This is a genomic window from Chlamydiota bacterium, assembly GCA_012729785.1.
GTDB lineage: Bacteria > Auribacterota > Tritonobacteria > UBA1439 > UBA1439 > UBA1439.
Genome location: JAAYCL010000013.1, coordinates 1 through 46,395 on the forward strand (window position 1 = coordinate 1; position 46,395 = coordinate 46,395).

34 protein-coding genes, 1 tRNA gene and 2 riboswitches are annotated in these 46,395 nt (G+C 66.2%); of the genes, 23 read left to right on the top strand and 12 right to left on the bottom strand.

Annotated features, from left to right (window positions below; translation table 11 throughout):
• Nucleotides 1-342: 342 nt before the first annotated feature.
• The 5 genes from GXY35_02505 to GXY35_02525 form a co-directional block, all read right to left on the bottom strand.
• A complete protein-coding gene (locus GXY35_02505) occupies nt 343-1,689 on the bottom strand; it encodes a hypothetical protein (protein ID NLW93463.1) in 1,347 nt (448 codons plus the stop codon).
• 209 nt (nt 1,690-1,898) lie between these two features.
• Nucleotides 1,899-2,993, bottom strand: coding sequence for a hypothetical protein (locus GXY35_02510; GenBank protein ID NLW93464.1), 1,095 nt, complete (start codon nt 2,991-2,993; stop codon nt 1,899-1,901).
• A gap of 206 nt (nt 2,994-3,199) precedes the next feature.
• A riboswitch (cobalamin riboswitch) is annotated at nt 3,200-3,363 on the bottom strand.
• A 103-nt stretch (nt 3,364-3,466) separates the two neighbouring features.
• Entirely contained in the window at nt 3,467-4,537 is a 1,071-nt protein-coding gene (locus tag GXY35_02515; protein NLW93465.1) for a hypothetical protein, read from the bottom strand.
• A 330-nt stretch (nt 4,538-4,867) separates the two neighbouring features.
• Nucleotides 4,868-5,044, bottom strand: a riboswitch (cobalamin riboswitch).
• Between the two features lie 448 nt (nt 5,045-5,492).
• The gene (locus GXY35_02520; GenBank protein NLW93466.1) at nt 5,493-5,720 is read right to left on the bottom strand and encodes an addiction module toxin, HicA family; all 228 of its coding nucleotides are present in this window, start codon (nt 5,718-5,720) and stop codon (nt 5,493-5,495) included.
• The gene (locus GXY35_02525) at nt 5,713-5,922 is read right to left on the bottom strand and encodes a type II toxin-antitoxin system HicB family antitoxin (protein NLW93467.1); all 210 of its coding nucleotides are present in this window, start codon (nt 5,920-5,922) and stop codon (nt 5,713-5,715) included. The genes GXY35_02520 and GXY35_02525 overlap by 8 nt, the downstream gene beginning before the upstream one ends.
• Before the next feature lie 379 nt (nt 5,923-6,301).
• Between GXY35_02525 and GXY35_02530 the strand changes: the two genes are divergently transcribed.
• Nucleotides 6,302-6,607 carry a hypothetical protein gene (locus GXY35_02530; protein ID NLW93468.1) on the top strand — a complete coding sequence of 102 codons (306 nt, stop codon included), beginning with the start codon at nt 6,302-6,304 and terminating at the stop codon, nt 6,605-6,607.
• On the top strand, nt 6,600-7,286 hold the full coding sequence (locus GXY35_02535) for a hypothetical protein (protein NLW93469.1): 687 nt from the start codon (nt 6,600-6,602) through the stop codon (nt 7,284-7,286). The genes GXY35_02530 and GXY35_02535 overlap by 8 nt, the downstream gene beginning before the upstream one ends.
• Nucleotides 7,287-7,547: 261 nt before the next feature.
• Here GXY35_02535 and GXY35_02540 read toward each other — a convergent pair whose 3' ends face one another.
• The 5 genes from GXY35_02540 to GXY35_02560 form a co-directional block, all read right to left on the bottom strand.
• Complete coding sequence (locus tag GXY35_02540) at nt 7,548-8,510, bottom strand: inorganic phosphate transporter (protein ID NLW93470.1); 963 nt, start codon at nt 8,508-8,510, stop codon at nt 7,548-7,550.
• A 20-nt stretch (nt 8,511-8,530) separates the two neighbouring features.
• Complete coding sequence (locus GXY35_02545; GenBank protein ID NLW93471.1) at nt 8,531-9,076, bottom strand: hypothetical protein; 546 nt, start codon at nt 9,074-9,076, stop codon at nt 8,531-8,533.
• Between the two features lie 237 nt (nt 9,077-9,313).
• The gene (locus tag GXY35_02550; protein NLW93472.1) at nt 9,314-10,672 is read right to left on the bottom strand and encodes a sigma-54-dependent Fis family transcriptional regulator; all 1,359 of its coding nucleotides are present in this window, start codon (nt 10,670-10,672) and stop codon (nt 9,314-9,316) included.
• Nucleotides 10,669-12,432, bottom strand: coding sequence for a HAMP domain-containing protein (locus tag GXY35_02555; protein ID NLW93473.1), 1,764 nt, complete (start codon nt 12,430-12,432; stop codon nt 10,669-10,671). Before GXY35_02555 ends, GXY35_02550 begins: the two co-directional genes overlap by 4 nt.
• Before the next feature lie 236 nt (nt 12,433-12,668).
• Nucleotides 12,669-12,745: transfer RNA gene (locus GXY35_02560), tRNA-Asp, on the bottom strand.
• Nucleotides 12,746-13,183: 438 nt separating this feature from the next.
• Here GXY35_02560 and GXY35_02565 point away from each other — a divergent pair.
• From GXY35_02565 to GXY35_02645, 17 genes are all read left to right on the top strand, one after another.
• A complete protein-coding gene (locus GXY35_02565; protein NLW93474.1) occupies nt 13,184-16,201 on the top strand; it encodes a PAS domain S-box protein in 3,018 nt (1,005 codons plus the stop codon).
• Between the two features lie 277 nt (nt 16,202-16,478).
• Nucleotides 16,479-18,032 (top strand): transcription termination factor NusA, encoded by a 1,554-nt coding sequence (gene nusA, locus GXY35_02570; GenBank protein NLW93475.1) that lies wholly within the window; start codon nt 16,479-16,481, stop codon nt 18,030-18,032.
• Nucleotides 18,033-18,072: 40 nt separating this feature from the next.
• Nucleotides 18,073-20,286, top strand: coding sequence for a translation initiation factor IF-2 (gene infB / locus GXY35_02575; GenBank protein ID NLW93476.1), 2,214 nt, complete (start codon nt 18,073-18,075; stop codon nt 20,284-20,286).
• Nucleotides 20,287-20,404: 118 nt separating this feature from the next.
• Nucleotides 20,405-20,686, top strand: coding sequence for a DUF503 domain-containing protein (locus tag GXY35_02580; protein ID NLW93477.1), 282 nt, complete (start codon nt 20,405-20,407; stop codon nt 20,684-20,686).
• A gap of 65 nt (nt 20,687-20,751) precedes the next feature.
• A complete protein-coding gene (rbfA, locus tag GXY35_02585; GenBank protein ID NLW93478.1) occupies nt 20,752-21,096 on the top strand; it encodes a 30S ribosome-binding factor RbfA in 345 nt (114 codons plus the stop codon).
• Nucleotides 21,086-22,123, top strand: a complete 1,038-nt coding sequence (locus GXY35_02590; protein ID NLW93479.1) for a bifunctional oligoribonuclease/PAP phosphatase NrnA — start codon at nt 21,086-21,088, stop codon at nt 22,121-22,123. The genes rbfA and GXY35_02590 overlap by 11 nt, the downstream gene beginning before the upstream one ends.
• Nucleotides 22,092-22,766 carry a tRNA pseudouridine(55) synthase TruB gene (gene truB, locus GXY35_02595; GenBank protein ID NLW93480.1) on the top strand — a complete coding sequence of 225 codons (675 nt, stop codon included), beginning with the start codon at nt 22,092-22,094 and terminating at the stop codon, nt 22,764-22,766. The genes GXY35_02590 and truB overlap by 32 nt, the downstream gene beginning before the upstream one ends.
• Entirely contained in the window at nt 22,763-23,791 is a 1,029-nt protein-coding gene (gene ribF, locus GXY35_02600; protein ID NLW93481.1) for a riboflavin biosynthesis protein RibF, read from the top strand. Before truB ends, ribF begins: the two co-directional genes overlap by 4 nt.
• Nucleotides 23,792-23,853: 62 nt before the next feature.
• Nucleotides 23,854-24,123, top strand: coding sequence for a 30S ribosomal protein S15 (gene rpsO / locus GXY35_02605; GenBank protein ID NLW93482.1), 270 nt, complete (start codon nt 23,854-23,856; stop codon nt 24,121-24,123).
• A gap of 131 nt (nt 24,124-24,254) precedes the next feature.
• Nucleotides 24,255-26,396, top strand: coding sequence for a polyribonucleotide nucleotidyltransferase (locus GXY35_02610; protein NLW93483.1), 2,142 nt, complete (start codon nt 24,255-24,257; stop codon nt 26,394-26,396).
• 91 nt (nt 26,397-26,487) lie between these two features.
• Nucleotides 26,488-28,701, top strand: coding sequence for a DNA translocase FtsK (locus tag GXY35_02615; GenBank protein ID NLW93484.1), 2,214 nt, complete (start codon nt 26,488-26,490; stop codon nt 28,699-28,701).
• Nucleotides 28,702-28,798: 97 nt separating this feature from the next.
• Nucleotides 28,799-29,590, top strand: coding sequence for a helix-turn-helix domain-containing protein (locus tag GXY35_02620; GenBank protein ID NLW93485.1), 792 nt, complete (start codon nt 28,799-28,801; stop codon nt 29,588-29,590).
• Nucleotides 29,591-29,695: 105 nt separating this feature from the next.
• The gene (gene rimO / locus GXY35_02625; GenBank protein NLW93486.1) at nt 29,696-31,039 is read left to right on the top strand and encodes a 30S ribosomal protein S12 methylthiotransferase RimO; all 1,344 of its coding nucleotides are present in this window, start codon (nt 29,696-29,698) and stop codon (nt 31,037-31,039) included.
• A gap of 114 nt (nt 31,040-31,153) precedes the next feature.
• Complete coding sequence (gene pgsA, locus GXY35_02630) at nt 31,154-31,756, top strand: CDP-diacylglycerol--glycerol-3-phosphate 3-phosphatidyltransferase (GenBank protein NLW93487.1); 603 nt, start codon at nt 31,154-31,156, stop codon at nt 31,754-31,756.
• A 1-nt stretch (nt 31,757) separates the two neighbouring features.
• Nucleotides 31,758-32,216, top strand: coding sequence for a phosphatidylglycerophosphatase A (locus GXY35_02635; GenBank protein NLW93488.1), 459 nt, complete (start codon nt 31,758-31,760; stop codon nt 32,214-32,216).
• Nucleotides 32,213-34,726, top strand: a complete 2,514-nt coding sequence (gene bamD / locus GXY35_02640; GenBank protein NLW93489.1) for an outer membrane protein assembly factor BamD — start codon at nt 32,213-32,215, stop codon at nt 34,724-34,726. The genes GXY35_02635 and bamD overlap by 4 nt, the downstream gene beginning before the upstream one ends.
• Nucleotides 34,727-34,815: 89 nt before the next feature.
• Nucleotides 34,816-35,319: an LptE family protein gene (locus tag GXY35_02645; protein ID NLW93490.1), complete on the top strand. Its 504-nt coding sequence runs from the start codon at nt 34,816-34,818 to the stop codon at nt 35,317-35,319.
• A 114-nt stretch (nt 35,320-35,433) separates the two neighbouring features.
• Here the strand turns inward: GXY35_02645 and GXY35_02650 are convergent, their stop codons facing one another.
• Nucleotides 35,434-35,688, bottom strand: a complete 255-nt coding sequence (locus GXY35_02650) for a 30S ribosomal protein S20 (GenBank protein ID NLW93491.1) — start codon at nt 35,686-35,688, stop codon at nt 35,434-35,436.
• A 228-nt stretch (nt 35,689-35,916) separates the two neighbouring features.
• On the opposite strand from GXY35_02650, the gene murJ reads away from it, so the two are divergent.
• On the top strand, nt 35,917-37,491 hold the full coding sequence (gene murJ, locus GXY35_02655; protein ID NLW93492.1) for a murein biosynthesis integral membrane protein MurJ: 1,575 nt from the start codon (nt 35,917-35,919) through the stop codon (nt 37,489-37,491).
• A gap of 423 nt (nt 37,492-37,914) precedes the next feature.
• Here the strand turns inward: murJ and GXY35_02660 are convergent, their stop codons facing one another.
• On the bottom strand, nt 37,915-38,961 hold the full coding sequence (locus GXY35_02660) for a radical SAM protein (GenBank protein ID NLW93493.1): 1,047 nt from the start codon (nt 38,959-38,961) through the stop codon (nt 37,915-37,917).
• A gap of 826 nt (nt 38,962-39,787) precedes the next feature.
• Between GXY35_02660 and cas12b the strand changes: the two genes are divergently transcribed.
• From cas12b to cas2, 3 genes are read left to right on the top strand one after another with little or no spacing between them, the layout of a single operon-like run.
• The gene (gene cas12b, locus GXY35_02665) at nt 39,788-44,065 is read left to right on the top strand and encodes a type V CRISPR-associated protein Cas12b (protein NLW93494.1); all 4,278 of its coding nucleotides are present in this window, start codon (nt 39,788-39,790) and stop codon (nt 44,063-44,065) included.
• 22 nt (nt 44,066-44,087) lie between these two features.
• A complete protein-coding gene (cas1, locus tag GXY35_02670) occupies nt 44,088-45,788 on the top strand; it encodes a CRISPR-associated endonuclease Cas1 (GenBank protein ID NLW93495.1) in 1,701 nt (566 codons plus the stop codon).
• Between the two features lie 2 nt (nt 45,789-45,790).
• Entirely contained in the window at nt 45,791-46,081 is a 291-nt protein-coding gene (gene cas2, locus GXY35_02675; GenBank protein ID NLW93496.1) for a CRISPR-associated endonuclease Cas2, read from the top strand.
• Nucleotides 46,082-46,395 lie beyond the last annotated feature (314 nt).

Genomic DNA, 46,395 nt, shown 5'->3' on the forward strand with positions numbered 1-46,395 from the left:
AGAAATAAAATGAAGCAAGCCTTTGCAACAGCCATGAAGCTGGAATATATGTTTTGGGACGGGATCTACAATGAACAGCGGTGGATCAATTGAACCACTACTAGTGTGGTGATATCTCAGGACGTGGGCAATCAGTGACGAATTGGGGATATCCTTCAAAACGGTGAGGGATGGTCATAGGCGAATATGCTTCCTGCCAGCCATTGGGCAAGTACCATAGGCCAGGGGTCCAACATTCATCGAACAATGACAGCGCCGCTGGGATAAGGCGAGGGGCCAGCTGTGCTTATAGCTAGCCCCTCTCGATATAGCTACACTTCTTGCAGCTACGTAAGATGGCCTCTACTCGATGCTAAAGGTCGCCGAGTTGATAGCCAAGGCATTCTCTACGAGGGCCTTGTCGCCGGCGCGGAGCACCGCCGCGTAGATGGTCCATTCTCCGACTGGCGTTCCCGCAGGGATCGTGAACGTTGTTACTATTCCCTGGTATGGTTGCGGGAGAGGCGGATTGTTTTTGACGTACGGCTTGATTCCCTCTGGCAAGGATGCCCCCTGGCAGGAATAGGTGATTCCTCCTGGGCCTACAAAAACCACGTACCCATCAAAGCGAATCGGAATATCCCGCCCGATAGAAACCTCCGCGGAGAGGGTGTCACCCGTGGTATACGTCATCCTGTTCAGTGCAACACCAAGCTCCGGCGCAAGGGGCGTTATCCGATACAGGTTCGAGGGCGTCGGCCCACCGAAGACATCCATATAACCGGCGCAGAGCGCTGCGTCGGTCAATATGCCAGCGTTAAAAGGCTGCTCCCTATCGCGGAAGGCCAACACGGTAAATCCTCCGCCCATCCCTGCGCCAAGTGATGCAAAGTCGGAGCGGGGCGAAATCGCATAGATCTTCCCGTTGTTGGCATCCGATACATAAACTGCGCCTGATGTATGCCAGGCGACATCATACCCGCCGTTAAGTCCGGAGGCTATCGTCTGAGCGTCTCCCATCCCAAGCACCGGTCCCCCGCTGAGAGCATTTTCGAGCTTGGCGGCCGCGAAACTCAATAGCGTAAAATCACCCGGTTGGACGGGAAAGTGGGCGCTATTCTTCACATAATATACATTCCCGCTGTCATCCGCGTCGATCGGCCCTGAATAGGTGTGATCAATCGAGGCAACCTCCTTGATCGCGCTGCTGTTCAGGTCTAGATGGAGTATTTTATTCGTCGTGCCATAGGCCGGGTTCGCGCTGAGGTAGCAGTTTCGATCGTTGATGAAAGCCAGATCGAACGCCCCGTCAAAACTCCCGGATGATGGAACAACCTCTGTGACATCGTAATCCGCCAGGTCGATCGAATAAATCTGATAGGTGATGCTGTCGACAAACAAGGCGGAGGTCCCGTCGGGGTTTACCTTGACGAAGGAACCGAAGGTCGCCTTTCCGAAGTCATACACTTTGGTGACAGCGGCCGGGATCCCGTCGCCGTTTCCGTCGATGATCCCGATGTAACTGTTCTCCGCCATATTCTGATCGGCATACATCCCTATGATGTCGCCGTTCGGCAGCCAGTCGAAACCGCCGCCGAAATCCTGATTGAGCGGTATCGACTGGAACCCGTCAGGAACGTCGATCCCGGCCTGCGCAATCCCGACGCTGCACATGATCGCCAAGATCGTGACACCCATCAGATACCTCATTGTTCCCTCCTTTTCATACCCAACTGCCGCGATTGATCCGTTGCCCGGCATCTAGATAGATTCAGGGCGGTCTATTCCGCTTTTCCGGCAGCCCATCCCGCAGGATAAGGGATACCATGGCCGGTTCCCCTTCTTTGGAGAAACAGCCTTCCATGGGAATCCAGCACGCAGATCCAGGTTCGGCGGCGCTGAAAATGCGGGACACCATCCTAGAGCCATCCCCACGCGCCGTTCGTGCCGTACGGATTCTCGTCCGCGCTGATCCATCCGTCCGGCGTCGTCGCCCCCGAGGGCTTGAAGTCGATGTACAGGATCGTAGACGTCAACTGGTAGAAGGCGCTCACCGAGGACCAGTCGCTGTACACCACGCACAGCTTTGCAGCCGTTTGCGCGCACGGGCCAAACGAAGAATCACGGCGGTAGAGGTCCATCCCGGTGTAGCTGTCGTAGGAGCCGCCGCCGCGCTCGCAAAACGTGCTCACCGTGCCGTCCGACTCAATCTTGTAGATCTTCCCGTTGTTTGAGTCGGACACGAAGCAATATCCGGACGAATGCCAGGCGACTTTATAGCCTCCGTCGAGCAGCGCGATCTGCTGCGCGTCGTTTTCGCCCAGCGCGGTCTCCGTTTGCAGCGCCTGCGCCAGCGCCGCCGCAGAGTACTTCAGCAGCGCGAAGCTGTTCGGCGGGGGCGGGTATGCGCCGGTCCCCCTGACGTAATAGAGATTCCCGCTGTCATCGACGTCGATGGGGCCGGACGGCGTGTCCGGTATCTCGACCACCACCGTCCTGATCCCGGTATCCAGGTCCCAGTGATAAATCCTGTTGGGGCCGGACTCCCATGTCTGGGGGTTGTATTCGGGGTTCGCGCTGAGATAGCAGTAGTGGTCGTCGATGAAGGAGAGGTCGTTGTTGTACGCAACGGTCGCGATCTGCACCACGCTGTGGCCGGAAAGATCGATGTGGCGGATGACGCCGTTACTGCTCTCGCCGAAGATGGCAAACCCGCCCGAAGGACTCACCCGGACGAATGAGCCGTAGACCCCCGACCCGAGCGCGTAGAGCTGCTGCGGGGCCGAGGGCACGCCGTCACCGTTCGCATCGACCTCGACGAGGTAGCCTGTCGTGGGATACCCAAGATCCTGGTAGATGCCGAGGATATCACCCCCCGGTAGGTAGTCGATCCCGCCGCCGCAATTCGCGTTGATCGACTCCACCGTGTATCCCATCGGGACTTGGATTTGCGCCGGACTTTCCGCGACGGTCAACGCTGTCAACAACAGAAACAACATCCGTGCCTTGTGCATCACTGCCTCCTTTCACGTTGATACGCTTGCGTCCTGTCTCGTGTATACGAAAGCTGCCCCCCCCGCAACTCATGAAAGGAACGACGGTTTTCACGACGCTCATGAGGCATGCCGGATTCGTGAAAAAAAAGACCAGCTCTTCCGGTGGGGGATGGCTGGTCTTCCGACATTCAAGGACCTCTCCTACCCCGAAGAAGCACCCCATGAGGTATCCTGGCTTGCGGTTCGCACACATCATTCCCGGGCCTTCCCAGCGCAGCAACCGAGGATCCTCGATTTGAATCCTCGATCCATTGCACCAGTGACCTGGGAGCGTGTCCATCGCCGCTCACAGTTGCGGGGGCAGCAGCGGAATTTCACCGCTTTCCCTCAATTGAAACGCGCATTTTTCAAAGAACGTCACTTCCGCAGACCGGTGTTACACACAGAAATCGATGCGGCGCATGCCCCACAACCTCGAAGCGCCCGCGCCGCTACTCCTTGATGGTAAACCTGGCGCTCACGTCCAGGAAGGCGCTCCCCCGGCCCGTGATCGGGCCACACAGGTCGAAAAACGCGGCGACGATCTCATACTCCCCGCGCGGGGCGCCCGCGGGGATGGCAACCGAGACGAGCCTGTAGTTGAACGGGGCCGCGAGCCCAGGCATGAACGTCACGAACGGCTCTACGGGGCCGAGCGTCACCGCGTCGATCATCGAGCCGTCCGGCAAGATGAACACCGAATATACGGAGAACGGCAGGCGGATCGTCTCGTACAGGGCGAAGTCCGCCGTCATCGTCCGCCCCGGAGCGAATAAGGGCGCATTGAGTCTGATCTCTGCTTGGACATCGGGTGTGGGGGTGGGGGTGGGCGTCACAGTCGGTTCGGGGGTGGGAGTCCCTCCGAAGGCCTCGTAGTTGACAGCGACGACCGCGTCAAGATCGAATCCGGCATTGTAGCCGGAGAAGTAATTGCCCGGATCGTCGATCGGCGTTCCGTTGCGATCGAGCATCTCCGATGAGGTTCCTGGTTTTCCGGTGTCGGTAAGCCGGATGTAGCACGCCCAGTCGAGGCCTATGTCCAACAGGTCAAAAGAATCGCCTCCCGATACCGACGGGTCCGACGGGTCGATGCCGGTGTCCGGGAGGGCGAGAACCGGCATCACGCCCGCCATTCCTCTCCATCGTTCTTCGGGAGAGGCTGCAGGAGTATATTCCATCTCGAACGCATAGTAGTTGACCCCGTCCTTGCCTGCCTCCACGCGCGCGGTTTCGGCGAATATTTCGGGTCCGCCGGCGATGTAGAAAGAATTTTCGAAAATTGTGAAGTCCACTCCCGGCCCATCGATTATCCGCCCCTTCGAGAACTTAAGGGTTATGGACCCACCGTCGCCCAGCGAGGCCACATCCCAGGTGCCCCCCGGGTAGCCCAATACGATATCTGGAAGCGCAGCATGACCGTATGAAGCGCCCGGGGCGAAATTCGTCGCGTACACCTCGTCGGCGCCGGGGCCGGCGAAAACAGGCACGGCTGTGCCGGCCTGACATGCCGCTGTGATGATCATATACATCACCGTCCGTAATGCGCTTGTATCTCTCCGGTTCATTCGAGTTCTCACTGGCGTTCGCGGAATGCAATGCGGAAACAATTTGCCCTCCAGGAAATGCGCGCGGGTCGCCGCAGATCCACTGGCATTTTGAAAACTAAATATTCCGACGCACGATCTGCTGCCATGGCCAGATATATCTCCGGTTACGAACAAAAAAACCCCATCCTCACGAGGAGAATGGGGCTTCGATAGCCGCCACAAGCAACAATGCCTTTCAGCAGGACGCATTGCCGCATCCCTGATGGCATCAGGCTGCTACTCACTCAATCCCAATCGCGAGGATCATGTGTGAACATTTGCTCTGATTCGTCTTCTGGCTTCCGGGCCTACCCACGTCTGAACAGCCTTCCCATCCCCGAAACAGGACAGTGACTGCCCATGGGTGTTGAACACCGGTTACAGCAGCGCGTCTGCGGCGGATTTTCACCGCACTTCCGAGAAATCAGAGCAGATACACTTGAGAAAGAACCGCTGAATATAGTTAGTTAACCAAATATCTCTTTCCAGAGTCAACACAAATATTATTGTTCCGGATCAATAAAAGCCGGACCAGTGGGAACAATTAAAGATCGGCAACCACGAGTACGCGGCGGCGATGGTCTCCGGGTGCAGCGGGACGAGCACTGGAGTTTGCCCTGACGCCGTTCTGATCGCCCCATCCCGCGCATGGCCCCCTCCCGACGCTCGCCGGCATGCCCGACGCCTGCGGCACCGCCGAAAACCTCCAAATAATATGAGGTGATGGGAGGAAGTGCTGATCAGGCGAGGGTGACGAAGGAGGGATGAGTGGAGAGGCGGTAGCCCTTGGAACGGTCGCATTCGATGAACTTCTCGCCGTCGCGGTCGCGGAGGGCGGGGCGGAGGCGGTCGCGGAGCTGGCTGTAGCGCTGGCGGTGCTCGACGTCGATGTCTAAAGCTTGTCCATGAAATCCTCAGGCGCTATCCTCGCCTGCCTGAGGATCCCACGAAGGGCGCCGATCGCGAGTTCCTTGTGGAGGGGGACCACGCAGCCGATGTCCCCCTTGGGAGTCCTCTTCCGGTGGACGATGTGGCTCCCGCGCTGTCGCGCCTGAACGAAACCGCAACGCTCCTGCGCCCGGACGGCCTCTCCGCCGGATACGCGCCGGAGCTTAGGCATGCGCGACCTCGAAGGTGGTAACGAGGGGAGGGCTTGTTTCGGCGATCGGAAACTCCTCGAGATATAGCTCCGTCGCTTCCTTGAGGTTGGTAATCGCCTCCTCGACGGTGTGGCCCTGGCTCACCGTGCCGACCTCAGGGCACTCGGCGACATAGAGGTTCGCCTCTTTGTGAAGGATTGCGGTAAAGGTCTTGTAGGTCATATGGGCACCCCCACATGGTTATTGCGCCTCAAGATGGCGTGGCACTCAAGCCAATCTCCGCGTTAACAGAAAAGGGGGAGGCCGGAATGGCCTCCCCCTGGAAATCTCTGGCGGGGACGACGGATGTCCCGGAGCGTTGCCAGTGATTATCGATACGGTGAAAATTGCATTCAGGACGGTCCGAGACGGACATAGGAGGATATGCGTGTGCAGGGCGTAAAGGGCGCTGCTGGCACGGCGAGGCGAGGGCGTGAACCATCGGGCATCAGGTGCCTTACACGGTGTTCAGGAGTCGGCCGTGTTAGGCAACTTCATATTGCCTCGCGTTGCCTAACGGGGTAAGATAGTCTCCGAGATGTTAGGCAACCGGGGGTGATGGATGAGCGCGCTGAGACCCATTTTGAAGGAAGAACGGCAGCGGCTCGAGTGCCTGTGCCGCAGATACCGGGCGGAGATAGGAAAGCTCCCGAAGGGGTCCATCTCGGAAAAGGACAGGAAGGGTCGTCTCTACGCCTATCTCGCGTTCAGGGACAGAGGGAAAGTCGTCTTCAGATACCTTGGGGGGGTCCGGTCGGCGCAGGTGGCGGAGATGAGGGAGAAGATCCAGTCCCGGAGGCAATTCGAATTGCTTTTCAAGAAGGCGCAGGCCAATCTCAAGGAACTGAAGAGGGCTCTCCGTGAGTGAGCAACGCCGGCTTTCCCTCAAGGTGCTCAAGGAGTTCCACAAGGCGGGCGTCCTGAAGGACCTCGTCCTCATCGGAAGCTGGTGCCACTACTTCTACCGGGCTTACTTCAACGATGCCCCGGAGATACCCCTGGTGCGTACACTGGACCTCGATTTCCTGATTCCAAAACGACAACTCGCGAAGACAAAGGCCGACGTCCCGGAGGTCCTCGCCGGCTTGGGATTCGAGCCGCTCCGGCAGTATCCGTCCGGCCTCGTGAAGTACGGGCACCCCGACCTCGAGGTTGAATTCCTCGTGCCGGAGCGGGGGAGGGGAGAGGACAGGCCGGTCAGGATTGATGCGCTGGGCATCAATGCACAGGCACTCAGGTTCCTCGGCATCCTGGGAGACCACACGATGGAGGTGAGGCACGAAGGGCTTCCGATCCGGCTCCCCGAACCCGCCGCGTACGTCCTGCACAAGTTCATCATCGCCCGGCGGAGGGCACGGCCGGAGAAGGAGGAGCGGGATCTTCTCGCCGCGAAGGAGCTGGGCGAGTTCCTCCTTGGAGATGCGGTTCAGCGGGTTAAGCTGCGGGAGATATTCACGGACCTCCCGCTGAAGTGGCGGCGAAAGGTCCTCGACAGCGTGAAGAGCGAGTCCAAGCCCTTGTACGATTGTCTGACAAACCCCTTCTGAGATCTGCTGGCCGCGACGGCACTCGCCTTCGGAGAACCCGTTTTCGCCACCGGCGAGCGAAAAGGGGGAGGACCTAAGTGGCAATAGATCCTCCCCTTGAAAAATGCTGGCGGGGACGACGGATGTCTCGGAGCGTTCCCAGTGATTATCGATACCGTGAGGATCGTGTTCCGGACTGTCCGGGACGGGCATAGGAGGATATGCCGCGGCAGTCGCAGAACGAGATGCCTGGCAAGGTACGGCTGTGGCATTTGGGCAGCGTCAACAGCCGAGGATCCATGCGAGCAGGATCGCCAGGAGTCCAGATGCGAGCGTCACGAGCACCCAACTGGACAGCACCACCAGCAGGAGCCTCGAGTTGAGCGCCCTCGATCCTTTGGCGACCCCCACTCCCGCGACCGCCCCCACGATCGCCTGTGCCGAGGAAACCGGGACGTGCAGATGGGTGAAGATGTGCAGGACGATCGAGTGGGCGAAGACCGCGACGAGCGCGGAGAAGGGGTCCAGCGCCGTGATCCTCTCCCCGATGGTCCGCATCACCTTCCGGCTGTAGGTGAGGGCCCCGAGCGCGATCCCCGCCCCGCCGGTCAGGGCGGCAAGGAACGCGGCCATCGACGTCGAGGGATCGCCGAACAGGCCCGCCTTGAAATAGGGGCCGGTGGTGACGACGACGTTGTTCGCGCCGAGCGTGTAGGCCCCGTAGCACCCGCTGACGACGAAGCCGGCCTTGTAGATCGCGCTCAGCAGCGCCGCGTTGGACACCCTCCGGAGGAGGGGGGCGGCGCCCCTCAGGCACACGAAGGCGATGAGCGCGGCGAAGACGGGCGTGACGGCCCAGCAGAGGGCCCACCCGCCCAGCTTCGCCCACTCCGACCCGGCGGCGCCGCTCGACCAGACCGCGGCGCCCATCATCCCCCCCGCGGCGGCCTGGGAGGCGGAGGCGGGCAGGCTGAGATAGGTCAGGACGAACATCGCCGCCGCCGCGGCCCCCGTCGAGGCGAGGGCCAGGCGCGGCGAGACGGAGCCGGAGAATGAATACGACTCGTACAGCGCGGGTCCCTCCGCCGCCGCGCCGATGGTCGCGAAGACCGCGATGAGGATGACGGCCGTCCTGAACCGCATCGAGCGCGTTCCCACGGCGGTGCCGAACACGTTGGCGCTGTTGTTCGCGCCGAGGCTCCAGGCGAGGAAGAGACCCCCAATGAGCGTGGTGCCGACGTACATAGGGTGCCTGTCGTGAGCGGTTACGGACGGAGGAGGACGACCAGCTTCTTCAGGGACATATCCATCGCGTAGAGGGCGTCCGTGAGCGGCGCCAGGAACACGGCCTCGCCGAGGTTCTGGTCCCGGGCCACGTCCTCGAACCGGGCTATCCTGGCGAGGGACCCCTGCAGTGTCTCGCCGGCCTTCCGCATATCGGTGCCCAGGTACGCCCAGGCGCACAGGAAGAGCTCGACGATCCCCCCCAGCGCGATGAAGACGTCCGAGAGGTTCGCGAGCTTGTATCGCTCCTCGGCCTTGAGCGACGCGAGGAATGCGACGAGGTCGTCCAGGTGCCGGGAGAGGGTCACCAGGCCGCCGGATATCTCGAGGAAATGCGGACGGAAGAACGGCAGCGTGTCGTTGTGCGCCAAGTCCCTGAACGCCGCCGTGTGAAGCTCGGCCATCTCGCCGCGCAGGGAGGACGGCGTGGACAGGAGGTCCGGCCTCCGGAGCGTTTCGACGATCCGCGCGTGCAGGGCGTTGATCTGCCGTTCGATGATGGACATCGACTTGATGGAGAGAATCATCGCCTCCTCCTCCCGATGGTGGACTACCCGCGTCGCTTCACCGCCATATCGACGAGCAAGTTACGTGCCAACGGTTCGCCGAGCGCGGATTCGCCGATTGATTGCGAGCCGGGCAGGCGGAGAAGGGATGCGGATCGAAGGCGACGCGGGACCGATGGCGAGGCGGGAGGACGGACGAACAGGCGCCTATGTGCAGCGCCCTGCACACAGGATGCAACGCCTTGCACGGCAGTGCGCTCAGGTGATCTGATATTCCTTCAGCTTGTACTGGAGCTTCCGGAGGCTGATGCGGAGGCGTTCCGCCGCCTTGGCCCTGCTGCCGTTCTCCTGCTGGAGGACCTTGAGTATCACGTCGCGTTCGAAATCCCCGAGCAGCTTCCGGAGCGGCGCGTCCCTGGTCTCCGCGGGAGGGGGGACGATGGAGGCGAGATTGCGCAACCGTGTCGGAAGGAGGTCCACGGTGAGCACGGGTGATTCCATAAGGATGAACGCCCGTTCGATCACGTTCTCCAACTCGCGGACGTTGCCGGGCCAGGGGTACTCGCGGAAGATCTCCCGCACGTCGGGGGATATCTCCGGGACCGCCTTGCGCCACCGCTCCGCGTACCGCTCGAAGAAATGCCGCGCGAGCGGTTCGATGTCCTCCGTCCTCTCGCGGAGGGGAGGCAGATGGATTTCCACCACGTTCAGGCGCCAGTAGAGGTCCTCCCTGAAGAGACCCTTGTCGACCATCTCCCTGAGGTTCCGATTCGTCGAGGCGACGATCCGCACGTCCACCGCCGTCTCGCGATTCGAGCCGAGCTTCACGAATGTCTTCTGCTCGAGGACGCGGAGGAACTTCGCCTGGAGCGCGAGGCCGAGCTCGCCGATTTCGTCGAGGAAGAGCGTGCCGCCGGTCGCGTACTCGAACTTGCCCTCGCGGTCCTGCAGAGCGCCGGTGAAGGCTCCCTTGACGTGGCCGAAGAGCTCGCTTTCGAGTAGCGGCTCCGGTATCGCCGCGCAATTGATGGGCACGAAGCGGTTCCTCCCGCGCGGGCCCGAGTAGTGCAGGGTTCTCGCCGCGAGCTCCTTCCCCGTGCCGCTCTCGCCCGTGAGGAGGACGTTCGAGTCGGAATGGCGCAGCCTCTTGATGAGATTCAGCACCGGGAGCATCGCCGGGCTCGTGCCGATGAGTGCCTCATTACCATGCAGGGAAGGAATCTCCGCCCGCGGAGCGATGGTCCCCTGTTGAACGCACAGGCGCTCCTCCTCTTTCTTGACCACGGCGAGCAGCTCTTCGGGGTCTATCGGCTTTATTAGGTAGTGGTCCGCGCCTGACTTCAGCGCGCTCACCGCGTTCTCGACCGTCGCGTAGGCGGTGAGGATGATAATGATCGCGTCCCGGCCGGAGCCCCGGATCGCGGGGATGATCTCCAGGCCGTTGCCGTCTGGAAGCCGGACGTCGACCACGTAGATGTCGCACCTTTCCGAGCGGATCCGGTCCCTCGCCTCCGCGAAGGTGTACACGCACGCGGGCTCGTATCCCTTCTTCGAGAGAAAGCGACCGAGGTTGTCGCAGGCCACTCGTTCGTCCTCTATGATCAGCACCTTTTTCACACGTTCCCCCCCTCGCGGTACGCCGGTAGGGAAATCCTCACGGTCGTTCCCACCCCTTCCTCGGATTCGATGTCGAAATCGCCGGCGTGCGCCTGGACGATCCGCATCACGGAGGAGAGGCCGCAGCCCGTCCCCCCGGGCTTGGTCGTGAACGGAAAGTCGAAGAGGCGCGCCCGCTCCTCCGCGCCCATCCCGACGCCGGTGTCGCGCACGGCGATGACCACGCGGTCCCCGCTGCGCGAGCCCGCGATGGCGAGTTTGCCCCCCGGTTTCATCGACTGGCACGCGTTCAGCAGCAGGTTAAGCAGGGCCTGGCGGAACCGGTTCGGGTCGACCTCCGCATGCAGCCCGGTCTCCAGGTCGAGTTCGATCCATATCCCCAGCATCTCCACCTGGGGCGCGGCGAGCGCGAGCACCGCGCGGATCTCCTCCGCGAGGTCCGATCTGGTCTTCTTCAGGACGAGGCTGCCCCCCGCCTCCACGAAGTCCCGTATGGTCTGATCGAGCCGCTTGATCTCCGAGTGGACGCACTCAATCTTCTCGATGATACCGGGGGGGGCTAAGGCCGCATCTCCGACCTCCTCCCTGAGCAGGCGGAGCGTGATCTCCATCGAGTTGAGGGGGTTCCGCACCTCGTGCGCGAGTTCGGCGGTCACCTGCCCGAGGATGGCGAATTTCGCCGCGACGATGAGCTGCTGCTGCGTCCGCATGATCTTGTCCTGCGATTTCTTGAGTTCGGACACCATGCTCTTGAAATGCCGCGAGAGCTCCTGGAACTCATCCCAGCGGAGGTTGGGTATCTCCGCGTCCATCTCGCCTTTGGAGACGCGGTCTATGACCGTAAGCATCCTCTTCAGGGGGGAGGAGAAGCTTCTGCTCAGGGATACGGCCAGAAGAAAGGCGAAGGCGCACGTTACGAGGAAGGAGAATGTGACGATGAGCTGATTGGCCCGCAGGGGCTTCAGGACGGCGGCCCTTTCTCTCCAGAGGAGGATGCTCCCGAAGAAGGAGCCGTTCCGATGGTAGAGCGGATTGGAGACCCCCCACATCTCCTCGCCGTGCAGGGCGAAGACTGTCCCCGTCAGCCGGGCGCCGTCCCTCGAGACGGCGTGCGGGAAGTCAGTGGTCACCTGCAGGGCGCGGGGAGATGTGCTGGCGATGAGGGTGCCTCTCTCGAAGAACGCGATGTCGAAGCCCGTGATCGTCTTGTAGATGTCCAAGAAATCCCTGTTCAGTAGGACCCCCGTCATCAATGTGCCCGCGGATGCGCCTCGGACAGCCTGGATCGGGGCGACCGCCCGCAGGGCGATCCCGGATGCGCCATACTCGATGTCCGCGTCCTGCCTGCCTTCCAGCGCGTTCCGTATGATGAGTTGCGATGATTTGGATTCCCCGTGCTCCTGGGGGCGGTGGGCCTTGGCCAGGACGTGCCCGCTGGAATCTCCCACCTCGAGCAGGTCCAGGTTTGAATACCGATAGAGTTCGGCGAGGCGCTCCATCAGAGCGCCGCGGTTCCGATCAGCAACCGCCGCGGCGATGCGTTGGTCCGCCGAGTAGACCTCGGCCAGTCGGAGGAGACTGTCCGATCTGCGCGTCAACTCCTCCGTCACTCCGCGGGCAACGCGTTCCGCCTGGGAATGGAATTCACTCTGCGCCGTCCTTTTTAGGAACGTCTGGAAGAGCGCGAACGAGAGGAGAATGGGGACGGCGACGGTGACGAGGAAGCTCGCATACAGACTGGCGCGGTAACTTAGACGCATCGTTTTCCTACGATCAAAGGCGTTTTGCGACACAGTGTAGCACAATTGCGCGGTGCCGATGGCGGTTACCGCGGAAGAGGAGGAGAGACGGGAAAGGGGGCGGCCCTATCGATGATAGGGCCGCCCCCTGGAAATCGCTGGCGGGGACGATCCCGGTCTGCAGACCGGGACAACCGACGGATCGTCAGTATCGGCGGAGATAAAAAGAGAGCCCGTAAGGGCTCTCTTTTCATTTCTGGCGGGGACGACGGGGCTCGAACCCGCAACCCTCGGATCGACAGTCCGATACTCTAACCAGTTGAGCTACGTCCCCACTGCAACGCTGTCACACTATACCAAACGTCCCCGGAAAGGCAATCGGATATCTGCGGGGGTTCCGCGGGGAGATCCTCGGGCGATGAGGCGGGGCGAGGGGCGAGGCATGGACGCCCGGATGCCCGTGTATCTGGGTATTCCGGGGCACGGTCGCTTCCGCCTCCCCCGCGGGATAATCGGCGGTGCGGATTCCGTTAGGGGGCGGGCGGATCGAGCGCGTGGGCCGTGCGGTCCGGTCCGGAGAGGCAGAAAAGCGCCCCGCGTCGAGAGGTGGGGCACGGCCTCGCGCACCGAGGGGAGAAGGGGGGATTGGCCAAATTGCACGATGCCCTGTGGGGGGTAAAAATACCCCCCCCTGGGGGATTGTCCGGAGCGCAGACGATGCTATAATTCAAACAAACGACTGCGTACGTGTTCCGGCGTCGGGGAGCAAAGGATGAAGCAGGGAACGTTGAAACAGAAGAGTTGCAGGGGCGATCTCAGCCGGGAACTCGGGGCGCTCCGGCACAAGATCCAGTACGCCCTTCTGCTTATCACAGTAGTTCCCATTATCATCTATTCCGCGTTCATGATCCGCTATGTCCCTCCGCAGACGATCGAGTTGTTCCCGGTCGCCGTGCTGCTTTTGGCGACGATGGCGCTGATGCTGGGGGGGACGCGGATCATCCTGAACCTCGTCGGCTCGGTCATACCCTCCGGAAGCGACGAGACGCGGGCCCGTTCGCTGGCGCGTGCGCTTCTTCGCGGCGCCGGGGGCGGCTCGGTGCGCCGGACGATGGTCCAGGCGGTCTCCCTCATCGGCGTGATTCCCCTCCTGGCGTTCGGCTACGTGGTCGTGAAGTACGTGCTCCCCCTCCGGACGGAGGAGAACATACCGCTCATCGTCGTGAGTCTCGCGCTCGTCGTCACGCTCGGCATGCTGCAGGTCTACCGGATCACCTATCGCATCCTGTCCATCGCCGCGGATGCGCGGAGGGTGCGCACGGAGAGCGGCCCCCCGGGAAAAGACAGGGGGCGCGACGAGATCAGCGGCATCTCCAAGGACCTCGGTTCGATCGCGGAGAAGCTCTCGCTCCGGGTCTCGGAGATCAGGCGCACCCGCGCATTCGTCGAGCGGCTTCCGCTCCCGATGCTGGTGTTGGACGAGGCGGGCGCGATCGTGTTTTCCAACCGCGCCGCGCAGGAGCTCCTCGGCTACGGGGAGGAGGAGCTCGCCGGCAGGGAGGCAAGGTCCCTGTTCGCCGAAGAGGCGGAGACGGCGTGGCTCCGCGGGGAGGGGGGGGGCGCGGTCCGGGAGACCCTCTGGGTCCACCGCAGCGGGGCGACGCTGCCCGTCGCCGTGCGCGTCGGCCCTCTCGACGACGGGAGATGCGCCGGAGGATCGGTGCTCGTCGCCATCGACATCGCCGAGCGGAAACGGGTCGAGGATTCCCTGCGCGCGAGCGAGGAGCGTTACCGGAGCATCTTCAACGATTCCCCGATCTCCCTCTGGATGGAGGATTTCTCGGCGGTCCGGGGAAGGATCGACGAGCTCAGGCGCGCGGGGGTCGAGGATTTCGCGCGCTATTTCGATGAACATCCCGAGGAGGTCCGCGGCTGCGCCTCGCGGGTGAGGATCGTGGACGTGAACAGGACGACCCTCGCGATGTACGAGGTCGACCGCAAGGAGGAGCTGACGCGCGATCTTGCCGGCCTCTTCAGCCCCGAGATGCTCGTCACCTTCGCCAGGGAGCTCCTCGCCGTCGCCGCCGGCCACACGCGGTTCGAGGGCGACGCGGTCGCCCTCACGCGAAAGGGGAGGCGCAAACAGACGAGCCTCACCTGGACGGTCGTGCCCGGGCACGAGTCCACCTACGGCAGGGTTCTGGTCTCCATCATCGACATCACGGAACGCGTGCGTGTGTTCGCGGAACTGAAGCGGGAGCGCGACACGCTCCGGAAGTACATGGACCTGTTCAAGGCCATCCTCCTTGTCCTCTCTCCGGATGGACGGGTGCAGCTCGTCAACGGGACCGGGTGCGAGATCCTCGGGTATCCCGAGCGGGAGATCGTCGGGAGCGACTGGGTCGCCCGCTTCATTCCTCCGCGGCTGCGGGAGGAGATACGCGGCATCTTCATCAAGGTGATTGCCGGGGATGTGGCGATGGTCGCCCAGCACGCCAACCTGGTTTTGACGCGCGGCGGGGAGGAACGGCTGATCGAATGGCGGAACACCCTGCTCGACGACGGGAGCGGCTCGATCATCGGGATGCTCTGCTCAGGGTACGACGTGACCGAGCAGAAGCGGATGGAGGAGTACCTGTTCCGGGTGAGGAAGCTGGAATCGGTGGGCACGCTGGCGGGAGGGATCGCCCACGACTTCAACAACCTCCTCGCCGGCATCGTGGGGTACGCCTATCTCGCCCGGGGGAGCCTCTCCGCGGGCAGCCGCGCCGCGGCGGACCTCGACGCGATCGAGCGCCTCGCGATGCGCGGCTCGGGCCTGACAAAGGCGCTTCTGGCCTTCGCGCACGGCGGCGACTACCATCCGGAACCGCTCGACGCGAACCGCTGCGTGGAAGAGGTGCTGCCGGCGATCCGCGGCACCGCGGGCCACGGCATCGAATGCAAAATGGAACTCGCGCCCTCCCTCCCGCACGTCTTCGTGGACAGGAGCCAGTTCCGCCAGTGCCTGGCGAATCTCTGCATCAACGCCTGCGAGGCGATGCCCGGGGGCGGCACGCTGACGGTGAGGACCGGGCGCGTCTCCTCCGACGCCGCGTTCCTGGCGGCGCATCCCGGGGTCGACGGAAGAACGTTCGTCGCCGTGGCCGTCTCCGACACGGGTGTCGGGATGGACGCCGCGACGAAGGCGCGCATCTTCGACCCGTTTTTCACCACCAAGGACAACAAGACAGGCAACGGGCTCGGGCTTCCGATGGTGCACGGCATCGCGGAGCGCGCGGGGGGGATCCTCGAGGTGGAGAGCGCCCCCGGGAAAGGGAGCACCTTCACCCTCTACATCCCCGTGCGGGAGGGCGGGATTGCGCAGGAGGCCCCGGCGCGCGTCCCCGCCGCCGGCGGGAAGACGATACTGCTGGTGGACGACGAAACCGACTTCCGGAACTGCGCGGCACGCTGGCTCGCCCGTCTGGGGTACCGGGTCATCGAGGCCTCCAGCGGCGAGGCGGCCGTGGAGATCTTTGAAACGCGGAAAGACGAGGTGGGGCTGGTGCTCCTCGACATGGTCATGAAGGGCGCGGGCGGCGCGGAGACGTTCCGGGAGCTGCGCTCCCGCAACCCCGGCCTCCGGGTGCTCATCTGCTCCGGATACGCCCTCGACGCCACATGCCGGGATCTGATCAGCAACGGGGCCCTCGGATTCGTGCAAAAGCCGTTCGAGCACGCCGCGCTCGCGGCCCGTATCCACGAGATCCTCGGCCCGGGGATGCCGGGGGAGGCGGAGGAAAGGTGAAGGCGCGACCCGGGGAGATATCGCTTATTTTTCTGTCAGTCAACTGATTCCGCGTTGTACAAATCGGGTTTTTGCTGTTGACGCCGGGCGCACTTTATTATAAGGTAAGCTCGAATCTGCGCCGGGTCCTCCAGAGTGGGTACCTACCCACTTTTTTTTTTGATACCGCGCGGACGGGCGGATCATCCGGAAGGCGCCCGGCCGGCGACCGGCGCGGCCGTTTGACGACCATGCTGCGGGTCCCGCGCCCGGCGCGCGGGAGAGGGAGGTCACGACAATGAATGGCGAACTGCTGGCCGTTTTCGAATATCTCGAGCGGGAAAGGGGAATCAGCCGGGACGTGCTCATCGAGGCGGTGGAGAGTTCGCTGCTCTCCGCGGCCCGGAAGGGGGTCGAGCAGGCCAAGAACCTCCGGGTGGAGATAGACCGGGAGACCGGCGCCGTCCGGGCGTTCGCCGAGATGCGCGTCGTCGAGACGGTCTCGTCCAAGGACGAGGAGATCACCCTCGAGGAGGCGCGCAAGACCGATCCCGAGGCGAAGATCGGCGACTCCGTCTCCGTGGAGATCCTCACGAAGAACCTCGGGCGCATCGCCGCCCAGAGCGCCAAGCAGGTCATCATCCAGCGCATCCGCGAGGCGGAGAACAAGATCGTCTACAACGAGTACAAGGACCGCGTCGGCGACATCATCACCGCGGTGGTCCGGCGCTACGAGCGGGGGAACGTCATCCTCGACCTCGGGAAGACCGAGGCGGTGCTTCCGGCGAAGGAGCAGTGCCCGCGCGAGAGCTACGGCCTGGGGAGGAGATACAAGGTCTACGTCGCGGAGGTGCGCGAGGGCGCCAAGGGCCCCGAGATCATCGTCTCGCGGAGCCATGACGAACTGCTCCGAAAGCTGTTCGAGCTCGAGGTCCCCGAGATCGGCGAGGGGAGCGTACAGATCAGGGGGATCGCCCGTGATCCCGGCTACCGCGCCAAGATGGCGGTGAGCTCCGCCAGCGACAAGGTCGACCCGGTGGGGGCCTGCGTCGGCATGCGCGGCGCGCGGGTGAAGGACGTGGTCCACGAGCTCAACGGGGAGCGGGTGGATATCATCCGGTGGAACGAGGATCCCGTGGTTTTCCTCACCAACGCCCTGAGACCGGCGCGTCCGAGGGAGATCCGGATCGTCGCCGAGGGCCGCGCCGAGATCATCGTCGACGACGACCAGTTCGCCCTGGCGGTGGGGAAGAAGGGCCAGGGTATACGGCTGGTGTCGAAGCTGACCGGATGGAACGTCGACATCAAGAAGGCCGGCGACATCGCGCGGGAGGAGCAGGAGGCGGAGGTCCCGGTGCGGGATCTGGGGGGGCTCGCCCCCAAGGTCGTCGCCGCGCTCGAGGAGCACGGTTACACGACGGTGGGCGCCCTCAGGAAGGCGGATATCAAGAAGCTTCTCGAGATCCCCGGGATCGGCGACAAGACGGCGCAGAAGATCGTGCATGCGGCGGCCGAGTTCCGCTTCCCCGAGCCCGAACCCGCCCCCGTGGAGCCCGCAACGGGGCCCGCGGACGAGGGGGCCGCCGCGGAATCGACTGGCGGAGACGCCGTTTCGGCGCCCGCCGCGGAGGAGTCGGCGGACGGGGAACCGCCCGCGGAGGGAGGCGCCGAGAGGCCGGCGGAGGGCATCCAGGAGGAAGGCGCGAGGCAGGGCGCCGCCGTTCCGGATGAGACCGAACTGACGGATGCATCCGCTCCCGCGGAGTCGGGCGAGGCGGCCGGAGACGGCGGCCCCGCGGACAAGGCGGGAGAGGACGCTTCAAACGAGAGAGGCGTGAGTGATGCGGGCTGAGACAGCCGTCCGCTGATCCGGCGAAGGGGAGGGGCGTAACGTGCGCGTGAGAATATACGATCTGGCCAGGGAGCTAGGCGTCGAAAACAAGGATGTCATCGCGCGCCTTGCCGCGATGGGCGTCGCGGTCAAGAGCCACTCCAGCAGCATCGACGAGGAGACCGCCGCCCGCCTGCGCGCGGCCTACGCCTCTCCCGCCGGCCCGAAACCCGCGGCGCCCGCAAAGCCTGCGGCGCCCGCGAAACCCGCCCCCCCGAAGGCCCCGGGCGCCAAGCCCGCGGCGCCCGCGAAGCCCGCCCCTGCAAAAACCCCGGCCGCTCCGGCAGCCGCAAAGGCTCCGGCCGCCAAGCCCGCGGCGCCCGCGAAGCCTGCACCTGCAAAAACCCCGGCCGCTCCGGCAGCCGCAAAGGCTCCGGCCGCCAAGCCCGCGGCGCCCGCGAAGCCTGCACCTGCAAAAACCCCGGCCGCTCCGGCCGCCAAGCCGGCCGCTGCTCAGGCGCCTGCCGCGCCGCTCCGCCCGGTCAGCGTTTCGATGCCCATGAACGTGCGCGCGCTCGCGGAGGCGATCTCGGTCAAGCCCGAGGAGCTGATCCGCACGCTCATGAAGTTCGGCGTGATGGCCTCGATCAACCAGAATCTTGACGCCGCGACGATAGAGGTCGTCGCGCACGAGCACGGTGTCGCGGTGGAGTTCGCCGCCGCCCCGGCGTCCGGCGAGGAGGAGTTCAAGGACGACCCGAAGGATCTCGTCCCGCGGGCCCCCGTGGTCACCTTCATGGGGCACATCGACCACGGCAAGACCTCGCTCCTGGACGCGATCCGCAAGAGCAAGGTCGTGCACGAGGAGTCCGGCGGCATCACCCAGCACATCGGCGCATACGAGGCGGCGCTGCCGAAGGGCCGCATCACCTTCCTCGACACCCCCGGCCACGAGACGTTCACCGCGATGCGCGCGCGCGGCGCCGACATCACCGACATCGCCGTGCTCGTCGTCGCCGCGGACGACGGCGTGATGCCCCAGACGCGCGAGGCGATCGACCACGCCCGCGCCGCCGAGGTGCCGCTGATGGTCGCGGTGAACAAGATCGACAAGCCGGGCGCCCAGCCCGAGAAGGTCCGGCGGCAGCTGATGGAGGCCGGCTTCAGCCCCGAGGAGTACGGCGGCCAGACGATCTTCTGCGACGTCTCCGCGGTCACCGGGGCGGGGCTCGATCATCTGCTCGAGATGATCCTGCTCCAGGCCGAGATCCTGGAGCTCAAGGCCAACCCCACCGCCGCCGCGCGCGCCGTGGTCATCGAGGCGCAGATGGACAAGGAGCGCGGGGCGGTCGCGACGGTCCTTGTCCGGCGCGGGACGCTGCGGGTGGGCGATCCGGTCGTTTGCGGGACCTGCGCCGGCAGGATCAAGGCGCTCTTCGACTACCGCGGCGCGAGGATCCGCGAGGCGGGGCCCGCGAAGCCGGTCGAGGTCCTCGGGCTCGGCGGGGTGTGCGAGCCCGGCAGCGAACTGCGCGCGGTCGAGAGTGAGCGCGCGGCGAAGGAGATCGCCGCCGAGCGGCGTCTCGCGTCGGCGTCCGCCGGCGCCGTCCAGGGCAAGATGACCCTCGAGGATCTGTTCACCAAGATCGCGGCCGGCAAGGCCAAGGAGCTGCGGCTCATCCTGAAGGGCGACGTGCAGGGGTCGGTGGAGGCGCTCGGCGACGCGTTGCGCAAGCTCGCCACCGCCCAGGTCGCCGTCAAAACGCTCCGCTGCGCGGTGGGGGACATCAACGAGAGCGACGTGATGCTCGCCTCCGCCTCGGACGCCGTGATCATAGGGTTCCACACGCGCATCGACGTCGACGCGAAGGAGCTGAGCCGCCGGGAGAGCGTGGAGATCAAGCTCTACGACGTCATCTACGAGGCGATCGAGGACGTCAGGAAGGCGATGGAGGGGCTGCTCGAGCCCGCGATCCGCGAGACGGTGATCGGCCGCGCCGAGGTGAAACAGCTCTTCAAGGCCGTGAAGGGGGACCCGATCGCCGGCTGCATGGTCGTGGATGGCAAGGTGCTCGAGAACGCGCGCGCGCGCGTCATCCGGGGGGAGAAGATCGTCCACGAGGGCACCATCCTGTCCCTGCGCCGGTTCAAGGACCAGGTCAGGGAGGTGAAGAGCGGGACGGAGTGCGGTATCCGCCTCGCCAACCTGAAGGACCTCCGCGAGGGGGACGTCATCGAAGTGTACAGGATGGAGAAGATCCCGCAGAAGCTCTGACCGGACGCGAAGCGGGGGCCCGTTTCCCCCTCCCCGCCGTCCGGCTTCCAGGGACCGGGCGTAGCGTGCCGGCTTTTCCGCACGACGCCTCGCGCGTCCGACGTTCACCCCGGGCACCATGGTCATCGGCGTACTCGAGATGCAGCTCAGCATGCCGGGCAACCGGTCCCTCAAGGACAAGCGGCAGGTCCTGAAATCGGTGAAGGACCGGGTCCGCGCCGCCTTCAACGTCTCGATCGCCGAGGTCGCCGAGCAGGAACGATGGTGCGCGGCGCACCTGGCGGCGGCGACGGTGGCGCCGGACCGCGAGCGCGCGCACGCCGTGCTCGAGGCGGTCGCCCGCATGGTGGAGCGCAGAGGCGACGCGGTGCTCGCGGGGTACTGTATCCAGATGCTGTGAGGGCGGACGCGGGATATGAGACGGGATCGTCGTCTCACGGGGACCAGGGCATGGCCAGCCGCAGGATGGAGCGCGTCGAACAGCTTCTGAAGGAGAGTCTCGGCTTCATCTTCCAGCGGGGGCTGAAGGACCCGCGTATCGGGTTCGTCACCGTGACGGGGGTGCGGGCGAGCGCGGACCTCTCGCACGCGAAGGTGTACCTCAGCGTGATGGGGACGGAGAAGCAGAAGGCGGAGACGATGGAGGGGGTCGCAAGCGCCGCGGGCTACATCCAGCGCATGCTCGCCGCGCAGGTGCGCCTGCGGTACATCCCGCACCTTGATTTCTTCATCGACGACTCCACGGACCGGGGGTTCCACATACAGGAGATTCTCGACAAGATCGAGGCGGAGAGGAACGATGGCGCCTGAATCCCCGGCGCGCCGGATCGCGCGACTGCTGCGTGCCCGCCGGTCGTTCCTCGTCTGCGGGCATATCCGCCCCGACGCCGACTGCATCGGCTCGCAGCTCGCCCTCGCCCGCGTCCTCTCCGCGATGGGGAAGCAGGTTGTCGTCTGGCTCGCCGACCCCGTCCCGGAACAGTGCCGGTTCCTCCCCGGCAGCGCGGGGATACGCCTCCCCGACGACCGGGAAGACCCCCCGGGCGAACTCGCCGTCGTCCTCGACACCCCGAATCCGGATCGGCTCGGCCGGATCGCGGGGCGCGTGCTCGCGATGCCCGCGGTGGTGAATATCGACCACCACCCGAGCAACATCCGGTGGGGCGACCCGCACTGGGTCGAGCCGGGGATGGCGGCCACCGCCGAGTTCATCTACCTCCTCGCCAAGGAGCTCGGGGTTTCGATCGATCGCGATATCGCCGTCTGTCTCTACGCGGGGATCGTCACCGACACCGGGCGGTTCTCCTACGACAACACGACGCCGTTCACGCACCGGGTGGCTGCGGAGCTCGTCGAACGGGGCGCGGATCCGCACGAGACGTACGAGCGCCTCTATGCCTCCCACCCCCCCCGCCGGATGCGGCTGCTCGCGCGGGTGTTGGAGGGGCTCCGGGTGGATCCAGACGGGGCGTTCGCCCGGCTTTGGATCCGGCGCCGCATGTACGAGGAGAGCGGCGCGGGTCCGGAGGACGCGGACGGGTTCATCAACTTCGCGCGCGATCTCGACGGCGTCCGGGTGGCGGCGCTCTTCGAGGAGACGGCCGGGGGCGGCGTCCGCGTGAGCCTCCGGTCGCGCGACGCGGCGGTCGACGTGAACGAGCTTGCCGCCCGGTACGGCGGGGGCGGGCACCCCGGCGCGGCCGGGGCGAACGTCGCGGGCGAGCCGGAGGAGATCGAGCGGAGGGTCTGCGGGGATGTCAGGGCCGCACTCGCCCGCCCCGGAGGAACCGGGCGGGATACTCATCGTGGCGAAGCCGGCGGGGCCGACGTCGCATGACGTCGTGGCGCGCGTGCGGAGCCGATTCCGGTTCCGTAAGGTCGGCCACGCGGGGACGCTCGACCCGTCCGCCGAGGGGGTCCTGATCCTCGGCCTCGGGCGGCGGGCGACGCGGCGGCTCGGCTTCTACCAGGGGCTGGGGAAGGAGTACCTCGCCTCGCTCGAGCTCGGGGTCAGCACCGACACCCAGGACGCCGACGGCGAGGTCACGGCGCGCGGCGAATGGCGCGGGGTGACCGAGGAGGCGCTGCGCGGTGCGCTCGCGGTGCTCGCCGGGGCGCGGATGCAGGTGCCGCCGATGTTCTCGGCGCTGAAGCGGAAGGGGGAGCCGCTCTACCGCCTCGCCAGGAGAGGGGTATCGGTCGAGCGGAAGGCGCGGCCGATCGTCATCGAGGCGCTGGAGCTCGTCGAGTTCGCCCCGCCCGCGGCGCTGCTGCGGGTGCGCTGTTCGAAGGGGACGTACGTCAGGACGCTCTGCGCGGAGATAGGCGAGGCGCTCGGGTGCGGGGCGCACATGCGGGCGCTGACGCGGACGCGGGTGGGAGAATTCACGCTGGAGCGGGCGCTCCCCCTCGACGCGCTGCTCGCCATGACGCGCGAGGAGATGGAGAAGCGGATGCTTCCCGTCGAGGAGGAGTCGTGAGACGCAAGGCGGGAGACGGGGGGACCGTCCCGCGTCTCCTCCCCTGCGTCCCGCGCGGGCGGGTACGGCCGGCGCGCGGCCTGGACGACCCGGCGCTGCGGAAGGCCGGACGCCTCGTCCTCTCGATCGGGGTCTACGACGGCGTGCACCTCGGGCACCGGCGCGTGATCGAGACGCTTGTCCGGGAGGCGCGGCGTCTCCGGGCTACGCCCGCGGTGCTCACCTTCGATCCGCATCCGAAGGCCCTCCTCGGCACGGGGGCGCCCCCGCTGATCGCCGCGCTCGAGCACCGGATCGCCCTCCTCGGCGCGCTCGGGGCGCGCCTGTGCATCGTGCTCCCGTTTTCGCCCGAGATCGCCGCGCTCGACGCGTCCGACTTCGTCCGCCGCCTTCTGGCCGCGGCCGATATCGCCGGCATCGTCGTGGGGCCCCGTTTCGCCTTCGGCCGGCGGAGGGGCGGAGACGTGGCGCTCCTGCGCCGGCTCGGCGAGGCGCACGGCTTCTCGGTCGCCGTGGCGGAGGGGCTGTCGATCGGGGGGCAGGCGGTCAGCTCCACCGCCATCCGCCGGTTGATCAGGCGCGGCGACCTCGCCGAGGCCTCCCGCCTGCTCGGGAGACCGTATTCGCTGCGCGGAACCGTGCAACCGGGCAAGGGGATCGGCAGGACGCTGGGTGTGCCCACGGCGAATCTGGCGCTCGAGGGGGTTCTGGCGCCCCCCCCGGGGGTCTACGCCGCCAGGGTCCTCCTCGGGAAGCGGGTCCGCGACGGGGTGCTCAACGTGGACTTTGGCGGCGCCGTCGAGGTTTACCTGTTCGACTTCAAGGGGGACCTGTACGGCAGGACGCTGGAGCTGTTCTTCGGCGGGCGCATCCGCGCCGAGCGGCGGTTCGCCGATCCGAAAGCGCTCGCCCGGCAGATGCAGCGCGACATTGCATTTGCGCGGGAAATGCTGCATACTAATGCATTACACAGGGGCGGGTCCCGCGCCCGGCGCGGGAATTCCGCGACACAGTCCCTTCCCTAGGCCGGCCGAGTCGCCGACGGCGGGCGTGGAGAAGGGAGCAACAGGAAGAAGGAGGATTCGCAATGGCGATGGATGCACGCAGGAAGGAGGCTTTGGTAAAGGAGCACCGCCTCCACGAGACGGATACCGGTTCGGCCGATGTCCAGGTGGCACTGCTCACGGCGAGGATCAACGACCTCGCGCAGCACCTGAAATCGCACGCGAAGGACCACAACTCGCGCAGGGGCCTCCTGACGCTGGTCGGAAGGCGGCGCAAGCTGCTCGACTACCTTCATCGGGTGAGCGACGAGCGCTACAAGGCGCTGATCAAGAAGCTGGAGCTCAGGAAATAACCCGCGCCGCGATGCGTCCGGCGACCGCCGCAGAGGCGGTCAGGCCGGAGGGGCGCGGGTTTTCGGTTCGAGGAGGCCGCGGGGGCGTTGCGCCCCCGGCAATGGGAACGGGAGAGGAGAAAGGTACGTATATGGTCCACAGGGTATCGACGACGCTGAACGGCAAGGAACTGATCATAGAGACGGGCAAGCTCGCCAAACAGGCCCACGGCGCCTGCACGGTGCGGTACGGGGATACGGTGGTGCTCTGCACGGTCACGGCGGCCCCGCGCCCGCGCGAGGGAGCGAGCTTCTTCCCCCTGACGGTGGACTACCGCGAGAAGACCTCCGCCGCGGGGATGTTCCCCGGCGGCTTCATCAAGCGTGAGGGGCGTCCGACGGAGAAGGAGATCCTCACGATGCGGCTCACCGACCGCCCCCTGCGCCCGCTCTTCCCGAAAGGGTTCAGGCGCGAGGTGCAGATCATGAACGCGGTCCTCTCCGCCGACAACGACAACGACCCCGACGTGCTCTCGGTGGTCGGCGCCGCGGCCGCCTGCCTGCTCTCGCCGCTGCCGTTCACCGAGGCGGTCGGCTGCGTGCGGATAGGGAGGAACGACGGGCGGTGGATCGTTAACCCGTCCTACGCCGAGATCGACGCCAGCGACATCGAGCTCGTGGTCGCCGGGACCGCGGACGCGGTGGTCATGGTCGAGGGGAGCGCATCCGAGATCTCCGAGGCGGACATGGTCCAGGCCCTCTCCGTCGCCCACGAGGAGATCAAGCGGATCGCCGCGGCCCTGGTCGAGCTGCAGTCCAAGGCCGGCGCGGCGAAGGAGGAGGCCGAGGCGGCGGCGCAGCCGGACCAAGCGCTCGCCGCGGCGGTGGAGGAGTTCCTGAAGGACCGGCTTGAGGCCGCCCTGCTCGTCAAGGGCAAGAAGAACCGCGAGGCGAGCCTCGAGGCGCTGCGTCTCGAGACGGTCGCGGCGGCCCGGGAGCGGTTCCCTGAGGCGGAGGAGGGGGCGGTCTCGGCGCTCTTCGACGCCGCCGAGCACCGCATGGTGCGCCTCCTCATCCTCTCCAAGGGGCTCCGCGTGGACGGCAGGGGGGTCGACGAGATCCGCCCGATCAGCTGCGAGGTGGGATTCCTGCCCCGGACGCACGGCAGCGCCCTCTTCACCCGGGGGGAGACGCAGGTGCTCGCGATGACGACGCTCGGGACGCCGCAGGACGCGCAGCGCCTCGAGGCGTACGAGGGCGAGTCCTCGAAGAGCTTCATGCTGCACTACAACTTCCCTCCGTACTGCGTCGGGGAGACGAAGCCGGTGCGCGGCCCCGCACGGCGCGAGATCGGCCACGGCAACCTCGCCGAGCGCGCGCTCCTCGGCGTGGTCCCCAAGGAGTACGAGTACACGGTGCGGATCGTCTGCGACGTGCTGGAGTCCAACGGCTCGTCGTCGATGGCGAGCGTCTGCGGCGGGAGTCTCTCCCTGATGGACGCGGGCGTGACGATGTCCGCGGCGGTCGCGGGCATCGCGATGGGGCTGGTGCAGGAGGGGAGCCGGTTCGCCGTCCTCACCGACATCCTCGGCTCCGAGGATGCCTGCGGGGACATGGATTTCAAGGTGGCGGGGACGCGCAAGGGGATCACGGCGTTCCAGCTCGACAGCAAGATCAAGGGGATCGGCACCGAGGTGCTCGCCCAGGCGCTCGAGAAGGCGCATGTCGGCAGGCTCGTCATCCTCGACATCATGGACCGCGCCATCTCCCAGCCGCGCCCCGAGGTGTCGAAGTACGCCCCCCGCATCGTCAAGCTGAAGATCCCGATCGACAAGATCGGCGACCTGATCGGCCCCAAGGGCAAGTTCATCAAGAAGATCTGCCAGGACACGGGCGCCCAGATCGACGTCGAGGACGACGGTACGGTCAGCGTCTCCTCCAACACCCCCGAGAGCCTCGCCCAGGCGGTCGAGGAGGTCAGGCGCCGCACCGCGGAGGTGGAGGTGGGCAAGATCTATCCCGGAATCGTCAAGAACGTCCTGGATTTCGGCGCGTTCGTGGAGGTGATGCCCGGGAAGGAGGGGCTCGTCCACATCTCCAAGCTCGCCGACCACCGGGTGGCGAAGGTCACCGACGTCGTGAACATCGGCGACCAGATCGATGTCAAGGTGACGGGGATCGACGAGCAGGGGCGCATCAACCTGTCCCGCAAGGCGGTGCTCACCGGCAAGGACGACCCGGAGGAGGAGCGCCGGCCGCCGCGCAGGCCGTTCAGGCCGCGCGGGCGTAGGTAGGGGTCCCGCGCCCCCGCGGGTCCGACGTGGCGCCCGGCGGCTGCGGCTGCCGGGCGCCGTGGCGCCCGCCCGCCCGAGGAGGCATGCCCGGATGAGGATCATCTACGCAGTCCTGTTCTGGATGCTCTCCCTCCTGCTCTTCCTCAGCCTCTACACCTACGACCCGATGGACGTGCGGTACTACACCACGCAGCCGAACAGCCCGCCGTTCAACAGCGTGGGGATCGTCGGCGCCTGGACGGCGTTCCGCTGCTTCTTCGAGCTCGGCTTCGCCGCCTACCTCCTCATCTTCATCCTCTTCGTGATCGGCTGCGCCCTGGGGAGAGGCAAGGGTACCGCGAGGGCCTGGGCGGCCCGGGCCCTCGCCGGGGCCGTGATGGTCGTCTCCCTTTCCGTGTTCCTCCAGCTTCCCCACCGGATCCCGGGCCTCGTCGACGCGGCGCGGCGGCTCTCCCTGGTGGGGCCCGGCGGGCGGGTCGGCGACGCCGTGGGTTCCGCCCTGGTCCTCCCGTATCTCGGCTACACCGGCGCCACCGCTGTCTGCGCCGCGATCTTTCTCGGCGCCGTCGCGCTTTTTGCGCGGCTCACGCCGCTCGCGGCCGCCGCCGCGCTCGTCAGGAAGGCGGCGGGCGCAGCGGGGGAGTCCGCCAGGATCTCGGCGGAGGCGCTGCGGCACCGGCGGCGCATGGTCCCGCTCGGGATGCGCACCGTGCGCGTGCGTCCGTTCGCGCGCCGCGGCAGGCGGGCCGCCAGGATGAAGGTCGCGGTCCCCTCCGCGCGCGAGGTGCAGCGCGAGCTGCCGATCGAACGCGCCCCGGAGCGGCGCGAGAAGCCGGAGCGGCCGCCGAGGTCCGCGCCCGCGGCGCAGTTCCGGAGGCCGCGGGGAGCCGGCGCCTACCGGCTGCCGGGGATCGATCTCCTGCACGAGCCGCTCGCCTCGAAGGGGCGCCAGGCGGAGGAGGACCTCGAGAGGAACGTCGAGGTGCTCCAGTCCACGTTGCGGGAGTTCGGGATAGAGGCGCAGGTCGGCAACGTGATCAGGGGGCCGGTCATCACCCGCTACGAGGTGCACCCGGCCCCGGGCGTCAAGGTGCAGAAGATCACCGCGCTCGCGGACGACCTCGCGCTCGCGATGGCGGCGGCGAGCATCAGGATCGTCGCCCCCATCCCCGGGAAGTCGGCGGTGGGGATCGAGATCCCGAACATCAAGGCGACCCTCGTGGGCCTCAAGGAGATGCTCCTCTCGCGCGAGTACCGCCAGACGAGGAGGTTCATCCCGCTCGCCATCGGGAAGGAGATCTCCGGGAGCGCCGTCGTCGGCGATCTCCGGGAGATGCCGCACCTCCTCATCGCGGGCTCGACCGGCTCCGGGAAGACCGTCTGCATCAACAGCATCATCCTCACGATGCTCTTCTCCCGCACCCCCGACGAGCTCAAGCTTATCCTCATCGATCCCAAGCGGGTGGAGATGAGCCAGTACCGCGACATCCCCCACCTGATCACGCCGGTCGTCACCGAGAGCCGGATGGTCGCCCAGGCGCTCCGGTGGGCGGGGCGGGAGATGGAGCGCCGCTACAACCTCTTCTCCACGCACGTCGTCCGCGACATCGTCTCCTACAACGCCAAGGTGGCCAAGGAGGGCGCCTCCCTGAAGGGGGAGGACGGCGAGCCGCTGGAGTCGATGCCGTATCTCGTCGTCATCATCGACGAGCTTGCGGATCTGATGCTGGTGGCCCGGAAGGATATCGAGGACCCGATCATCCGCCTGGCCCAGATGGGGCGCGCCGCGGGCCTCCATATCATCCTGGCGACGCAGCGCCCGTCCGTCAACGTGATCACCGGCCTCATCAAGGCCAACTTCCCGACCCGGATCGCCTTCAAGGTGGCGAGCAAGGTCGACTCGAAGGTGATCCTCGACGGCAGCGGGGCCGACAAGCTCCTGGGGAAGGGGGACATGATCTTTATGCCGCCCGGCGCCTCTCGCCGGATCAGGGTCCAGGGCACGCTCGTCGACGACGACGAGATCAACGCGGTGGTCGAGTTCGTCAAGGCGCAGGGCGTCCCGGAGTACCGCGAGGAGATCCTGGCCGCGGAGGAGGAGGGGGCGTCGGGCGTCGAGGAGATAGACGACGACCTGTACCAGGACGCGGTCAAGACGGTGCGTCAGCTCGGGCAGGCGTCGGCCTCGATGCTCCAGCGTCGCCACCGGATCGGCTACAACCGCGCCGCGCGCCTCGTGGAGATGATGGAGGAGCGCGGGGTCGTGGGCCCGCAGCAGGGGAGCAGGCCGAGGGAGGTGTTGTGACCCCGAGGCGCGCGAGGCGACGGGTTCGAGGGGCGGGAGCGGCGGCGTTGAACAGGATGAAGGCGGAGGCGATTCGCATGGCGACCGGAGGAGCGAGATGACGAAGATAGGCGAATACCTGCGGAGCGCGCGGGAGGAGCGGAAGATACCGCTCGCGCAGGTGGCCCGCGACACCCGGGTGAACGAGCGGTACCTCTCCGCGATCGAGGCGGGTGAGTTCTCGCGCCTCCCGGCGGCCGCCTACGCGAAAGGGTTCATACGGATCTACGCGGAGTACCTCGGCCTCGACCCGAAGCCGCTGCTCGAGCAGTTCGCGCGCGAGCGTCCCGGCGCCGCGCGGTCCCCGCTCGACGCCGAGCGCGAGGCCGTTCCGTTCCCCGCCCGCGCGTCGCGGAACCGGCTCCTGATCGGCGTCGCGGCGGCGGCGGGTATCGTCGTGGCGATACTCGCCGTGTCGATGCTCCGCAGGTCCGCGTGTGCCCCCCGTCCCGCTCCCCCCGCCGCCCCCGCCACGGAGGAGCTCGAGACGCTGCCGCTGCCCTCCGTCCCCACGCCCAAGCCGTCCCCCGAACCCGGGGAGACGGAGGAGCCGTCCCCCGAGGTCTCACCGGTCGCGCGGAAGAAGCTCTCCATCAAGGCGAAGGAGCCGGTGACGCTCAAGGTCTACGCGGACGGCGCGCTGCTCTTCCAGGGGACGCTCGCGAAGGGGAAGGAGGAGTCGTGGACCGCCGCGGAGGGGTTCGATCTCCGCGTCAGCCGCCCGCGGATCGCGGAGATGCTCCTGGACGGCAAACCGATCAAGGGGATCAAGGGGCGGACCGCGCAGAACATCCAGATCGACAAGGACGGGAAGATCGAGTTCTACAAGGGGAAGCTCAGGGCGGAGTGACACGCAAGCCCTCAGCCACGATACGTCGGACGGGAGAGGGGAGATGGAGAAGACGAGGTGAGGCGGTCGTCTCACGGCTCCCGTCTTCCGTCTCGCGATGAACGGATGGGGATCAAGATCGGGATCGTCAGTCTCGGCTGCGCGAAGAATTTGGCGGATTCGGAGGTGATTCTCGGCTGCCTGCGGGAGGGCGGCTTCGAGGTCGCCGAGCATCTCGACGAGGCGCAGGTCGTGATCGTCAACACCTGCGCCTTCATCGCCGAAGCGGAGCGCGAGTCCGCGGGGACGATCCGCCGCCTCGAGGAGCTGCGGGCGCGCGGGGAGATACGGCGGCTCGTCGTCGCCGGGTGCCTCCCCGCCCGGCGGGGGGCGGACGTGGCCGCGACATTCCCCGGGGTGGACCGGTTCATCCTGCCCCCGGATATCCCGCACGCCGCGGAGATCGTCCGCGCCGCCCTCTCTGAGGGGCGGGCGGCCCCGGTCGCGGTGGGCGAAGCGGGATTCCTCGCCGGCCGCCGAAGCCCGCGCGTCCGGCTCACGCCGCCGCACTACGCGTACGTCAAGATCGGTGAGGGGTGCGACAACCGGTGCAGCTACTGCGTCATCCCGAGTATCAGGGGCGCGGCGCGTTCGCGTTCGGCGGATTCGATCGTCGGGGAGGCGCGCCGGCTCGCCGCGGAGGGGGTCAGGGAGATCAACCTGATCTCGCAGGACACGACCGCGTACGGAAACGACCGCCCCGGAGCGGAGGGGCTTCCGGCGCTCCTCACGCGGCTCGCGCGGATCAGGGGGCTCCGCTGGATCAGGCTCCTGTACGGCCACCCGGCGCGCTACACCGACGAGCTTTTGCGCGTCATCGCGGGGGAACCGAGGATATGCCGGTACGTCGATTTCCCGCTGCAGCACGCCTCCGACCGAATCCTCCGCCTGATGGGAAGGCGCATGACGAAGGCGCAAGCGGCCCGGCGGCTGGAGAGGGTGCGCCTGCTCGTGCCGGGGGTCACGGTGCGGACCACGTGCATGGTCGGGTTCCCGGGCGAGACCGAGCGGGAGTTCGAGGAGCTTCTCGGCTTCGTGCGGGAGGCGCGGTTCGAGCACCTCGGCGCCTTCGCCTACTCCCGGGAGAAGGGCACCGCGGCCGCCCGCATGGAGCGGCAGGTCCCCGCCCGGGTGAAACGGGAGCGGCTCCACCGGCTGATGACGCTCCAGCAGGGGATCGTCCGCGAATCGCTCGAGCGGATGCTCGGGCGCGACGCGGAGGTGATGGTGGACGAGCGCCTTGACGAGGGGTCGTTCCCGCTCCGCGGGAGGACCGCGGGCGACGCCCCGGAGGTGGACGGCTCGGTCTACCTCTCCGGGAACGACGCTGCCCCCGGGGAGATCGTCACGGTTCGCATCACGGGGATGATGGAGTATGACCTGGTGGGGGCTGTACGCTGTAAGCGGTGAGCGGCAAGCGGCACGCGGTATGATGCGGGCGGGAGGAGGCGTGCCGCGCCTCTGCGCGTTCTGCGGCATCCATCGCACAGCGTGCGGCGTGTAGCGTACAGCGTAGGACGCGAAATGAATCTTCCCAACAAGCTGACCACAAGCAGGGTGGCGCTCTCGTTCGTCTTCATCTATCTGCTCTGGGCGCGGTTCCCCGGCAGCATGTTCGCCGCCTGGCTCGTCTTCGCCGCGGCGGTCGCCAGCGACTTCCTCGACGGGTGGCTCGCGCGGCGGGGGCACGGGGTGACCGACTACGGCAAGCTGATGGACCCGGTCGCGGACAAGATGCTCATCTGCGCCGCGTTCGTCTCCTTCGTCCAGCTCCCGGACACGCACGTCCCGGTCTGGATGGTGGTGGTCATCATCAGCCGCGAGTTCATCATTACCAGCCTCCGCCTCCTGGCGCTCTCCAACGGGCAGGTCCTCGCAGCGGGGCTCTGGGGGAAGCACAAGACCGCCTCGCAGGTCGCCGCCATCCTCCTGATCCTCACCGTGCTTGCGGTGAAGGATCTGTCGCGCTGCCTCGGCATCGAGGAGTCGCTCCGCCCGTTCTACGACCCGGCCCGTTTCGCGGGGTTCGTCTTCTGGGTGATGATGGTGACGGTGGCCTTGACCGTCGGCTCCGGGCTCATCTACCTCTACGAGAACCGGGGGCTGTTCTGGGAGGGGGAACGGTAGGATGCGGGCGGGAAGGTGGGCGCTCTGGATCGCGACGTGCTGCGGCGCGGGGCTCTGCCCCGTCGCCCCCGGCACGGCGGGGGCCGCCGTCGGCCTGATCCCCGCCTGGCTTCTGGCCCCGTGGCCGGCCCTCTACGCGGCCGCGGCCGGGGCCCTCTTTTTCATCGGGATCGCCGCGGGCACGGCCGTGGAGAGGGCGCTGGGGGAAAAGGACCCGCCGAGCGTCGTCATCGACGAGGCGGCGAGCGTGATGCTCACCTTCGCCTTCCTCCCGCTGACGTGGGGGACGCTCGCCGTCGGGTTCGTCCTCAACCGCCTCTTCGACATCCTCAAACCGTTTCCCGCCGGGAGGCTGCAGGATTTGCCCGGCGGCTGGGGAATCATGATGGACGACCTGTGCGCGGGGATCTACGCGAATCTCGCCCTCCATCTGGCGCGGGCGTTCGGGTGGCTCGGATGAGGAGGAGCCCCGTTCCGGCGGCCGCGGCAATCGCCCTGCTCGCCCTCGCGGGAGCGTGGCAGGCCCCCGCCGCCGCATTCCCGCGGCTCTTCAAGGCCCCGGCCTACCCGACCGCGCAGGAGCAGTTCGAGTACGCCGCGTCGCGCGAGAAGGCGGAGGATTTCAACGGGGCGATGGACGCCTACCAGCGGCTCGTGGACGACTTCGGCGACTCCCCGCTCGCCGCCGAGGCGCAGTTCAGGGTCGCGGAGATGCTCGAGAAGACCAAGCGCTACTACCCGGCCTTCAACGCCTACCAGGCGGTGCTGGACAAGTTCCCGTCGTACCCCAAGGTCAACCTGATCCTCGAGCGCCAGTTCAGGATCGCGAACCTGTTCCTCTCGGGCACGGAAATCGGATTCCTCAGGATCAACCCGAGCGGCTCCCTCAAGCGCGCGATCGCCGCGTTCGGCAAGCTGCTCTCCAACGCCCCGTTCAGCGACTTCGCCCCGAACGCGCAGTACAACCTCGGCCTGGCGCACCTGGAGCGGAAGAACTATACCGAGGCGGCGATCGAGTTCGAGAAGGTCATCGCGCGCTACCCGCGGAGCGAGTTCGTCGCCGCGGCGAAGTTCCAGCTCGGCGTCTGCGCGTACCGCCAGGCGCTCGCCGCCCAGTACGACCAGGAGGCCGCCCGGGAGGCGATCAACCGGCTCGCCGACTATCTCGCCGAGTTCCCTTCGGACAAGAACGCCGAGCCCGCCAAGGAGATGATACAGGAGCTCCAGGGGAGGAAGGCGGGCGCCCTCTTCCAGATCGGCTGCTACTACCGGGAGCGCGACAATCCCAAGGCCGCGCTCATCTACCTGCGCGAGGTCATCAGGGACTACCCGCTGACCCGCTACGGGGAGAAGGCGCGCCGGGCCGCCCAGCGCGAGGAGCGGAGGCTCGAGTTCGCGGAGGGGGTCGGGCAGGCGCAGGAGGCCGTGGATGAGCTCAGGCGGCTCATCGCGAGCCAGCGCTCCGCGATCGCTGCCATCAAGCGGAAGGGGCAGACCCGGTGGGCGTTCTGGCGGTACGTCCTGCCGCGGACGCTCACCCCCGAGGAGGCGCGGGAGGTGGATGAGCGGGAGGACAGGATCCGAGCGCTCCGTGAGCGCCTCGCCCTCGCCGCGCTCGATCTGGAGGAGAAGACCGCGCTCGCGCGCAACCGCCGGACCCTCCTGGACGCCGAGGCCGCGGTGGAGAGGGAGGAGGAGGCGGTGCGGGCCACGCAGCTCGAGCTGCAGGTCGCGCAGAACAGATTCTCCGAGATGGGTTCGCTTCCCGAGGCGGCGGCCGAGATCGTGGAGCAGGCCGCGCGCGGGATCGCGGCGATGGAGGAACGCGTCCGGAAACAGGAGGTCGCGCTCGAGCAACTCAAGAAATGGCTCGGCGAGGTCGAGAGTCGGTGCGCCGCCGAGGACCAGCGCATCAGGGAGCGGTACGCGCAGAAACGCCCCGGCCGCCCCGCCGCGCAAGAAGAGGGGGCGCCGGAGCCCAGCCGCGGATGGTGGCCGTTCCGCCGCGCTTCGTCCGCCCACCCGGAGGGCGGGCAGGCCTCCGCCGGCGACGCCGCCTCCGCCCCGCCGTCGCCGCTGAGGCGGCTGTGGCCGTTCACGCGTCCGGAGGCGCCGCGCCCGGGTGAGGCCTCGGCCGGCACGGAGGAGACGTTCCGGGAGGCGGAGGAGTTCATGGCGGCGGCCCGGCGCCACCGGCTGGACCGGCAATGGGGGCCCGCGCTGGAGGCGTTCAACCGCGCCGCGCTGAAGCTGATGGAGATCAGGAGCGGCCAACCGGCGTACCGGAGCGCCGAGGTCCACCGGCGGCTCCAGGAGTGCCGCGACGCGATCGAGGAGGCGCGGGAGGAGAGCGCCCGAGCCCAGTACGACGAGCTCTCCGCCGACCTCGAGGCCCGCCTGGAGAAGAACCCCGATGACGCCGACGCCCTCGTCTCGCTCGGCGCCATACGCCGGCGGCGCGGCGACGCGCGCGGCGCGATCGACTGTTTCCGGAAGGCGGTCGGCCTCAAGCCCGACAAGGCGGAGGGATGGCACCTCCTCGGCGCCGCCTCCGCATCCGCCGGCGATCTCAGGACTGCGGAGCTCTGCCTGAGGAAGGCGGTTGAACGGGCGCCGTCGGCCGCGCAGGTTCGCTACGACCTCGGTCTCGTGCAACGGGAACTCGGGGAGTACGAGGCCGCCCGCGCCTCGTTCGAGGAGGCGGTTGCGGCCGACCCGTCGTTCGCCCCCGCCTGGTTCAGTCTCGGGGCTTTGTACCAGTCGGCGCTCTCCGACAGGGCCAAGGCCGCGGAGTGCTGGGAGCGGTACCTCCAGTTGAAGCCCGACGCCCCCGAGGCGCCGAGGATACGGGAATGGATCGACCGGCAGCGCGGCCCCGCGGAGATCAGGGCCTCGACCGCCTCCGGCGAACTCGCCCCCCCGGGAAGCGGGGGGCAGGGATGGGGAGGGTTGTTCCGGCGCGACCGGTGAGGGCGCGGAGGGGAGGGCGGGGATTTGGGGCCTGTGTTTTGAGATTTCGTTGTGGTACCATACCCCCGGCGCAACAAGGAGATCGGCAGATGAAAAGGACGTGTGCGGTTTTGTTCGCGTGCGCGGTGGCGGCGTCGACGGCGGGGTGCGGATACCGCGTCGGCTCGATGAACCCCGATGACCCGATCAAGACCATCTACATCCCGATGGTGAAGAACCTCACCAAGGAGCCGGCCCTCGGGGCGCAGGCGACCAGCAAGATCGTCAACGCCTTCCAGATCGACGGGACCTACATGGTGGTGAACGAGAAGGAGGCCGACGTCATCCTCGAGACCACCCTGACGACCTACAACCGGGCGGCGCTCCGCTACGACAAGAACGACATCACGCGCGAGTACCGACTGACGATCGGCGCGGATCTTGTCCTGAGGGACGCCAAGACCAGCAAGGTGGTCTGGAAGTCCACGAGGGTCGAGGGGGAGAAGGCGTTCTTCGTCACCATCACCCTGCCGGAGTCCGAGAGGATCGCCGTCCCGTTCGCCCTCGAGGATCTCGCGACCGAGATCGTCGAGCGGGTGACGGAGAGGTGGTAGGACGGCGGGTGACGGGCGTTGGGCGTCCGTTTCCAGGGCCGGAGGGGCGGGGGGAAAAAGGATCCGCGGCCGCGGGGATGCCCCGGGCGGCCGCGGATGCGCTGCCGGAAACGGTCAGGCGGTCCTGTGCGCGAGGCGCGACTTCTTCCGCGCCGCGCGGTTCTCGTGGATGATCCCCTTCTTCGCGGCCTTGTCCAGCGCCGAGGTGACGGAGGGGTACAGCTTCGCGGCGCCCTCCTTGTCCCCCTTGGCAAGTAGGGCTTCGTATTTCCTGGTCAGCGTCTTGAGCGCCGATTTAATGCGCGCGTTGCGCACGCGCTTTTTTTCATCCGCGCGCATGTGCTTCAGGCCGGATTTCCTTGTCGGCATCGGGTGCGTCCTCCTGTGGAATGTCGCGTCGCGACCGGGGCGACGGTGCGGAGGGCATATGTACCACCTTCCGGCCCCGAAGTCAACGGATATGAACGCCACCGTGCGCGCGCCTCGCGGATCGCCGGGGGCGCGGCGGGCGCGTTCGATGAGCCGCTCCCGCGCCGCGGGCCGCGCGAGGGCGGTTTCACCCCCTTGGCGGGGGATCGGTAGCGCAGGTACCTTCCCATGGCGCCGATGAGGATCGCCCGTTCAGCCTCCGCCGTCGGTCTGGCGACGCTCGTCAGCCGGGTGCTCGGCCTCGCGCGGGACATGATCATCCTCAAGGTCTTCCCGCCGATGCTGACCGACGCCTTCTACGCGGCCTTCCGTCTGCCCAGCACCCTCCGCTACCTGATGGGGGAGGGGGCCCTGAGCGCCGCCTTCATCCCGGTCTTCAGCGACTACCTCCGCAACAGGACCCGGCGGGAGGCGTGGGAACTCGTCGCGTCGGTTGCGGTCGTGCTGACGGCCGTGACGAGTTTCATCGCCCTCCTGGGGATCCTCTTCGCCCCCTGGATCGTGCGCGCGGCGCTCTGGGGCTTCGCCGCGGACGCGGAGAAGTTCCAAATCACCGTCGAGCTGACCCGGTGGCTCTTCCCGTACCTGATCTTCGTGTCGCTCGTGGCGCTCTGCATGGGGGTTCTGAACTCGTTGAGGCACTTTGCGATGCCGTCCCTGTCGCAGGCCGCCTTCAACGCGATGGTCATCTTCTCGGCGCTGTGCATCGCCCCCCGGTGGGGCGCGCGGCCCCAGGAACGAATAGTCGCCCTCGCCCTCGGCGTGCTGTTCGGAGGGGCGGTCCAGGTCGGGATGCAGATCCCGGCCCTGCGCCGGAAGGGGTTCATCCTCGTCTTCGGGCGCGTCTGGACGCACCCGGAGTTGCGCCGGATCGCCCGGCTGATGCTCCCGGCGACCGCCGGCCTCGCCGTCTACCACGTCAACCTCCTCGTGGACAACCTCGTGGCCTCCTTCCTCCCGCAGGGGAGCGTCACCTACCTGTACGCGGCCACGCGCCTCATCCAGTTCCCGATGGGCACGTTCGTGATCGGCATCTCCACCGTCGCCTTCCCGCTGATGGCGGGCTACGCCGTGGCGGGGGAGGTGGAGAAGCTGAAGGAGGCGATGAACTACGCCCTGCGGCTCGCCCTGTTCATCGTCGTCCCCGCCGCCGCGGGCCTCGTGGTCCTCGGGAGGCCCATCATCGGCCTCCTCTACGACCGGGGAGAGTTCCTCGCGGCCGGGAGCGCCGGCCCGACGTACTGGGCCCTGATCTTCTACTCCCTCGGCCTCTTCGCGGTGGGGGGCGTCGCGGTGGTCGTGCGCTGCTTCTACTCGATCGAGGACACGCGGACGCCGGTGCGGGTGGCTTGCGCGGCGGTGGCCGTCAACATCGTCCTGGATTTCGCCCTGATGATGCCCCTCAAGCACGGCGGGATCGCGCTCGCCACCTCCATCTCCTCGTGCGTGAACCTTTCGCTGCTCCTGTGGCTGCTGCGGAAGAGGGTGGGTGCGCTGGGGCTCCGGCGCGTCGGCGTGTCGCTCGCCAAAATCGCCGCCGCCACGGCGGCGATGGCGGCCGCCTCCTGGGCGGCGCACCGCGGCGTGGCCGCCGTCGCGGAGGGCGGGGGGATCGGGCCGCAGGCGTTCAGGGTCTTCGTGCCGCTGGCGGCGGGCGTCGCCGTCTACCTGGCGGCGGCGCGGGCAGCGGGAGCCCCCGAACTGGGGGAGCTCCTGCACGAGTTCAGGCGCCGGGGGCACTGAGGAACGCGGCTGAAGATGCGTGGGAGCACACCGGGCGGGGTGCGGGGGCGCGGCTCGGCGGCAGAGCCGAGTTGCGCAACCGGTCGGTCGCAACTTACTCCGGCGTCGACCTCGAGACGGGCCGGTTCCTCTCGGTCATCCTCGACTGACCAACTTCATCGATCAGGGCCTTGTCCCGATTCGCCGCCCCCCCACGACTTGCGCCAGAGTACGTCAACGCCGACGACGCGATCCGCCTGGACTCCGGGTCGTCCAGATCTCCGGGTATCCGCGGGAATAGCCCGGGCGCACCCGAAAGCCGGAGCCGGACGACGCCTTTTTTCCCAGCCGTCCGGCGGCAGCACGCACGCCGCCACGGTGCGCGAGGTCATCGACGCGCCTGCCCCGCAAACGCGCGGGGCGCCGCACCTCCGCTCCGTCGCGTCAGATCTCCGAGGGGCGGAGCCCCGCCTGACGCGCCTGGCGGAGCGCCTCGGCGTACTCCTGCCGCGTTATCCTGCGGGCGATCTCCGGATACTCAGACGCCCGGTAGGCCGGGGTGTACTGCGCCATGATGTTGAGGTACGTCTCCGCGGGGAGCTCCGCGGCGATCGTTTCGACGACCCCCTTCGTGCCGCTCACCCCGTTCGGCATCACCAGGTGGCGCACCATCAGCCCCCGGCGGACGAGACCATCCGTCCCCGGGCGCGCCGTCCCGACCTGGCGCTGCATCTCCGCGAGCGCCGCGCGCGTGATCGCGGGGTAACGCGACGCGCCGGCCGAGTATCTGGCCGCCATCGCCGGGTCCGAGTATTTGAAGTCTGGGAGGTAGATGTCCACTACGCCGTCGAGCAACTTCAGGACGGAGACCTTCTCCCAGCCGCAGCTGTTGTAGACGAGCGGCAGTCGCAGCCCGCGTCCCGCCGCGTGGTCGAGCGCGAGGAGGATCTGCGGGGAGTAGTGCGTCGGGGTCACGACGTTGATGTTGTGGCACCCCCGCCGCTGGAGGTCGAGCATCATCCCGGCGAGATCCTCGACGTTCCGCGCGCGCCCCTCACCCCCCTGGCTGATCTCCCAGTTGATGCAGAAGACGCACCGGAGGGAGCAGTGTGAGAAGAAGATTGTGCCGGACCCCCCGCCTCCGACGAGCGGGCGCTCCTCGCCGAAGTGGGGGTGGTGCGAAGCGATCTCGAGCTGCGCCGAGGCGCCGCAGAAGCCCCGCGCGCCGGCGAGCCGCTTCGCGCCGCACTCCCTCGGGCAGAGCGTGCAGCGCTCCATCATCCGCCAAAGCGTCTCGCCCCGCTGCAGGAGCTCGCCGCGCCGGTGGAGCTTCAGGTACGCGGGCTCGAAACCCGCCGCCGCGCCCGCCGCCCCGCCGGGCGGCGGGGAGCCGCGCCCGCATCCGCCCAACGCGCCCGCGCCCCCGAACCCCGAAAGGGCGAGGAGAGCGCACGACCGCATGAATTCGCGCCTTGTCTGCCGCATCCGCATCTCCCGCGCGCCTCTCGTCTCAAGTATACCCGAACCGCGCCGCCGGAAAAAGCCGCTCCCGCGCCTGCACCCCCCGCTCCGGTCACACCCCCCTTGGGTGGTTGCGTGACTCCACGAAGGGTGGTACCCTTACATCGCCAACCTGACCATTTACCACGGGAGGGGATTATGACCAAGTCCTCCGCCTGTCTAACCCCCACTCTTGCGCTATCCCTCTCACTCATATTCTATGGATGTGCTTCCCATCAGGATGGCCTGTTCCCTTCTGTTGAGTATCACAAGCAACAGATTGCCTGCCAGCAAGCCAAACTGGTTTATTTCCAAAAGCAAGCGCAGTACCACAAGGAACAACTTGAAGCACGGAAGGCAAATCACGGTCAACTGCTTATCAACGCGAGAGGAGAAGCCGAGGCAATGGAGGACGGTGCCATTATGACCGCCAAGGTCATAGGCGCACTCATTGCCGCAGGTGCCGCCAGCAACTCTGGCCAATGTACATCTGGTAAGGGTGGGGCAGGGGGGCGGTTCCCCCCGGGGGGGCATAGTCGATGCCGAGAATGATTCCCATCCCATTCGGGTAGCGGAGCAACACATCCCCTATGCCCCAAAATCACCCCCCTTGGGTGATTGTGTGATTCCCCCTATGGTGTTACCCTTTGAATCATTAATCCAAACAGTCATCATAGGAGGGGCTTTTGAAACGATCCGCCGCCTTCTTGATGCTTTTCCTTTTGAACTGAATTTGCCTTAGAACCATCCCGATCACATGCCTAGAAGCGCCGATTCGCGATCAAAATATCCGGCGAGCAACCAGCGAGGTGAGGCCGTGAACCGCATCTACCAGGGCAAGGTAACGAAGGTCGAGATCCTTGACGAGCGGGATTCCCAGGGGGAGACGAAGTGGCTCGAACTCCCCGCCGCGGAGTGGCATGCCGCGCTCTGGCGCCACCATGAGCTGTTCCAGGACGCGGTGAACTACTACACCCTCTGCCTGGCGGCGATGGCCGCAGGCGTGAAGGGCGACTCGCCGCAGGCGAAGGCACTGGGTTCCTGGGTGGCGAAGGTGAAAGAAAACTGGACGACCGCGAGCCGCAGGGCCCAGGTGTTCGACGGCCCCGGGGAGCGCCTCGCCAAGCTCCTAAAACTCAAAGCCGGTGAGACCGGCTTCGATAAGGCGGCGGCACACGTCCTTCGTACGAGCCGCGCGACGGGGCCACAGCGTTTGGCCGCGCTGCTCCAACTGCTCGACGAGGCCGATAAGGGGGATCTGAACCAGGTATGCGTCAGAAGGATCGCATTCCTGTGTCCTGCCAGGCCTGACAGCGAAACCCGCCCAACGAGCGAGGCCCTCGCGTCGAGCCAGGTGGTGAAACGCCAGGAGGAGGTGCGCAGATACCATCGAATGCCCCGCTCGGAAGCGCTCGAGGCGGCATCGGATCTGAAACTCGGCCTGTTCCTAACGCAACCCCCCACACAGTTCCTGAAAGGGCAGGATGCCGCGAAGGAGCTGTCGAAGAAGTTCGCACAGGCGGCGGCGAGGCATCCCGAACTCAAGAAGGCCTCCGCAAAGTTCCAGAAGCATCTCGCCATCTGCGGCGGCAAGCTGAAGATACCGGCGCCGGGGCGGAAGCCGAGCGGCCTCTATCCGCTAGCGGCGGTCTTCAAGTACTTCCCGTGCCGTGAAGCACTCGATGCCTTCCTCCAAGCGACCAAGACGCTCGCCGAGGGTAAGGACAAGATCAAGGCCGAGGATGCCATAGACGATGCCCGCGTCGGCGACAAGCCGCACTTCGACTATTTCACCAACCTAGCACTCGTCCCCGGCGGCGACGGCGGCAGGGAGACGCGGGCGGTCTGGTTCGAGTACGACCTCGCCGCCTTCATCGAGGCCCTCAAGGCACCCCATCGCTACTACCAGGACACGCTCAAGCGCGAAGCGGCCGCGGAAGGGCTGCGCAGACGGATCGCGGCGATGGATGGGCGGGGTTGCGAGGCATCCGGCGACGACGAGGCCGGCGAACCGCTGCCAGGATTCGAGGGCGACGAACGCATCCGGCTTCTGCAAATCATCGTCCGTGACAAACTGAAATGGGTGGCCGAGGCGGAGGGCGGGGATGCGGACCCCGAGGAGAGGGAATACACGATCCGGGGGCGAACGCTACGCGGGTTCGGGGAAATCAAGCGCCGCTGGCGTGCCGCCGCCGAGGACGGGCGCGCCAAGGAGAATCATCTCTTGGACATCCTCGCCGCGGAGCAGACGGAGCACAGGGATGACTTCGGGAGTTCTGCGCTCTACCGCGAGCTTGCGAAGCCGATGTTCCACCCCATCTGGCGCGATGAGGGGACGCAACCCTGGCACGCCGAGGATCCGCTCCGGGCGTGGCTCGCCTACAACGACCTCAAGGCCGAGCTCGTGGACAAGGAGCAACCGATACGTTTCACACCCGCCCATCCGGAATGCTCGCCCCGGTTCTTCATATTCCCGAAGAGGAGCGAGTCGAAACCTAAGAAGGGGGAGCGGATCGCCCGGAAACCCGGCCTGCTGTCACGGCACGAGCCGGGCCAACTAGCGTTCACCGCCGGTATAGTGTCGCCGACCGCCGGCGGCCTCTCTCCGAAGGTCGCCCGGATCCATTATGCCGCCCCGCGCCTCTGCCGCGACCGGATCCGGACCAGCGGGGACAGCGACCTCCACGAGGCCCCCTGGGTGCAGCCGATGATGGCGGCGCTCGGACTCGCGGAATCGCCCGAACGAGTGAACTTCGCCAACTGCCGCATCACGCTCGAGCCGACGAGCCCTTCCGACATCCAGCTCGTGTTCCCGCTCGAGGTGGGTGCGGAGCGCATCAAGAAGGCCATTGCATCGGCATTCTCATGGGAACGACAGTTCAATATGCAGCCGGAGGGAGTCGGCTTCTGCAACGCCTCGCTACGATGGCCGCACGAGAAACAGCTATCGAAGGCGCCTTCTCCGTGGCACAAGGAGGTGGACGAGTTCCGCTGCATCGCGGTCGACCTCGGCCAGCGCAACGCGGGGGCGTATGCCCGTATCTGCGTGAGAAGTGGGAGGAACCCCGGCAAGCGTCCGTCACGTGCGATCGGGGAGACCGGCGGCAGGCGGTGGCGGGCGGAGTTGGAGAGGGCGGGTCAGTTCCGTCTCCCCGGCGAGGACGCGAGGATCTGGCGCGAGAAAAGCAAGCTCGATGCCCGACGACCGGACGACTCGGGCCTGGAATTCGATTTCCGCGAGGAGCTGTGGGGCGACCGCGGCCGGCCCGCGAGGGACTGGGAGGCGGACGACACCGCGGAACTGATGCGGCTTCTCGAGGCGCCTGCCGAGGACGAGCGGCATTCGATCCTGGATAACGGATGGCGCCGGGAATTGAGTTTCCCGGAGCAGAACGACAAACTGCTGATCGCTGTGCGGCGTTTCCAATCGCGCATCGCGCGGCTCCATCGCTGGTGCTGGATGCTCAGAGGCGACGACAGGCAGAAGGACATCGCCTGGACGGAGATCACGGAATGCGAGGATGTGCGCTTGGTGCCGGCCGAACTGCGCACGGCTGCCAAGAAGCGCGATCCCCGCGTGAAGGAGGGATTGGAGCGTCAGCTCCGCGAAAGGATCGAACTCGCCCCGGACCTCCTCGTGCGGATCGCCAACCGCGTCCTGCCGTTGCGCGGCCGTTCCTGGCGCTGGGAGCGGCATCCCTCTTCGACTCCCAGGAACACCCTGCATCACCTCACCCAAAGTGGTCCCCCCCTAGACAGCGGCAAGAGGCCGGTATGGCTCCGTGGGCAGCGCGGGCTTTCGTTGAGACGCATCGAGCAGATCGAGGAGCTGCGGAAGCGTTTCCAGTCGCTCAACCAGTCGCTACGACGCGAGGTGGGTGGGAAGGCGCCCATCCGCAGGGACGAGGCCGTCCCCGACACCTGTCACGATCTGCTCGAGAAGCTGGCCAATCTCAAGGAGCAGCGGATCAACCAGACGGCGCATATGATCCTCGCCGAGGCCCTCGGCCTCCGCCTCGCCCAGCCCGCCCCGGACAAGAAGGCGTTGCGCCAGCGGCAAGACCAGCACGGCGCCTACGAGAAGATACTGGACGGGCAGGGACGCTGGCTCGGGGTCGCGGACTTCATCGTAATCGAAAATCTTTCGCGTTACAGGGCGAGCCAGGGCCGCGCTCCGCGAGAGAACAGCCGCCTTATGAAGTGGTGCCACCGCGCCGTGCGGGACAAGCTTAAGCAACTCTGCGAGGTGTTCGGGCTGCCCGTGGTCGAGACGCCGGCGGCGTACTCGTCCCGATTCTGCTCCCGCAGCGGGGTCCCCGGGTTCCGCGCGGCCGAGATCGCCGCGGGCTTCACGAAGGACGGGCAGTGGCGCTGGATCGCCGCGAAGAAGGACGAGCACGGGCGCCCCACAGGTGAGGCACAGAGATTGGCCGCGCTCGATCGGCAGCTCGCGGAGGCGCAGATCGCCCTCGAGAAGTCCTTGGTCGGGGAACGGCGCCCGGGGCCCTGTCCGAAGCGCACTCTGCTCGTCCCTTCGGCGGGCGGCGGGATTTTCGTGCCTATCGTGGATGCCGTGAAACGTTCCGAAATGCAGCCCGCCCTCGCGCAGGCCGATGTGAACGCCGCCATCAATCTCGCGCTACGCGCCGTGGCCGATCCCCGAATCTGGGAGATCCATCCCCGCCTGCGCACTATGCGCGCCGGCATCGGGCAGACCGGCAAAGGCAAAGGGTCGGCGAACAGGACGCCGGGCACGGATGAAATGCGGTTGCTGACTCGCGAGAAACGACGATACGGGGAAAAGGGGCCGGCGATTGCCGTCCATCGATCCGACAGTGCCGGTAAGAACGATACCGCCCAGCCCAACTTCTTCGCGGACCTAGCCGGTCTGGCAGGCCTCGCGGAGAAGCTCAGCGGGGAGAGCCGCGAGCATCGCTGGCTGCGCGACGAATGGACGACCGCGGACATCCAGGGCGAGGAAGGCGCACCGGAGCTCGTCCACGGCAAGTCGTTCTGGGGCTGCGTGAAGGCCGCGCAGTGGAGCCGTATCCAGGAGATCAACGGCCGGAGATTGTCCAAGTGGCGCACGAAATGATATCCCGTGCCCCTCATAATCGATGAGCGACGCGGCATTGCGAACCGACGGCTCGTTTGATGCGCAGCCCAAGCTGAATGTGCGCGGTCTCCACAACTACGCCTATTGTCCCCGCCTATTCTACTATCAATGGGTGGAGAACATCTTCCAGCACAACGCCGATACGGTGGAGGGGGGGTATGCCCATCGTGCCTCGGATCGTCCCACCTGCTTCGATGAACTCAAGGATGCAATCGAACTGCCCGAGGATTCCTCGATCAGATCGATGCACATTGAAAGCGACACATACGGCCTTGTAGGAGTCGTGGATCTCATCGAAACGCGTGCGGGCGGCGTGACGGTAATCGATTATAAGAAAGGCGTTGCATGGCGCGATGCACACGGCAATCGCGTTGCGAAGGAGCCTGATGCCGTTCAAGTCGTGGCCTACGCTCTGCTGCTCCGAGAAAGCGGCCACATTCCTCGGGAAGCGTTCATCTATTACGCGGCGGAGAAACGGCGTGTGTCGGTGGACATCTCCGAGGAAAGAATCAACGCCTGCGTCGAGAAAATCGTGGAGGCCAAGTCCTTAGCGTCTCGTGGCGAATGTCCACCCCCGTTGGAGGATGATCCACGCTGCCTGTACTGCTCCGCATATCCCATCTGCCTCCCCGGAGAATCTGCCTTCTGGCGGCTCGCAAAGGATGGAAACGTTGCGATCAAGAGAGCCCCCCGCCCAGACAACGATGAAGGGGAGATTTTAGTAGTGCAAACACCGGGAGCGACCGTCGGACGTAGGGGCGGCGAGATCACGGTGTCACTGAATGGCGAGATAGTCCGCAAACTCCCTTCCCGTCAGTTGCGTGCTGTGTATCTTTATGGTGCGGTTCAACTCACCGCGGCGGCGGCGCAGACGCTCCTGGAACTCGGGATCGACGTGTCATTCTTCGCCCCTTCGGGACGCTTTCTCGGGCTTCTGCGCGGACTTCCCGCATCCGGAGTGGACGCGCGCCGCGGGCAGTACCGTCTCTTTGAAGATGCACGAACGTGCCTCGGGGTCGCACGCGAAATCATACGCGCGAAGATTCACAACCAGCGCGTGATGCTAATGCGGAACGGGGATGCGCCGGAACCTTTGCTGGCGCAGCTTGCGGATCTTAAGGACAGAGCGGTCAAGGCGATGGGGATGAAAGAATTGTTGGGTGTGGAGGGTATGGCCGCGGCCCTCTACTTCGAGCAGTTCAACGGTATGCTGAAAGCCAACGAACATCGCCTTTTTGAGTTCCACGCTCGCAATAGACGCCCCCCGCGCGATCCGGTCAACGCGCTTCTATCGATGGGATACAGCATCCTCTGCAAGGAGGTCACTGGGATCTGCCATGCGGTGGGTCTCGATCCATTCCTCGGCGTTATGCATCAGCCACGCTATGGCAGGCCGGCATTGGCGCTCGACTTGATGGAGGAATTCCGGCCGCTCATCGCCGATAGCGTCGCTATTAGTATGATCAACCGCAGCGAGGTCAACCGGGGCGATTTCATCATCAGCGCTGCAGGAGTATCCTTGGACGAGCAAGGGCGGCGCGCCTTTTGGGAATCCTATTGCCGCAGAATGGAAACGGAAGTTGCCCATCCCCATTTTGGATATCGGATGCCCTATCGGCGGATGCTCGAAGTCCAAGTAAGACAGATGTGGCGGTTTGTCAGAGGCGAGGCGAACAATTACATCGGCTTCACCACTAGATAGATATGCCGAGAATACGCTATCTCGTCTGTTACGATATCGCAGACCCCAAACGGTTGCGTAGAGTGGCTAAAGTTCTCGAGGCATATGGCAGGCGTCTCCAGCTATCGGTATTCGAGTGCTCCCTGGACAAGCAAAGGTATACCCAGGCCAAAACAGAGCTGGCCGAAATCCTGAATCACGCGGAGGACCAAGTGCTATTCGTCTCACTGGGAACATCGGGCGATGATTCCAGTATCCTGATAGAAGCGATGGGGCTTTCTTACACCGGTCGACCGCGAGTTACAGTAATTTGATTGTATAAAGGGCTATCTCTGCTATCATAGCCATTGGCTAAGGCCATCGATCACAACCCTTCCGCCATTGGGGTTGCAAGTTCCTTGAAATCGCTTGCGGGGCGAGCGCGGAAATTGCCTCCAGCTCGATCTGGGACGCTCGCGTGCTGTATCTCCTTGATCCGTAGTTGGATATGGGTGACTGGGGCCTCCCATAACACCTTCGATATGTCGTGAAGGAGGGGTGCTCGCTTGGGTTGAGTTTACCCCTTCAAGGCCAATGGCTTCTGAAGGCTAGGGCGGCATCCGCAGCGGATTCTCGGAGCTTGAGGCGG

Coding starts and splice junctions, on each gene's coding strand:
- bamD (NLW93489.1), top strand. CDS start 32,213: ATGAGGAGGAGCCCCGTTCCGGCGGCCGCGGCAATCGCCCTGCTCGCC.
- rbfA (NLW93478.1), top strand. CDS start 20,752: ATGGAGCGCGTCGAACAGCTTCTGAAGGAGAGTCTCGGCTTCATCTTC.
- GXY35_02520 (NLW93466.1), bottom strand. CDS start 5,720: ATGCCTAAGCTCCGGCGCGTATCCGGCGGAGAGGCCGTCCGGGCGCAG.
- GXY35_02515 (NLW93465.1), bottom strand. CDS start 4,537: ATGATCATCACAGCGGCATGTCAGGCCGGCACAGCCGTGCCTGTTTTC.
- murJ (NLW93492.1), top strand. CDS start 35,917: ATGGCGCCGATGAGGATCGCCCGTTCAGCCTCCGCCGTCGGTCTGGCG.
- GXY35_02650 (NLW93491.1), bottom strand. CDS start 35,688: ATGCCGACAAGGAAATCCGGCCTGAAGCACATGCGCGCGGATGAAAAA.
- nusA (NLW93475.1), top strand. CDS start 16,479: ATGAATGGCGAACTGCTGGCCGTTTTCGAATATCTCGAGCGGGAAAGG.
- GXY35_02590 (NLW93479.1), top strand. CDS start 21,086: ATGGCGCCTGAATCCCCGGCGCGCCGGATCGCGCGACTGCTGCGTGCC.
- GXY35_02635 (NLW93488.1), top strand. CDS start 31,758: ATGCGGGCGGGAAGGTGGGCGCTCTGGATCGCGACGTGCTGCGGCGCG.
- GXY35_02565 (NLW93474.1), top strand. CDS start 13,184: ATGAAGCAGGGAACGTTGAAACAGAAGAGTTGCAGGGGCGATCTCAGC.
- rimO (NLW93486.1), top strand. CDS start 29,696: ATGGGGATCAAGATCGGGATCGTCAGTCTCGGCTGCGCGAAGAATTTG.
- GXY35_02530 (NLW93468.1), top strand. CDS start 6,302: ATGAGCGCGCTGAGACCCATTTTGAAGGAAGAACGGCAGCGGCTCGAG.
- cas2 (NLW93496.1), top strand. CDS start 45,791: ATGCCGAGAATACGCTATCTCGTCTGTTACGATATCGCAGACCCCAAA.
- GXY35_02525 (NLW93467.1), bottom strand. CDS start 5,922: ATGACCTACAAGACCTTTACCGCAATCCTTCACAAAGAGGCGAACCTC.
- GXY35_02645 (NLW93490.1), top strand. CDS start 34,816: ATGAAAAGGACGTGTGCGGTTTTGTTCGCGTGCGCGGTGGCGGCGTCG.
- GXY35_02505 (NLW93463.1), bottom strand. CDS start 1,689: ATGAGGTATCTGATGGGTGTCACGATCTTGGCGATCATGTGCAGCGTC.
- GXY35_02580 (NLW93477.1), top strand. CDS start 20,405: ATGGTCATCGGCGTACTCGAGATGCAGCTCAGCATGCCGGGCAACCGG.
- rpsO (NLW93482.1), top strand. CDS start 23,854: ATGGCGATGGATGCACGCAGGAAGGAGGCTTTGGTAAAGGAGCACCGC.
- GXY35_02615 (NLW93484.1), top strand. CDS start 26,488: ATGAGGATCATCTACGCAGTCCTGTTCTGGATGCTCTCCCTCCTGCTC.
- GXY35_02545 (NLW93471.1), bottom strand. CDS start 9,076: ATGATTCTCTCCATCAAGTCGATGTCCATCATCGAACGGCAGATCAAC.
- pgsA (NLW93487.1), top strand. CDS start 31,154: ATGAATCTTCCCAACAAGCTGACCACAAGCAGGGTGGCGCTCTCGTTC.
- cas1 (NLW93495.1), top strand. CDS start 44,088: ATGAGCGACGCGGCATTGCGAACCGACGGCTCGTTTGATGCGCAGCCC.
- GXY35_02555 (NLW93473.1), bottom strand. CDS start 12,432: ATGCGTCTAAGTTACCGCGCCAGTCTGTATGCGAGCTTCCTCGTCACC.
- GXY35_02540 (NLW93470.1), bottom strand. CDS start 8,510: ATGTACGTCGGCACCACGCTCATTGGGGGTCTCTTCCTCGCCTGGAGC.
- GXY35_02610 (NLW93483.1), top strand. CDS start 24,255: ATGGTCCACAGGGTATCGACGACGCTGAACGGCAAGGAACTGATCATA.
- GXY35_02660 (NLW93493.1), bottom strand. CDS start 38,961: ATGCGGATGCGGCAGACAAGGCGCGAATTCATGCGGTCGTGCGCTCTC.
- GXY35_02510 (NLW93464.1), bottom strand. CDS start 2,993: ATGCACAAGGCACGGATGTTGTTTCTGTTGTTGACAGCGTTGACCGTC.
- GXY35_02620 (NLW93485.1), top strand. CDS start 28,799: ATGACGAAGATAGGCGAATACCTGCGGAGCGCGCGGGAGGAGCGGAAG.